Raw genomic sequence first — 57,671 nt, forward strand, 5'->3', positions numbered from 1 at the left:
CATCTGCTTGAAGGATGACTTTCAGCTTGTACTGCCGTTTCAATTCTTCCAGCACTTCTACCAGAGGGACATCTTCAAAGATGAACTCGCCTCTTCTCCAGCCTACACCTTCTTCCACATCAATGTCAAAGGGTTGCACTTCATGTTGGGTAAGCAATACTCCTTTTCCCGGACTCAGTAGTTGCGCGACATTCCCCTCAGTATCACTTACCTTTACTTTTCCCGTGAGGCAGGCTACTTCCAGCTTTTGCCCGCGGGCATATACATTAAAACTTGTACCCAAGACTTCCACTGTTCCATTTGGGCTGCTGACCCGAAAACTGCTACCTTTTTCCACTTCAAAGAAGGCTTCCCCCACTAAGTGTAGCTTCCGCTGATCTTCCCAGCCTGTAGGGTCAAAAGTAATTTCAGAACCCGCATTCAAAGTTACCACTGACTTATCCGGTAGGGTGTAACTCAACTGCTGACCCTGTGCTGCCCGGATGGTTTCGCTGCTACTTCTCAATAAAAAGAAGGAGATCAGCAGCACAGTAATCATGGCGGCGGCGGCAAATTTCCACCTGTGCAATTGCCAGAGGCCAGTTGAAGGTTTGATTGCTTCAGCCTGACTTCCCATGCCTTCTGATATCTGCTTCCACAGGCTTTCAATCTGTATTTCGGAAGGCTCTCTTTCCGGAGCCTGCATCAGTTGTACCAGGGCTTTAGCATGAATGATCTCTTCATTTTTTTCAGGATGTGCTTCACACCATGCCTCCCAAAAGCCATCTTCAACCGCAGCTCCTGTCCTTACCCACGCGATGAATCGCTCATCCTGGGCAAAGTCTTCAGCTTGATAGTGGTCATATTTATTTTCATTCTGAATCATATATGCGGCTTTGTACAGTTAAGACAGGAGTGATGACTTTGTAATCAAAAAAAGAAATGATTTTTTGAAGTTTATTCATAAGCTATTGATTATCAATTACAAAAAGTTTGCAAACACACCAACCAATACAAGCTTAAGTAGCTGCGCATACTGCTTCAATACTTTGAGGGACTGGTAGACCAGGTTACGAGCTGCCTGATAAGTTATGTGCATCACCTCCGCAATTTCATCATATGACAGCTGCTGGAAATACTTCAGGTAGATAACTTCTCGCTGGCGTTTGCTGAGCTGCACCATTGCTCCTTCCAACCCTGCCCGCTTTTCTGTAGTTTTCTCTTCGGAAATGATGTGTTCTTCAATGTTCAGCACCAGCGCAAAGTCATAATGTGCATCGTCCAGCGGATGGTGGAAGGCTGGTTTTTGCTGTAATTTGCGAATGATTCTGCGGCGCAGCGCTCCCAGCAAATATCGTTTGATAGAGTCAGTTGAACCCAGTGTGCTGCGTTTCTGCCAAAGGTCCAGAAAAAGATCCTGTATGCAATCTTCTACCAGGGTAGGATCATAGGTAAAACGGCTACCATACTTGTACAGCACACGGATATGGGCACGAAATATCTCTTCAAAGCGCATGCGATCACCGCTTTTGAAGGCTTCCCATATTTGTTCATCTGTCATCTTGCTCACCTATTTGATATATAGTTAGTTGTCTATTGTTCTGGTTTTTGACACTAGCTAATAGCAAAGGTTTAAAAGCGTGAATATTTATACTTCTCTGTAAAAGCTGTTTTAACCGCTGGGCACATTATTGGATCGTAAATAATTATATTTTTTATTAAAATTATCAGATATGTTTTAAACTTTTATGAAGTAAAGGCCTCTAAGAAGTGTACAAAAATTCAATTACGATGAAGGAACCAAAAAAATACATACGGACAATATTTTTAATGATAGTCATATCCGCGCTGGTACTCGTGGCTGAAAGGGCGGAAGCCCAGCGCAGGGTACAAGGCCAGAGGTATACAATCGTAAAGTCCGCTCCCAAATCCTCGCTAAAGGTAAGCTACAATAATGTAGAATATCGCGTTCACAATCATGTATACTATAAGCCAGTGAAGGGAAAACATATAGTCGTCAGCGCGCCTCTTGGCATTCGGGTAAAGCGTCTGCCTGCTGCTGCAAGCCCAATAGTCGTAAGAAATCATGTTTACTATGAGTATCAGGGGAGCTATTACTTAGCGCAGGATGAAGAATATGTAGTAGTACAAGCTCCGGTGGGAGCTCTGGTAGAACATTTACCTGAAGAATACGAGCACCTAGAAATCAATGGGGAGCACTATTATGTAGCGGATGGTGTGCAGTATAAAGCCGTACTCAAAGGGGATGAGCTTTGGTATGAGGTCATCAAAGTTAGTGACAAAGCATATTCATAATAAACACAACAGAAAGCCACCCATCAAAGTACTGGGTGGCCTTAGCCCCACTATGCTGTATATTTTTGTGCTTTTTTATTCTGTTCCTGCTTCTGATTTTTCAGATATGTGGTGATAACGATCCTGCTGATTGACAGGCATTTCCATAGCTTCTACTGTCGTTTTCCCTCCAATTCGCTCTCCCCACTGGTCATAAGTAAGCACCATGTCGGAGACACGTTTGGGAAATTGCTCAGCTACATTATTCATTTCCGAGCGATCTTTAGCGAGATCGTATAACTCCCAGCCCCTTCCCCTCTCTCCTACCAGCTTCCAGTTTCCGTCCCGGATGGCTCTGCTGCCCCGGTATTCCCAGTACATAGGCTTTTCTCTGCTGAGTGATGCTCCTTCAAAAATTGGCAGCAGGCTTACACCTTCCAGGGGCAGCAGCTCTCTACCCTGATAGCCCTCGGGATAAGAGGTTCCTGCCACTTCAATTAAGGTAGGCATAATATCCACAATCTGTCCCGGACTTTCTGAAATGCTGTTGGCCTCCACTTTTTCCGGCCAGCGGATAATCATCGGACTGGAAATCCCTCCTTCATGTATCCATTGTTTGTACTTACGAAAAGGCGTGTTGGAAGCCTGTGCCCATTCTGTATCATAGGTTCTGGCAGACTCCGCCGACCCTGCTGCCACAACAGGTGCATGATTGGCATCAAAAGGACAACCTCCGTTATCCGACATGAACATGATAAGCGTATTTTCAGCAATACCCAACTCATCCAGTTGGTCAAGGAGTAAGCCAATCTGCTGATCCAGGCGGTCAATCATACCGGCATAGGTAGCCATCAGTAGCTGTTCTTCTTCTTTTTGTACCCGACTCAGACTCGCCCATGCAGGGGCGATGCTGTCGCGAGGGGAGAGCGCCCAATCCGCGTCTATGAGACCCATCTCCTGCATGCGCTGGTAGCGGGCGGTCCTCAGGCTGTCCCACCCAATGCTGTAGGTATCAGCATACTTTTGAATGTACGCATCGTGAACCTGCAAAGGAAAATGAGGAGCATTGTGTGCCAGATACAGGAAAAACGGCTGGTCATGCTGAGACGCCTGCGTCACTTCCTCAATGGCATATTCCGTGAAAGCATCGGTTGAATAAAAGTCTTCAGGCACTTCATAAACTTCTCTGTCTTTCCTCATGTAATTAACGCCTGAACCATAATCAAGTCCGGTAAAAAAATTGATTGCTCCGCATAAAAAGCCAAAATAGTGGTCAAATCCCCGCTGATTCGGCGTATCTATATCTTCCTGCCAATGCCCCAGATGCCACTTCCCACTCATGATGGTTTGGTATCCGGCTTCTTTCAGCACTTCCGCGAGCGTCACATTATTATCTGTACGATTGAGGTTATCTGTCTGCTGATGGTACAGCCCGGTGAGCAGGGTAGCACGAGTTTCGGTACATTTGGCAGTATTGTAGAATTGCGTCATCCGCATGCCTTCGGCTGCCAGCCGGTCCAGGTTAGGCGTATTAATTTCTGAGCCATAACAACCCAGGTCAGAATACCCCATATCATCTGCCATGATGAGGATAATGTTGGGCCTCTGATTAGCTTCTGAAGCTGAGGCCTCCTCAGGGGGAGAGGAACATCCACTCCATGTGAGTATACTAAACGAAAGAAAATAAGCTAGAGACAGGCGTTGCATAGTCGTTGTATTAATCAGATAATAGCTAAAGGTTCTTTATGCTCTAACTTACATAAAGAACCTTTATTAATAAAGACAAGCGATTTTTATCTATATCCGTTATTGCTAGGGTCAGATTCTAACAAAGCGGGGTTGAGCCGAAGCTCTTCTACTGGAATAGGCAGCAACACATGATGCGGCTGAATGTTGGCAGCGGGATTATAAATCCGATACTCCGTATTTTGCACTACATCCAACAAGATTCCCCAGCGAATCAGGTCCAGCCGCCGGTGGCCTTCACCCCCCAGTTCCCAACGCCGCTCATCATAGATCGCTTCTCTGAAAGCTTGCTGCGACAGGCCAGACAAAGGCTGATTCGGCTCATAAGCCCTTTCTCTTACCTGATTGATGTACTGATAGGCATCAGCGGGGCCATTGAGTTCATTCTCCGCTTCGGCAGCCATAAGATAGACATCCGCCATCCTAAAGATGATTTTGTTGTCACCGTGGTTGCCCCGGGGAGAGTTGATCTGGTCCAGGTTCCACATTTTAGGCATGTAAGGAAAGTTAAGTGCATAGCCCAAATAAGTTTCCACGATATTGGATGACCTTCTCAAATCATTCTCAGGAAACTCATTGACATAGTCGGGAAGGGGTATGGCCAGTCCATAGCCGGTAAATCCTTCACTCCTTTCGCTAAGAGCACTGCTCAGGGCAGGTCTTTCATCACTGTTTTGAGGCTCATCGCGTATCCGGGGGGTAAAATGATCCGGCCAGTCATCCTGGTTGATGTCTTTCACAAAGTCAATGGCCCAGATGACCTCATCATTGTATTCATTGTCGGGAGCAAAAACATCGGCATAGTTATCCAATAAAGCATGCGAAGAGTTGTTGATGATCTCTACCGCCTTATCTCGTGCTTCCTGCCACTTTTCCTGGATCAGGTAAATTTTTACCATTGCGGTAGCCGCTGCCCATTTGGAAGCCCTTCCTAATTCGCTGTCGCCATAGCTATCGGGTAAGAGGTCCTGGGCAGTCTGTAAATCCTGCAGTATCTCATTACGAATCTCATTGACATCAGTACGTCCCAATACCCTGATCTCCTCTATGGGAAGCACATCCCGGAAGTAAGGCACATCTCCCCAGAGATTGGTCAGGTGATAGTAGGCATAAGCTCTTAAAAACAAGGTCTCTCCCACAAACTGATCTCTGTTTTCAGCACTGATATCTTCATTCCCTTCCACATTGGCCAGAATGATATTGGCGTTTTGTATGATGCGGTACAAATCCTGCCAGGTGATGGGAGCACCCCCTCCCTGGGAGATATCGCCTACGTTTCCTTCATTCAGGGTATAATTCTGAATGGGTTCCACCTGCCCGAACTCCCGGTTGGGACCAATCACATCAGCACCGTTCTCATAAAATCTGTCCAGGCCGATTTTCGCATGCAGCGAATTATTTTTGTAGATGTTATACAAACCGTTGACTGCCGACTGCACTTCCGATGCTGAATTAAAGAAGTTGGAAGGAGAAACAATTTGACGTGGCTCTTCGGCCAGGAAATCCTCGCAGCTTGTAAAAGTAAATACCATCAACAAGCTCAGGAGTGAATTATATATATAATTTTTCATCACTATTCTGGATTATTCATTTTTTATAAAACTGACTTAAAGAATGGCCTTGATACCAAGCGATAATATCCTGGCACTGGGGTATTCGCCCTGAGAAAAACCAAGCGCTACATTATCTCTACCGAACATACTTGTTTCGGGATCATTCAACCTAAAGTCAGACAGGACAAATAAATTAGTACCTGTGAAGTACACGCTGATACTTTTGAAGCCATTTAAGCCCCAGCGCTCAACCGGAAGATTATAGGTAAGCTTCAGGTTTTTGAGCCGCATATGGGTACCATCCTCTATCATTTCAGAATTATTTTTAATTTCTGACAAGGCCGCTACCGCACCTGCCCGGGGTATATCCGAATCGGGGTTTTCAGGAGTCCATCTGTCTAAGGTCTCAGCGTATTTGGTTCTTTCCGCTCTTCCGAAGAAAGCTGTTTGTGTCAGGCTGTTAAACACTTCATTGCCGTAGGTGCCCTGAAAGAAAAAATCAAGGCTCCAGTTTCCGTAAGAGACCGTGTTCTGAAACCCATAGATAAAATCCGGTTGCGGGCTTCCCAGTACGATGAAGTCATCTTCCGTAATCTGCTGATCTCCATCGGTATCTCCGAAGCGGGGGCCACCTACATCCTGCCCTACCTGGCCGGAAGCATCTATCTCTTCCTGCGATTTCCAGGTACCCAGATAATTCACGCCAACAAATACCGGAGCAGTCTCTCCAACGATTAAGCGGCCTCCGGGACCACCCTGTCCGGTAGCTGAAGGATCTACCACATCAATCAAATCAACGCCACCCAGGTCTACCACTTCGTTTCTGTTACCGGAAAGTGTAAGCATGCTGGACCACCGCCAGTCATTTTGAGAAACGTTTACCGTGTTCAGGATAAACTCTAATCCGCTATTCCTCATTTCTCCGAGGTTTTGCAGACGGCTCACGAAGCCAGTCTGACGGGGAATCTGCACATTCAGCAGCAGGTCTTCTGTTCTTTTGTTGTAATAGTCCAGTTCAAAGGAAAGCCTGCCTTCCAGGAAAGAAGCTTCCAGACCGATATCAAACTGATTCGTGGTTTCCCACCTCAGCTCATCATTAGCCGGTCTTCCCAAAGTAACTCCCGCCTGCTCCAATCCATTAAAAGTTGTATTGGCGTTGTCCAGCAGGGCGAGTGTTCGGAAAGATTCTATCGCCTGGCTACCGGATATGCCATAGCTGGCTCTAAGTTTAAGCTGATCAAATACGCCTAAGTCCTGAATAAAAGGCTCTTCTGACAAGCGCCAGGCTACTGCGCCGGAAGGGAAAAATCCGTACTTATTGCCGGGAGCAAAACGGGAGGAACCATCCACTCTACCTACGAAGGTGAAGAGATATTTGCTCTGGAAGATATAATTGACCCTTCCCAGCCAGGAGATCAGCTGAAAAGCGTCATAATCAGAGCTTACGATATTACGGGTAGGGTTTGAGCCGAAGGCTAGATTATTGTAGCCGGTGATGTCATTGGAAAGCTGAAATGCCTGTGAAGTATTTTCTTCTACCTGATATTTCTGTAAGGTAAAACCTCCCAGCAAATTCAGTTCATGCGCTGAGCCCAGACTCTTTCTATAAGAAATAGTATTTTCGTTAATGTATCCTACGCTGGAGCGGGTATCAATACGGGCATCTCCTCCGTCATTGATGACAAAATTTTGGGGCAGAGCACCAGGGTTAAACCTGTTGCGTTTAAAATCATTAACCTCAGGGCTAAAAGTTGTGCGGAAGACAAGATCGCTGACCGGCTCCACTTCCAGATACAGATTTCCCAGCAGATTGGTAACGTAGCTATGATCGTCTCTTAGCACAATATCCGCCTCCGGATTGGTCTGAATAGATGCCGACACAGGATTTTCAGCAGTATACCTTCCTTCATCATCAAAGATGGCACGGGCAGGCAGATGGTCTCTGAAAATCTGAGCGATGCCGGTTTTGTTATTCTCTCTTCTCAAGCGGGAAACATTGAGCCTGAATCCAGTTCTTACTTTATCAGATAAATCATAATCCAGGTTGGCACGGAAGATATATTTATTGATACCGGAATTTCTGATGATCCCTTCCTGCTTAAAATAGTTACCGGAAATATAATAGTTAATATCCTGGTTTTGAGAGGCTCCGGAAACTGATACGTCCACATTATGGATGGGCGCGCTCCGTGTCACCTGATCAATCCAGTTTACATCGGGCACTGTACTCAGGTCAGGAAAGGGAAGTGCGGCACTCCTGAATTCAGCGTCTTCATTGGAATACTCCGCATGCTGAGGTCCATTTAGGAAGTCAACAGTTTCTATCATATTTTGTACGCCAGAGTACAGATTAAATGAAACCTGTGGTTTTCCTGCTTTGATGCCCTGCCCATTTTTGGTCGTCACCAGGATCACCCCATTGGCACCCCGTGTCCCATAAATAGAAACCGCAGTAGCATCTTTCAGGATATCTATGGACTGGATGTCGTTGGTATTGATGTTGTTCAGGTCAAAATTCTGCCCTACGATCACTCCATCAATCACCCACAGGGGTTCGTTATTACCCTGGATGGAGTTACCACCACGGATACGGATAGAGGTGGCGGCACCGGGCTCACCACTCGTCTGCGTCACCTGTACGCCGGGCGCCCTGCCCTGCAGTATCTGATCTACCCTTGCGCTGGGTACATTCTCCAGACTTTCTCCTTCCACTTTACTCACTGAGCCGGTCAGGTCTCTTTTCTGCTGCGTACCATAGCCTACTACTACGACCTCGGATAGCGATTGTACATCAGGGCTCATGCTGACATTGATAATGGACTGATCGTTGATCGCTATTTCCTGAGACACATAGCCTATGGAAGAAAAAACCAAAGTGGTGACTTCATCATCAACGGTGAGCCGATAATTTCCATCTACCCCTGTGACTGTACCCTGAGAAGTGCCCTGAGCGAGAATATTTACCCCGGGCAAAGGCTCGCCTGACTCTTCATCTGTAACAGTGCCGGAGATGGTTTGTGCCATATGTCTTATGGAAGGAATATAAGCTTCACCCATAGACTGTAATCTACTTACTGCTGAATGCCTGCTCAAAGAGGCCCGAGGTTCATTTTTTTGAACAGGCCGAACTACTTCTTCCTGATAAATCATATAATAGCCTTCCTGAAGCTTCTTGTATTTAAGATGCAGCGGCTCAAGAAAACTTTTGATCACCTCTTCCAGTGCCTTATTCTTTCGCGCGTTTTGAAGCGCTTCTGTGCTTACTTGTTTACGCTCTATGAGCTCTACATCATAATTAAAATGGACAGCATGTTCAGTTTCCAGCTCAGACAAAACTGACTTTAGTGATACGTTTTTTTCTTCCTGATCAGGAGTATTTGCAACTGAACCATCATGCGTTGTTGCCGGTAAACGAGACAGCGAGGCCAGGTCCTGCGCCCCAACGGGCCTGCCAGCCAAGAGCAGTAAAGCTCCTATAAGACAGCCGTAAAAATAGTGTAAGTGTTTGTTCATAACTCTGCAGTTTTAAGTTGTTCTAAAAATCTTTTTCTCAACATGGGTGAGCGTTTATTATCTTGCATGAAAAGTGATAACATCTTCTTCTCGGCTAATTTCTATCTGATAAATACCTGACAATGCTTCCAGCAGTATTTCTATATTATCGGAAGGTACAGTACCTCTAAAAAGCATGTGCTGGAGCTGCTCATCATCAAAAACTACCTCTACGCCGTAAATATCTTCCAGCCTTTGGGCTACTTCAGCCAGGCTCTGATCTTCAAAAATGAGCTGGTTTTGACGCCAGGAGAGGTATTTTTCAGGCTCAACGACCTGCTGACTTAACTTTTGTTCGCTGTAAATTACCCTTTCGCCAGGTTTCATCGCCAGGGTTGGCTGCTCCCTGTTTTCCAAGAGCGACAACTGTACATTACCCTCCTGCAGCACCACTTCAGTAGCTGAATGTCGGGCACGTACATTGAACTGTGTCCCCAGTACTTCAATGCGCAGCTCAGGGGTCAGCACTTCAAACTTACGAGCTATCAAAGCAGCGCTTCCTGTATTATTTGCAGATAAGTCTTCCTGAGGTGTTGAATCTTTCACTACCTTAAAAAAAGCTTCTCCTTGCAGCCATACCTTTCTACTTTCCTGCTGTTTCCAGTCAGCATTATATTGAATAGAAGAGTTGGCATTTAATGTGACCTGTGAACCATCGGGCAAGATGATTTCTTTAATTTCTCCATAACTAGCCCGGTACTCAATCATGGCTGGAGAGGGAAGCAGCAAAAAATAAAAAAGAACGCTCAGGGAAAGTAGTACCGCTACCGATGCGGCCCATTTCAGATAGGGGGGCTTAATTGACCCAAGGTGAAGCGGCTCAGTTTGATTTGATGAAATATTCTGAAGTACACGAGACTTCAAACCTACAATTTCTCGTGGCGTGACCTCCTCCTCTTCAAAAGAAAGTGAAAGTAACAGACGCTTTGCTTCCTCTACATCTTTTTGCTGGTATGGATGCCTGAGTAGCCATTGATTCCAGAACAAAGTATTTTGCTGATTGGGGTGGAAGACCCACTCCTGAAAATACTCATCAAGTACGAAGTCATGGACTGTATAGCGTGAATAATCCATAGTATCAGGTTGTTGCTATACAGTAAAAGCAGGAACCGGATAAAGCTCACGGTTTTCCTGGCCAGAAAATTAATATTTACAGACCACTCAATGATCTGATTAACTATTTGCGTACATACGAATCAAAGCTATCTTTTATTACAATTATGCTAATAGCAAGACCAGCAGAATTGGCCAGCAGAAGGGGAACAATATATCCTGTGAGGGCTTTAGTTCTTTTTGTAAATTACTGATCGCTTGAGAAATGAGGTTGTAAACTGTACGCTTATTGAGCGTCATCATCTCGGCAATTTCGTCATAGGTAAAGCGGTTGTAAAATTTTAAATAAAGGGCTTCTTTTTGCCTGCGGGTCAGGGAATGAAGGGCATCATTAAGCTGCCTGATCTGCTCTTCCCTGAGCTGTTGAGAGATGATTTTATCTTCCTGGGAAAAAGTAATATGATGCTCTGCTCCTTCATTGATTTCCCAATGTTGAGCCTGCTTGATACAGCGCAGGATTCTCCTTCTCAGGCCTTTAAACAAGTAAAACTTGATAGCATTTGTATCACTCAGGCGTGTTCGCTTCTCCCAGATTTCTGCGAATAATTCCTGTATGCAGTCTTCAACCACTTCACGATTGCTGGTGAATTTATGGCCATAGCTATACAGAAGTAAAATATACCGGTCAAATATAACACCCACAGCTTCCCTATCTCCTCGCTTTAAGCGTTTCCAAAGATATGCATCGCTATGCGTGTTTACTGATGAGGGCATAGGGTCTGGCAGTGGTTACCAATACAACTTATTTTTAATATGTTAAAAGCTAAGGATGATTTCAAATAAAATTGGGAATGTGATATCAAACCTTCCCGTTTTACACGTTTTGGATACTTATAACATAAAATCAGCTGTCAGTCACTTCCTATGCCCCCAGAGATATTTTACATAGAGAATAGCTTAAAACTGAATTTTATTGCTCCAGTTTCTCCACCAATCTACGGGCGGCCCTCACATCGTAGTTTCGGTTATCCTCATTATCAGGCAGCAGGGCTTTTACAGCAGAGAGTGTAGGCTTAGCGTCATCCTCCATGGTCTCTAATACATTGATAGCCTGTACTCTTGCCATTTCATTGTCTACTTTCAGCGCATCATTCAGCGTTTGTACGGCAACCTCCTTTTCTCCCAGATGATAAAGCGCCTCGGCGGCTGCAATTCTTACAGACACTTCTTCATCATCCACCAAACCTTTCAAATCCGGTACTGCTGGGGAGGCATTCTCTCCGAAAATAGTGCAGGCAGTAGCCGCCCAGTATCGTACAATCGGCTCATTGGAGCTCAGTTGCTTTGTAATGCCTTTCACATCCTTTTCAGTGATCATGTCAATGGTTTTGATGATCTTTTTCAAAGGATAGTCCTTACTTCGGGCAAACTCGTAGAGGGTAGTAGTTTTAGCAATTTCTTCCATCATGGCTTCCGGGGTAAAGCCCACATCCCGAATGTCCAGCATCCAGTCCTGATTGGCTTCTCTCATTCTTTTCAGCACTGAGGCATGCTGAGGATCGTCGGCCAGGTTCTTGACATTATCCGGGTCAGCATCTACATCATACAATTCTTCCAGCGGCTTGGTCTCCCAGAATTTAGACTGCACTTCGTTGAGCTCGCCTGCCTTATAGGCTCTTTCCCAGGATTTCATGGAGGGTGCTCTCCACAGGTATTCAATATACTGGGCATATATTTTATGCGGCATAAAATTACGGACGTAGCGGTACTTTTTATCCCGTACTGACCTCACCATATCAATGCGTTCATCCATTCTACCTCTGAAGCTGTAGGCATACTCTCGAGGTTCATCTTCCTGCTCACCCAGAAATGCCTTACCCTGCATATAATCAGGGATGGGTACGCCTGCCAGGCTAAGGATGGTAGGAGGAAAATCCACAAAGGTCACCAGCCTGTCAGTGCGGCTACCGGCATTAGCGGGAGCCAGATGCTTGTACTTCTCAGGAAAACGGATGATCAGAGGAATATGCAGTCCCGACTCGTACATAAAGCGCTTACTCCTTCCTATCACACCACCGTGGTCACTATAATAAAAAACAATGGTATTGTCAGCCAGTCCTGCTTCTTCTAACTCCTGCAAAACCTGGCCTACCTGCTTATCCATATCTTCCACCTTGTCGTAGTACTGTGCCCAGTCATGTTTCATCTCCGGCGTACGGGGATGGTAAGCAGGGATAGGTACTTGCTCCGGATCATGACGCAAATCAGCCAGTGAGTCATGGATTGAGCTTTCGTGAGAAGTGGTAAAGTTAAATATGGAAAAAAAAGGCTGGCCTTCCTTCCGGTTTTTATATGTCGCCTGATTGCTGGATTCATCCCAGGCTTCCGGTTGATCCTCAGTGTTATAATCTTTTTTTACATTGTTGCTGGTATAATAACCGGCTTCGCGCAGGTACCTGGGATAAAACTGTATCATCTCCGGAATGGGATAAGTACTACGCATATGCTGCGTGCCCATGCTGGTAGGATACACACCAGTGATAAGGGTAGAGCGGGAAGGGGCACAAACCGGCGCCGTAGCAAAGGCATTCTCATACAAAACTCCTTCTTTTGCCAGTTGATCAATATTTGGTGTGGTGGCAAAAGCATCGCCGTAGGCGCCAATGAGCGGACTGTTATCCTCACTAACGATCCATAAAATGTTTGGTCTGTCCTGCTGTTGCCCCTTACCTTCTGTTGCAAAGAGTGTAACAAAAAGAAAAGCCAGCATCACAAAAAAACGGATATTCTTGTTCATAAGCTTAGGTTGTTGAATATTACATATCTTAGTTATTCCAAAATTATTATTGTGTGCTCGCAGACCAGTACTGACTCTCTGTGGTATTGTCTTCTACCCAATCCTTGATGGTATTGATTACCTCAGGATGCTGAGCTGCTATGTTGTTTTCTTCTCCCTCATCTTCCTCCAGATTATACAGTTCCCACTGCTGCCCTACTCCCGGAAGTATGGCTTTCCAGTCTTTCCACCTCACCGCTCGCTGAAAACCTCTTTCATAAAACTCCCAGTATAAGAAGCGGTCAGCAGGTAAAGATTCCTGTCCACTAATCGCAGGCCATACGTTGATCCCATCCACCTCGGAAGGGGTTTGGGTTCCGGCGATGTGAGTAAGTGTGGGTAACACATCCGCAAAATACCAAACCGCACTGCTGTCGGTTCGGGGCTGGAGCTGTCCGGGATAGTGTACGATCATAGGGGTACGGAGGCCTCCTTCGTACATATCGCGCTTTCTGCCTCTGAGATTGCCTGAGCTGTCAAACCTGCCTTCCCAGCGCTGTGCCGCACCATTGTCTGAACAAAAGAATAGGATGGTGTTTTCATCTATCTTCAGATCTCTGAGGGATTGCATGATACGCCCCACGTCCCTGTCCATACGGCTTACCATAGCCGCATAGATGATCTCATTTTCTTCCCAGTCTTTTTCATTGTATGGAGCTGTATCCGGCACTTCATATTCGTCATGAGGAATAGTGTAGGGAATGTAGAGGAAGAAAGAGGTATCTTTATTGGTTTCAATGAAATCTAAAGCAAAGTCGGTGAACAGGTCATGAGAATAAATCTCTTCTTGCCCGCCTTCATTTTCGGGAATGGGATACTTTATCTCATTCTTCCAAAGATAATCGGTGTAATAATTATGAGCACGTCTCTGGTTGAGATAGCCGAACCATTCGTCAAAACCCTGCCGGGTAGGAATACCTGTGGTGCCGGGTTCGCCCAACCCCCATTTTCCGGTCATACCGGTAACGTAGCCCGCATCTTTGAGCAGTTCTGCCACAGTTACATCCTCCTCCAACAAAGGCACTCTTCCCTGCGGATTTTCATCGGATTGTACTAGGGGTGAGCTATTGCCTCTCACCGTGGTATGGCCCATATGCTTGCCGGTCATCAGCACAGAGCGGGAAGGAGCACAAACTGTGTTTCCGGCATACACCTGGGTAAACATTACTCCTTCACGGGCCAGCCGATCTATATTGGGTGTTTGTATCAGTTCCTGTCCATAAGCACCCAGATCCGCATAGCCGAGATCATCGGCCATAATAAATATAATATTAGGTGGTGTGCTGGCGGTTTCTTCACTTTGCTTTTCCTGCTTACAACCTATGGATAGAGCAAGCAGAGTCAGGCAATACAAGCTGAGTGATTTATTCTTATTCCATTTCATATTATTATCATTTACTCCCTGTCCGCCAACTGATCCTCCCCTTTCACCAGATTTGTCTTATGCTCTTCTACAAAAGCATTAATCTCTGCAAGCACTTCAGGATGCTCTTCAGCGATATTGTACTGCTCTGAAGGATCATGGCTCAGGTTATAGAGAATAGGCGTAGCATGCTCTTCTTTTCCTCCAAACTGTCCGTATTCTCCCTGGGTGATGTAATGCGCCTTGTACGCTCCTAAGCGTGCCGCATAGATTTCGGGGCCACGATAATACAAAATTCCTTTTCGTGGGCTGGGCTCACCCTCCAGCAGCGTAGCACTCAGGTCTACCCCATCTATGATGCGATCCTCTGGTATTGGCACACCTGCCATATTACTGAAAGTAGTAAACAAATCCATGGTAGAACCCAGGCCGGTAATTACCGCCGGTTCAATCCTGCCGGGTGACCAGAAGATACAAGGTTCACGCATACCACCTTCCCAGGTAGTGCCTTTCCCGGCCCTGAGCAATCCTGCACTTCCCCCATGCGTTTCAAAAGGTAGCCAGGGGCCGTTGTCAGAGGTAAAGACTACAATGGTATTTTCTGCCAGGCCTTCTTCTTTCAAAGCAGTGATGATTTTACCTACGCCGTCATCAATTTCCTCCAGCACATCTCCGTACAAGCCGCGCTCACTTTTTCCTTTAAAGTCTTTTGAAGCAAAGAGTGGAATATGAGGAAGGTTGTGCGCCAGGTAGACAAAGAAAGGCTCTTCTTTATGCGCTTTGATGAAGGCTACAGCTTCCTCCGAGTATCGCCTGGTAATGGTATTCTGGTCAGCAGGTTGCTCTATGATGGCTGTATCCCGCATGAGGGGCACGTTATAATCTTCATAACGTATTGAATCTTCCGGTAGCGCTCTGTAATTTCCCTTACCTACTTTGTCCATATCATTGGAATAAGGAATGCCAAAATACGTATCAAAACCCTGAGCAGTAGGCAGAAACTGAGGGCGATGTCCCAAGTGCCATTTCCCTATAGCTGCCGTGGCATAGCCAGCCTTTTTGAGCTGCTCAGCTATGGTCACTTCTCCCGGAGGCAATCCATTCAATGAATTGGGGAATAGCACCCTGCTTTTGTTGCTGGTCATCCCGTTCCTTACAGGCAGGCGTCCGGTCAGAATTGCCGCCCGGCTGGGAGTGCATACACTGGCAGCCACATAGAAGTTGGTCCAGCGCTGTCCTTCTGCTGCCATCTGATCCAGGTTTGGTGTTCGGATGGTAGGATGTCCGTAGGCACCCAGGTCTCCGTAGCCCAGATCATCAGCGAATATGATGACGAAGTTGGGAGGTCCCTGGCGCTCATCGCTTGTTTGCTCCGTGTCTTCTGAATTGCTGTTCTGCTGGCATCCCCAAAGCAGTGAGAAAAGGGACACACTTAATAAGAGCTTGTGAATAGTAAAGGTAGTTGAAGTAGTTTGTTTCATGTTCATGTATCGTATTCTAACTATATCCTTTTAATATGCATGGTTTTGTTCAATTTTCCATTTTCAAACCCTATAAAGCCCAGTCGGGCTTAGGAAATTCCCGCATCGGACTGTAGCGCTTGTAGGTATCAAAGACCTCTTTATCAGGCCCTACGATCCTTGGGTCTTCGGTCAGCTTCAGGTCCTGTACCATCAGAGCGTCCATCTGCTCTTTGATGCCGGTAAATTCAGGGTCCTGGGCCAGATTATTAAGACAATCCGGATCTTTTTCTATGTCAAACAGCTCATATTCCGGACGTTTTCCTACTGACCATTCAAAGTACTTTTCAAGCCCTTCCTCGTCATGATGCTCTACAATGAATGATTTGGTAGGGCAGGCATCTATATCGGTAAATGCCCACTCGGAATGATGTACACCGGCTGAATCAATGCCATACATAGGATAGACCGCTCCACTGGAATCCGGTACCAGGCGCTGAGGGGCGCCGGCAGGCCAGCGTTCGGGTTTCATGTTCCAGATGTAAAGATAGCGTCCCTGCCGCATGATGCGCTGCGGATAGCCGGCATTGGCGAAGCGTGAGGAGGAATGACGTTCCCTTCCTGCCAGCACATAATTTTTAGTATCATCCACTACCCCTTCTTTCTCTGACTCCAGGATATTAACGAAGCTTTTTCCTGAAATGGGAAGCATTCCTTCAGCCTCAGTTTGGGTAAGTTCCAGTATGGTAGGTGCCAGGTCCACAAAGCTGATAAGGTCCTCTACAGTTCTGCCCGCAGGAAAACCATCGGGATAGCTGATGGCCATCGGCACATGCACTCCATACTCATAGCCATTAGCTTTGGCACGGGGAAAGGGCATTCCATTGTCGGCAGTGACGATGATGATGGTGTTGTCCAACTCGCCTATTTCTTCCAGATGCTCAATCATGCGCATCAGGTGGAGGTCAAACCATTCAATTTCTACGGCATAGTCCAGCAGGTCGCCTCTTATGGTGTCATTATCGGGCAGAAACTCCGGCACTTCCACATCGGCTAATGACTTGCCATGCCGCTTCCAGGAATCCAGTTCATAGGAACGATGAGGTTCAGTGGCGCCATACCAGAAGAAAAAAGGCTCATCTTCATTTCTTTCCCCCATGAACTGCTGAAAGTTAGCGAAGTAGTTTATGGTATTGATTTCTTCTGCATAACGCTCATCTTCCGGACTGCCTTTCTCATAACGGATTTCGTTATATGCTTTACCTGCGGCATCATCTGCCCGAAGTGGGTCTTCTCCGTATTTAAATGGCCCCACCCCTTTGCCGGTGCGACCGGTATGATAGCCATTAGCACCTAGCATGTCTATAAAGGGCACATATTTTTTGAGCCAGCCGGAAGCGTGCTGCCCCGCCGTTTCGTTCTGCCAGTGGTATCGTCCGGTGACGATAGAACTACGAGAGGGGGCACAGCCCGGAGAGCCCGCATAGCAGTTAGCAAAGTAGATACCATTGTTGGCTATCCGGTCAAAAGCCGGGGTCTGCACCCAGCTTCGTCCTGCAAAACTGGTATGGAGAAAAGACTGGTCATCGCTGATGGCAAAAAGAATGTTAGGCTTTTTGGGGGTTGATTCTTCTGAGCAACTCGTAAAAACGACTACAGTTAAAATTACAGAGACAAAATTAAGAAACGTAGTTTTCATATAAGGTTAATTATTCAAATTTTGTAGTATTATTAGAGGCAATGCCTCATGAAACATTTCATTCCACCTCCCACTCATAAGTGCCTGGCTCTAGTTCAAAAACAGCCCGCGCTGCTTCAGTACGATCAGGCTGTCTTGTTTCTCCATTGAGGGTAAGCATCTGGCCTTCTGTATAGGGCACATATATGCTGGCAGTGGTATTGGGAGGTACACTTACCCGCATCAGCAAACTACCTTCCTGCTTTTGCCAGGAAGAAAGAATCTCTCCATAGCCACTCTCGTGTGAGGCATTAACCCAACTTAGCGAAGTTAAAATATCAGGGCGAATGATGAAGTGCTTAAAACCGGGGATGCTTTCGTCGAGCTGTATCCCCGCCAGTGATTCATAAAACCATTCGCTTACGGTACCAAACATGATATGGTTGAGCGACATGGAGCCATCCCAGTCCTGCCACAGGGTGTTGGCTCCTTCTTCCAGCCAGTAGCCGAAGCCGGGAAAATCTTTCTGACGCACCATGCGATACAGTGTTTCCGAATGTCCGTACGCCCTGAGCACATTGAATAGGTATTTCAGACCTACTACCCCCACGTCAAAGTGATTGTCCTGTTTCCTGATATCTTCCAGCAAAACATTCAGTACCTTTTCCTCACTGCTTTCCGGCACGATACCGTGGTAAAGGGCAAGTGCCTGAGAAGTTTGTCCGCCATTCCCATAGCGGCCGCTACGCTCATCAAAATACTTTCGGTTGAAAGCTCCTTTGGCTTGTGAAGCGTACTCCTCGTAATATTCAGCATCTTTGTGCTTATTCAGCACAGAGGCCATCTCGGAGAACATACGGCTAAAGCCTACCAGATAGCCTGAAGCCAGTATATCACCTTCCGTTTTGGTTTCCACCGGTTTGTGGTCATCAATGCCAAAATTGAGGGTATATCCATCTGCATTAGTGATCAGAAAATCCAGGTACTTTTTCATGGCCGGATAATACTTCTCCAGAATAAGCTCATCACCGGTAAAACGGTACAGGTCCCACACCATCTGAATGAATGCTCCCTCCCACTGCGGTCCATAGCCCAGATGATTTATTTCGGGATTTTTACCATAGGTATAACCCCAGCCGCTGCTGGGAATCACGCCCGGCAGATCACCACTCTCCTGCTGTTCGTCTACAAAGTCATCCATCCACTTGAGGTAGGCACGCACTACATCATAGTTGAACAGGCCCGTCTCGGCTACCAGATGAGCGTCGCCGGTCCAGCCAATCTTCTCGCGGTGCGGGCAGTCGGTAGGGATGCCATGATAATTACCGATAAAGGACCATTCCATATTCTGCTGGGTGCGATTGAGGAGCGGGTCGGAGCAGGCAAAATTTCCAGCTTTGTCAAAAGCGGTATGCAAGACTACACCGGTAATCGTTTCCAAGGTAGGTGCTACGGGCAGGCCTCTTACTTCCACATACTGGAATCCGTGATAGACAAAGTGCGGCTCCCACACTTCTACCCCTTCTCCTTTGAGGGTGTAGCGATCGGTCTGAGCATCGCCTGATCTGAGAAACCTCAGGATCTGCTTCTGCTCTACCGTGCCATCGGGAAAAAGGCGCTCTCCCATCTTTATGCTCACCTCCGTAGCCCGCGGACCAGCAACTTTCAGCCGACAGTAGCCCGCTATGTTCTGTCCCAGATCAAATACCCAGACGTTCGGATCTACTTCAGTAACCGATACCGGCTTCACTTCCCGCATGGCTCTGATGGGCTGAATCATCTGCGCCTGCAACTGACCGGAAGCCCCCCGGCTGATCAGGGCATTTTTCCAATCGCTATCGTCAAAACCCTTTTGACTCCATCCGGGCATTTCCAGCCGGGCATCATAAGTTTCTCCGTTGCGGATGCCATCAAAGCGGATGGGACCTTCACACGTTGTTTTCCAGCTTTCATCCGAAACGATAACTTCCCTGCTTCCATCGGCAAACGTCATTTCCAACTGGCACAAAGCCTCAGGGTAGCTTCGCCAGGGAGCCTGGTTGAAGCCCCAGACCGCTTCGGCAAAGTGATTGTACCAGCCGGTACCCAGCACCATTCCGATAACGTTTTCACCTTGCAGCAGCGCATCAGTTATATCATAAGTCAGATAACGCACTGACTTATCGTAGCGGGTTTTTACCGGGTCAAGTATATGATCTTCTACTTTCTCACCATTGAGGTATAGTTCAAAATAGCCAAGCCCGGTCACATATATTCTGGACTCCTTCGGTAATTCCTCTACGGTAAATGTTTTACGAAAAAAAGGAGCAGGTTTGCTTTCTAGCAGGCTATCACTAAAGTCGGGATGCTGTATCCATTGTGCCTGCCAGTCATCATCCTTCAATAGTGCCATTTCCCAAGAGGCAGGCTCACTCCAGCCTGAAGTGTTGCCCTGCTCATCCCAGATTTTCACCTTCCAGTAACAGCGCTGCCGTGATCGTAAGGCTTGTCCGGCATAAGGAATATATAGAGAAGCCGAGGAAGTAATTTTACCACTATCCCAGAGATCACCCTCATCGTTTGCCAGCTTTTCAGGTGAGGAAGCTACCAGAATGTGGTAAGCACTTTGCTGCACGCCTTCCTGCGAAGAGCTGATCTTCCAGGAAAGACGAGGACTTTTGTTGTCAATTCCCAAGGGATTTTCCAGGTATTCACAGCGTAGCCCTTCTAAGCTCAGATGCTGTGAAAACGTAATCAAAGGGAAGAGGAGTAGTAATGAAAGGAGCAAGAGATGTTTTGGAAAATGAGCGTTCAGCTTAGGAGTATTCATGCTGGTGTTGATGTTCTTACCAACATGAAGTAAAAGTTCGTTTGTGAGACACAAACGAAGGCTAAAGAGTCCTCTCTGGATATAATCACTCATCACAATCACATAACTTGACTTTCTCATCTTAGAAAGGGCCTTTTGCATTGGTTTGTACGGCTTCCTTTCCTCCGGGCATTTCACCTCTTGTTCTTTCTATATCCAGGGGATCACCCGTTTCACGATCGTACCAATCGGGAGTAAGTTGGGTGGGGGTAGTATCCAATGTTTCTGTTCTCCACTGCTGCAGCACTTCTCTCATGTACTTCAGGCGAGACTGATATTCCGGCAAGGAGGCTACATTCACCAACTGCATGGGGTCGGTATAGCAATTGAAAAGCTCTTCAGCAGGACGTGGAGCCATAAACATATCTGCCTGGGCAGCGCTCAGCTCACCAGCGTCACGCAGGTCTTTGAGGTCCTGAAAAGAGGGACTTTTATTGGAGTCAGCCGGTCCGGGATTGCTCAGGTTAGGGCGAAGGTTCAACACATACAAGTATCCTTCGGTACGCACCATCCTTTCCAGCGCTTCCTGGTCATGCCAGTTGTGCTCGGAGAAGACATAGTTTCTGAATTTGCTGGCAGGGTTCTCAAGTACACCCGCAAAGCTTTTGCCCTGAAAGCCGGGCTGTATTTCAGCACCTGATAGCTCCAGCAAGGTAGGCGCAATGTCTATCACACTGATCAGGCTGTTACTTACGACACCTTTCCGGGGCAAGCCGGCATTCCATTTCACGACGAAAGGGGTTTTCATGCCACTATCGTATACCCTGGTTTTGCTTCGGGGAAAAGGGCGTCCATTGTCTGACATGATGATGATCAGGGTATTGTCCAGTACCCCCTGCGCTTCCAGCTCTTGCTCTACCTTTCCGATATAGTCATCAAAGCGGGTAACTTCGTCGTAGTATTTGGCCAGATCCTCTTGGGTGCTTTCCGCATCAGCCAGATAAGGGGGTGGCGTGATATCGCCAGCTTCATGAGTTCCACTAAATTCATTAGTACCCCAGGGGCGGTGGGCATCAAAGGCGGCGAACCACATGAAGAAAGGTTTGTCCTTAGGGCGTTCCTTAAGGGAGGAAACCCACATCTCTTCCCCCCCATCGCCATTCTCTTTGCCATTGTCATGAATTACATCAAAACCTCTACGGGCATGCTCGCCCATGTGCCATTTGCCCGCCTGCGCGGTGTAATAGCCGGCATTCTGCATCAGTTCCGGAAAGATGGCCACTTCTGCCGGGAGGGGCGTATGCAGTTCAGCTGAACCGGTATTGTGAGGATACCTGCCGGAAATGATGCTGGTCCGGCTGGGACTACAGGAACTGGCCGTGAGGTAGGTATTGGTAAAGCGGATGCCTTCCTGTGCCATTCGGTCAATGTTGGGTGTTTGCACTTCGGTATTGCCATAACAGCCCAGGTCATTCCACCCGATATCATCGGCGATGATGAAGACGACATTGGGCGGATTATTCTGGGCATTTGAATTTTGGAAAAGTAGTAGGAGTAAACATCCTGCCAGCAGCAGGCTTGGTTTCAGGTTCATAGGGTGTTGGTTGTAGTGGTTATTGTCTGCTTTCAACGCGTCTTTGGTAACAGTATACTGTTATTTTCCCAAACTACGAGCATAGCTTAAGAAAACAAATTTCTCCTGCCGGAAAAGTAGTAGCCGGCAGGAGAAATACAAGTGATTAAAATCCGGCGTTCTGACTAAGATCCGGGTTAACATCTATCGCCCGTTGGGGGATAGGAAAATGCAGTTTATCCTGGTTGATATTATACCCTTTGGCTCCCATTACTTCAAGGGCCCGGCCGGTACGTACCAGGTCAAAAAACCTGTGGAACTCAAAAGCAAGTTCTACCCTTCTTTCGTGTTCAATGGCCCTCTCCAGGCTAGTGTACTCAGCGGGATAACCCGGCTCACCGAAGCCAGGCAGCCCTACTCTAGCTCTTACCATATTCAGGTAAGTAGGGTCACCCGTAACTTCTGCGTACATAAGCAGGATATCGGCATAGCGGATAATCTCAAAATTATGCCCGGCGTAACGCCAGTTGGGATCAAAAAACTTCATCGTAAATGGATAGTCCACAAACTCCCCGGATTCCAGGTTGACGTAGCCGGGATACACCGAAGTAATCTGCCTGATACTGTCGGCAGGTTCAAACTCATCTACCAGGTCCTGGGTAGGGGTATTTCTTCCTCCACCGCGGAAAGTTTCATTGATACCGGGCAGGTGAAATGACCATTGGTAAGGTGTGTACTCCTGCTGATGATTGCTGTTTACTGCATTCTGTCCTTCCAGGTACTGTATTTCCAGAATAGATGACTTTGAATTTTTGGTGTCGGGATGAAAAAGATGAAGATAATCCTGGGCATTCACTACACCATTATCGTCGGCATCCAGTGAGTACATCCCGCTGTCAATGATTTCTTTCAGTTCAGCCTCAGCCCCCGATTCATTTCCCCGGCTAAGGTAGACTTTAGCCAGCACTGCCGTAGCACCATATTGGGTAACCCTCCCAATATTATTTCCTGTATAGCTTTCTGGAAGATTTTCTTTAGCATACCTCAGATCACTAATGATTTGCTCATATACCACTTCACTATCTTCGCGCAGGTATTCGTAACCTTCTTCCGGAGAGAGAGGCTCCAGGGGTAAAGGAATATCTCCCCAAACCCTCACCATGTTGAAGTAGATCAGCGCCCGAACAAACCTCACTTCCGCACTCAGCCTTTCTTCTAATTCCTGACTACTAAATTCCACGGCTGTATTTTCAAGACGATTCAAGATATCGTTGCAAATAAAAATTGAGTTGTAGGAATCCTGCCAGGCATTTTCAGTATCCAGATCGTTGGTTGGAATATTGAAATTAGAGATCATCTCTGCAGAATTGCTGGACCCTCCGATAAACTCTATGTACGTATTGTCCGAGCGCAACTCTCCGTAAATATCAGCGATCCCACCTGCCCGGTAAGCTCTTTCCATTTGCCGGTATGCATCATTCACTGCCAGAATGAACTGTTCTTCTGTCTGGTAAAAATTACCTTCGGTAATCGCGGTTTTTGGGTACAGGTCAAGGTCTTCTTCACTACAGGCAAATATGCCCAGCAGTAAAGTATATAGAATAACTTTATTGATCTTTTTCATTTCTTCAGTTTTTAAGATGGATAAATCAGAAGCTTACGTTCAGGCCCAGTGAATATACCTTAGCCGATGGGTAAGGAGAATGCGCCACTCCACGACGAGCTGCATTACTTGCTCCGCCATTGTAGTTCTCCGGATCAAACACCGGACTGTCAGAGATTGTAAACAAGTTTTGCCCGTTGAAATACGCTCTGACTGAGCCTAAACCAATTGTTTCAAGCAAAGAAGGAGAAAAAGTATAGCCTAAGGTTACACTCTTAAGCCTTACAAAAGAACCATCTACGATCCAGTAACTGGAAGGCTGTTTTTCGTAACCATCCAGGTTGACAGTAAGCTTATAGTGATAACCATCCCCCGGCTCTTCTGCTGACCTCCAGCGGTTTGTCATAGCCTCGTAGTAATTACGACCTTCATGGTACTGCATGGAGCGGTGAATGTTATTGTCAAACACTTCATTACCATGCACGCCCTGAAACAGGAAGCTGAAATCAAAGTTTTTATAGTTAAATGTGTTGGTCATTCCCCAGGTAAAGTCCGGGGCAGCATTACCAATAATGGTTCTGTCATCTGCATTAAAAACACCATCCTGATTTACGTCTACATATCTTCCATCTCCCGCTACCGCTGTCTCGTAAGCAGCAGGATCAGCTTCCACTTCCGCTTCGTTCATATAGACTCCATCATATTTATATCCATAAAAGCTAAAGATAGGCTCGCCTATCTGGTTGATAGATTGCATACCAAAACCTGCGTTAAGAATCAAAGGGGCATCATCTGGTCCTAAATCCACTATCTCATTCCGATTCATGGAGTAATTGAGTTGGGTAGTCCATTTCAGGTCACCGGTAAGATTACGCGTCACTAAACTTAGCTCTAAGCCTTTGTTTTGTAGCTTACCTATATTCTTAAAAATACTGGTAAATCCGGTGACTGAAGGTACGGGTACATCCAGTAACAAACCATCAGAACGAGTGGTATAGACGTTACTTTCCAGCACTATTCTGTTGTTCAGGATACCGATGTCCAAACCTAAATTAAGTTGTCTGGAACGTTCCCAGCCCAACTCAGGATTGGTAAAGCCTGAAGGATAAAAAGAGGATTCCAGTGAATTGCCAAAAGCAACTCTGGCCTGGTTTAAAGCAGAAATCCATCGGTAGTCGGCAAACTGATCGTTTCCGGTAAAACCATAACTAGCCCGTAGCTTTAAGTTGCTGATGACATCCAAACTACTCATGAAACTTTCGTCAGAGACGAACCAGCCCGCTGAAACTGAAGGGAAGTAGCCCCATTTCTTATCAGGACCAAAACGGGAAGAGCCATCCCTTCTGATACTGGCCGCCAGCAGGTATTTTCCTTTATAATTATAGTTTACCCGGGAGAAATAAGAGATCAAAGTTCGCTCAGTAGCCTGATCATCGGCGCGGGCAACAGTGGCTCCTGCGCTGAGATAGGGTATCAGGTCATTATTATAGCCGCGTCTTTCAGCGATAGATCTGTAAAAGTCATCTTTAAGATACTCCTGCCCCAAGAGTACCGTCAGATTATGATCACCGAAGCTTTTGTTGTAGTTCAGCAGATTTTGAACATTATAGTTGATTGTCCTGTCCATACCTACAGTCATTACACCTTCGGTCTGCACATTAGGCCCCATCGTATGATCACGGGTAGCATAATGGGTATCATCTATACGCTGGTAATATAAATTTAACGTTGACCTGAAATTCAGGCTGGGGAAAATATCTACCTGTCCGAAGATGTTACCCAGCCCATTAAAACGCCTGTGTTGGATATCATCCTTAATTCTGTACAGTGGATGACCGTTGAAAGCTCTGAACAGAATCGCATCATAACTGCCAAAGCCTTCTACAGAATTAGGCTCCCCCAGATAACCGTTGTCAGCATATACAGGGTAGATTGAGGGATATTGTACTGCCCATTCTACCGTTCTGTTGTAAGGTTCATTTTCGTGATCGTAGGTTGCGTTCAGCATACCTCCCAATTCCGCCCAGTCGTTTACTTTTGAAGAAATTTTAAAGTTTAGTGAATACTTATTATAGTCAGAAGCAATGACAATACCCTCCTGCTTAACATATCCACCGGACACCCGATAATTCATTTTCTCCCCTCCCCCGGATACATTCAGGTCAACTTTATGCATAGGGGCTACTCTGAAAATCAAGTCCTGCCAGTCGGTATTGGGAAGTGACTCAGGATTTTCCAGCTCTTCAGGCCAGGTATATTTGTACTGACCACGTGCCTCAATGGTGTTTGGCGCGTTGGGATCTCCTCCGGTTTCAATCCATCCGTTTTGGGCAGCATCAATAGAAGCCTGCGCATACTCATAGGAATCCATCACATCTATGGTGTTAATTACCTCCTGAATACTATACGAATAATTCACCCCAATTTTTGGCTTACCGGCTTTTCCGCTAAGGGTAGTAACGAGTACTACGCCATTCGCCCCCCTTGAGCCGTAGATGGAAGCAGAGGCTGCGTCTTTTAGAATTTCTATGGATGCAATATCCGCAGGGTTAAGCATATTCATGTCATAATTGGGTAAAGGAATGCCATCTACCACAATTAGAGGAGAGCTGTTGGCCGAGATGGAGTTAATCCCCCTGATCTGGATGGAAGAAGAACTGCCGGGCCTGCCATTTCCATTCACCACCTGTACGCCGGGCAGCTTACCGTACATGGCTTGCCCCATCTCAACCATAGGACGGCTTTGCAGGTCAATATCCATATCTACCGTGCCTTGCGCGCCCGATATGTTTGCCTTCTGCTGGGTACCATAGCCCACGACCACCACTTCTTCCAGTGACTTCACATCTGGACTTAAGGTTATATTGATGGTGGTTCTGCCACTAATCTCCACTTCTTGTGAGAGGTAGCCGATGGAAGAAAATACCAGGGTGGAAATGTTATCATCCAGCGTCAGCCGATAGCTCCCGTCAATTCCTGTTACCGTACCCATCGTCGTGCCCTTGCCTAATACATTGACGCCAGGCAGTGGCTCTCCTGATTCTCCATCTGTCACCTTTCCACTGATGGTCTGTTCAAGGGCTTGTGAATAATGATCAAGTGAAGGTGAATGTGTTACTGTAAAAGTTACAGCCTCCTGATTATCTCCCTTCTTAAGATCAAGATAGGCCAGTTGGCTGCCGGAGCCCACACTTTGCGATAATGCCTGACCTGCCAGAGGAATCAATAAAATAATGGATGCCAACAACATGCTGCGGCATAGTTTTAAGAGTAGTTTCATAGGTTATTAAAATTAAGTAGTGAAAAAATTTTGTCTAAAAAGTCACCTTTCTGTGATGATTATTTCTCTTTAAATTCTATGGTATTTTTGATAAAACTTCGGTTTACTTATCAAGTAGTAGATATTTAAAGAAGCGACATAAATATGTCTCTGATCTACTCTCTCACACCCACCTCCTGTGCCCAGTTTTGATATTCAGAGGCAAGCGATTCTGTGACGTCTACATATTCACTGCTCACATCCTGTAACTCTGTAGGGTCTTTTTCCATGTCATATAAGCTCCATTGGTTATCCGATGCATTCGTCACAATCTTCCATTTGCCTTTTCGTAATGCCTGATGGCCAAAGTGCTCCCAATACAATGCCCTTTCCTGATCCAGAGTGCCGCCGGTAAATACAGGCTTCAGGCTCTCCCCTTGTAGTGGTTTTATGGGTCTGCCCTGATAAGTTTGAGGGTAATTCGTTCCGGCTACATCCAGGCAGGTAGCCATAATATCTATGACATGGGCATAATCATTGACGATACCTTTAGTTTTGATGCCTGCCGGCCAATGTGCGATAAATGGTGTAGCAATACCGCCTTCATTTGTCCACTGCTTGTATCTTCTGAAAGGTGTATTGGAGGCAATGGCCCAGGGTTTCTGGTAAGCTACATACGAGCCAGGGTAACCAATTTCAACTGTAGGATCATTAAGTTTTCTTCCACTGATTTCTTCCACGCAACCTCCGTTGTCAGACAGAAATAGAATCAGCGTATTTTCCCAGGCATCATTTTGTTTTAAGGTGTTAAAGACTTTGCCAATACCCTGGTCCATACGGTCTATTATCGCAGCATACACTGCCATGCGCTTTGCCCAGTCTTCTTTATTTTCCGCATCTTCCCAGGCCTCTACGTCCTCTTCACGGGGCGATAAGGCATAGGTAGAATCTATGATGCCCAAATCCAGCATTTTCTGATAACGAACCGTTCTTAATGAATCCCAGCCCAAGTCATATTTACCTTCATACTTCTGTATATCCTCAGGCAAAGCATGCAGCGGCCAGTGGGGAGCGGTGTAGGCAAGGTACATCAAGAAAGGCTGCTCCTTCTTCTGTTGAAAATGATTATCCAGAAAATCCACTGCATAATTGGAAAAGGCATCCGTCATATAAAAATTATCCGCGGGGGGTGCCCAGGGCTGGTCATCCAGTGCCATTTGTCTTATTCTGGGCTGCACTTTGATGATCTCAAAATAGCTGCTACCTCCGCTGATCAGCCCAAAATAACGCTCAAAGCCCCGTTGAAGCGGCCAGTGCTCGGGCTTCTCTCCTACGTGCCACTTTCCGGACATATAGGTAGCATAGCCTGCCTCTCCCAATGCCTCGGCAATGGTCATTGAGCTGTCATTCAGGAAACCCTGATAAGGTCCGGGTTCAGGCTCACTATTCAGACTGGTGACCATCGCTCCGATTCCAGCCTCATGAGGATACAAGCCAGTGAGTAATGAAGCACGGGTAGGACAGCAGCGGGCAGCATTATAAAACTGTCGGAAGCGAATACCCTTATCAGCAATTTCATCCAGATTGGGTGTAGCGATCTCGCTACCATAACTTCCGATATCAGAATAACCCATATCATCGGCCATGATGATTAAAATGTTGGGTTTAGCGCTGGCTAGTGTGCTTTGAGTTTCTTTGGGCTGTTCAGCACAGGCGCTTACTAACAAAGCAGCACTTCCCAATAAAGTAAGTAGGTTACTACTTTTCTTGAATATATCAGTGTATCTCATAGGCAGCTAGACTCTGTCTGTGGCTTGAGCGAATACAGAAAAAAAGATAAGCCTGCGTGCCGCAAGCTTATCTTCATATCATCAATATCCTTCATTCTGTGAAAAATCGCCGGGATTGCTTACCCTGTCAATCTGGGTTTGCGGAATAGGCCTTACCAGATGCATTTCCTGTATGTTGGGCGCGGCATCCAGGTTGTACTCTCTCACCCTTTCCAGCAAAGTTCCGGTACGCTTGAGATCGTACCAGCGGTGCTTTTCCCCTACAAGCTCCCTTGCTCTTTCGTCAAGAATAAAGGCAAGGTCTATATCACTGGCTGACACTTGCATCTCTGCTTCTTTGCCTGGAATAGCGGCCCTGCTTCTGATCACGTTGATATAATCAGCGGCGACCTGGTTTTTATTTTGCCTCCAGGCTGCTTCGGCAGCGATCAGATACATCTCAGCCAGCCTGATCACAGGAAAATCTCTACGACCGTCAGTGGCATTGACACTGGTTCTTAAGGGGTCCATGTACTTGAGCAAAGAAGGGTAATTTCTCCTCTGGTTTGTACCAATTTCCCAGGGAGCGGTAATATCTCCTATCCAGTTGTCATTGAAATCAAACAGCCAGTAAGGAGCTGTCTCTTGTACTTCGTCGGGTACAGGGTACATAACGATTTTGATAGCAGTATCGCCGGGGTTCACCACATGACCATTGATCTCTGCTGACTTGTCTGCGAGCCAGGCTGTCCTGAACGAGCCATCCCAGCGGGCATCCATAGAGCGATCGTATAATTTGAGCAGATAATTCGTGGGTAAGAATCTTTGCCAGGGTCTACCATATATTACGTTCCTGGTCATGGCAGGATTAAAGGTATAATCAAATATAAAGAAAAGGTGTCCCCAGTTACCCCCGTCATTGGTGAGTGGGTCACCGGTGTACTGAATAGACCAGACAATTTCACTGTTGACATCATTGCCTATGTCCCAAAGCTCTGCGTAGGGAGTTACCAGTTCAAAATCATATTCATTGATCACTTTGCTGGCCAGCGTTTCTGCTTCAGACCAGTTTCCTAGCGTAAGATGGACTCTTGCTAACAGGGCTTCCGCAGCGGCTTTGTTAATTCTTCCGTATTCAAAGGCCTCCACCGGCAGATTGTCCACAGCGTATTGGAGGTCAGGTACGATACCTTCCTGATAAATCGTGCCTACATCCGTGCGGTTGGCTTCGGTCTCTACCCCTACGGTTTCTTCCAGGCTAAAGTGTACCGGGCCAAACTGCTGCACCAAATGGAAGTAGTATAAAGCGCGAATAAAACGGGCTTCACCTATGATCCTTGCTTTTTGTGTTTCACTTATTTCGCTTACCTCCGGAGTTCTATTTACCACTGTATTGGCTTGATTAATACCAATATAAAACTGATTCCAAACGGTAGTAATCATGCCATTGGTACCTAACAGATTGGCAGAATAATTATTGATATCAGGAGCATTGGCTACGCCCCCAAAACCGTTGGTAAAGATATCGGTGCCAGTGACAGTGAGGAAAAAGCCTTCCTGTCTTCCGTAGAACCTTCTTAAAGGCGTATAGGCTGCCCTAAGTCCATCTTCTATTCCCTGAGCACTGTTGTAATACCCATCAGCTGTCGCAAGGCTTACCGGGTCTTCTATTATCACATCTTCACAGGCAAAATTAAAAACCAGTGACAGGCTAAGCAGAAATGTTTTATATATATTTTTCATCGCTAAAATAGCTTTAGGTTAAAACTTAAGGTTAATGCCAAAAATATAGGTCGCTGTTGTCAAGGGAGAGCCCGCGCCCACTATACCATTAGAAGTTTCAGGGTCCACCCAGTCATATTCTGAGAGCGTTATCGCATTGTTCACAGTAGTATAAAGTCTTAAAGAGGATAAACCTACGCGGCTGATAAGCTCGTTCTGAAAATTATAGCCCAGTGTAATATTTTTGATTTTGACAAAAGACCCATCAAAATACCTTACTGCATCCGAATAGAGCGGAGCTTCACCCGCATCAGGTAAGGGAAATGCATTGGTAGGGTTATTCACCGTCCAGTAATCCAGATTTAAGCTGTTGTACCTTCCCTGCCAGTTGTTTCCTCCCAGGTTATGGTAGTCACTGCGGAGCCACTGCCCCTGGCGGGCATAAATGAGAAAAGAGAGGTCAAAGCCTTTGTAGCTCAAGCGGTTGGTAATCCCCCCACTCCAGTCAGGCACATCAGAGCCCAGTATGGTTCTGTCATCCGCGTTAATGGTACCGTCCGGCTGATCGGTGAGTTCCCCGTTTTCATCCCTGCCATTCACATCCGCTATTTTGATATCGCCGGGAAACTGCCCTTGCTCTTCTGCCTCTACAGCTTCGTCGCTTTGCCATATGCCGCTCTGCTTAAAGCTGTAAAATACATTAATAGGCTCACCGATAAACCAGCGGTTTCCTACATCGTCATTTTGTCCGTCAAACAGCTCAACGATCTCTTCATTGTTAGAAAAAGCATTTAGGTTCACATCCCACCTGAAACCTTTATTGCTATTGATCACATTGGCATTCAGGTTGAACTCCCAACCGCTGTTGCGGGTAGCTCCTATGTTTTGGAGGATAGAAGAAAAGCCGGAAGTAATGGGAATGAGCCTTTCCAGCAGGAGGTTTTCTGTATTTGTAATATAATATTCTATTGAACCGGTAATCCTGTCTTCCAGCAAGCCGTAGTCCAGTCCCAAATTGGTGGTGTTTTTTTTGGATATCTCCCAGCCAAGATCAGGATTAGAAATCAGATTCTGCCCATAGCCAAAGCCCTGATTTTCACCAAAGGCATAGATTGTACGTTCTAAGCCTCCCAGGGTCTGAAAAGGGTCTATGGATGTATTTCCTACTTCTCCATAGCCTGCCCTTAACTTAAGAAATGAAACAGAGGGAACAGAAAGAAAGTCTTCTTCGCTGATGATCCAGCCGGCGGAGACTGCCGGAAAAAAAGCCCATTTGTTACCTTCTGCCAGCCGAGAAGACCCATCCGCTCTACCGGTTAAGGTAAACAGGTATTTGTCTTTGAACCTATAGTTTACCCTTCCCATGTAGGACAAAAGCCCCCAATTGCCTAATGAGCTATTTATTCCGGTAATCGTAGCAGCACTTCCCAGATCACGAAATTCTGATTTTTCTATAGGGAGGTCCTGTGCGGCGGCCTGCGAGGTTTCAAATTCATTTTCCTGCACACTGAAAAGGCCTACCACATTAAGTGCATGCTCACCGAACTGCTTATCATAGCTCAGTATATTTTCCAGTGTATAAGCAAAATTAGTTTCGTTATTTACAGAAGCTGTATTGATACTACCGCCTAACGAACCATTATATCTCCCCCTTCTTTCAGAGCGATAATCAGGGCCGTAGTTCAAACGGTAAGATAAACCCTCAAGAATTTCGTATTCCGCATAGATATTGGCAAAGACACGATAACTTTTGGTTTCATCTACATACTGCAATGGTTGATAATTCAACAGCGGGTGTGCCAATAAACCCTCTCTGGGATTGGGGTAAGGGTCAAATTCTCCATCTTCGCCATAAGGCTCAATCAAAGGTGAAAAACTCAGGGCAGCGTTATATGGTGCACTTGACATCTGGTTCCTCAGGTTTCTGGCTACCGTTGAGCTTAACCCAATTTTCAGCTTTTCTGAAAGGTTTGCCTCTATATTTGCCCGGAAGGCATAGCGGTTAAAGTCACTGTTCTGTATAATGCCTTCTTCATCGTAGTATGAGCCTGAGAGATAATAAGTAATATTTTCACTTCCTCCACTCACTGATACCTGATGGTCCTGCTGGGTGCCGTCCTGGAGCACCAACCCTAACCAATCTGTGTCTACGCCATTTTGTAAATTTTCAATTTCCACATCACTAAAAAAAGTACCGTCCTGGCTGGCGTCGTTCGGATCTATGCCGCGCGATATCCGAGAGTACTCGGTAAATTGCCGGGCATTCATCAGGTTCAGGTTTTCTATCGGCTGCTTCACGCCATAGTATCCGTCATAGCTCACTACCGCTTTACCGGCCTGTCCCTTCTTTGTTGTAATCAGCACTACGCCATTGGCACCTCTGGAACCGTAGATTGCCACTGCACTCGCATCCTTGAGTACCTCCATAGATGCGATATCGTTTGGGTTAAAATTATTGATGCCAGCGGTAGTAGGGATTCCATCAATGACATAGAGAGGCTCATTGCTGGCGTTTATAGAGCGGTTGCCGCGCACCCTGATCCGTACATCAGAGCCAGGAGAGCCGTTTGACTTCACAATATCCACCCCTGCTAATCTGCCTTGCGATTGCTCAAGCACATTACTTGCCGGGGTTTCTGCCAGCGATTCACTGGAAATAGAAGAAATAGCCCCTGTAAGATCACTTTTCTTTTGCGTTCCATAGCCCACGACCACAACTTCGGATAGTGACTGAATATCGGGCATCAGAGTGAGGTTAATAGTATTACGCCCTCCGATAGTAACTTCTTCTGACTCGTAACCTATAGAAGAGAACACCAGTATGCTAACATCATCACTCACTGTAAGGCGATAGTTTCCATCCACGTCAGTTACAGTGCCCACTGTGGTACCCTTAGCCAGTACATTAACACCCGGAAGCGGTTGTCCATTTTCGCCATCTGTTACGGTGCCAGCGATGTTTTGCTCTAAAACCTGTGAATAAAGATCAGGTGAAGGGGCCTTACCGGCCAACGCCAGTAAGCCAGCCTGCTCCTTATCTTGGCCGTAGGTCTGCCGATCAGATAGGTTTAGATTACTACGTTTCTGCTCAATCTTTTGAACTTTCTGTCTTTTCTCCTGCGGATAGATGGCATAAGAAGCATCCTGAAATTTCCTGAAATCAAGTCCCAGGGGAGTAAGAAGAAATTGTAAACTGCTCTCCAGATCTTTTCTTTCCTCAATAGCCTTTGCTATTTTTTCGGTTACTTTCTTATTCCTTACTGTTTCACTGTCATAGTTAAACTCAGTATCAAATCTTTCAGCAAGTTTGGAAAGCACGAGGGAAAGCTCCTGCGCCTGCGCCTGATAAAGCTCTGCTTTTTGTTGGTGTGAGTCTGTGCGAATCAAAAGATCACTTGTGGCCAAAGTCTGGGCGTTTGCCTGCCGGTTTGTCAGGACACAAATAGCTATGCCTACCAGCAAAAATCCGGAACATGTGCGTAAGAATAGTTTCATAAGTTGTTGTACTTTAGTAGTGAATTAATTTCAAAGAAGCCTTTCCTCAGGATTTACCATTTGCTAAGGAAGGGCTTCTGTTTGTTCTACTTGTCTCTGATGGTTATTTTTTGATCATCTTCTGCCAGCCATCATGATATCCCCATCATTCTGCTGAGTATCCCGGATTCTGCTCAAGCAAGGCCCCGGTATTACTTTCTATCTCATCAAAAGGAATGGGAAACAGATTATGATAAGGCTGTACGTCACAGCCGAAATTAGTGGCTACCGGATTGCCGTTACAGTAACGGCTGGCACGGTCATAGAGCAGTCCAAGGCGGTTGAGTGTCAACCTTCTTTTCTCTTCTACGCCGAGTTCCCGCATTCTTTCGTCCAGGATATAATCTATATCCACTTCATCGGGCGTCACCGGAGTAGCCTGTGCTCTGCCCCGCACCACATTGATGTCCGCTGCCGCGCTGCTTACATCTCCATTACCCAGATGTGCCTCTGCCCTCAGCAGATAAGTTTCGGCCAGGCGGATAAAATACTGATCGGTGTAGGTGCTGCCGGCGGTAGAGGCATTCAGGGTTTGAAGCACCGGGTCTACAAATAATTCAGGCGGATGGTTGCCGGGGGTAAACACTTTTGACTGGAAAGGATAGAAGCGCCTGATGGTATCTTCATTATCTTGTCTGAATAGCTCCATATGGTCGGAAATCATTTGCCCATACCATTCGGATTCAGGGTTGTTGAAGGCTACATCCCGTATAAAATTGTGTTCCGAATTTCGCATATCGTTCCAATCGCTGTTCTGCCATATTCCATAATTCAAATGGTCTGTGCCTCTCAAACGGCCTATTCCTCTTCCGGAAGTGTAGGAAACTCCTAAAGGCAGGAAGGGAGAAACACCAGAAGGGTCTTTAACGCTGAAAGCATAGGGCCGAGGGGCGTGGTCTCTTTCCAGTTGCGCCCCTTCCCGGCTGCCTGACTGAAGTTCCCCTCCCAAAACATCTATTTCCTGTTGAAAAACCCAGATTCCTTCGGTATTGCCAGCAGAACGGTTTTGGTTATTTCTTCTATACAAATCCCAGTATACATCCCCTTGCTCGTTCTGACGGGAGCCAAAACGCTCTGTCATCAGGGCAGTGGAGGGATGATCTATTACTACACTGGCAGCGGTAATGGCATCGCTCCACCTTTCCAGGGCAAGGTAGGTTTCTGCCAAAAGGTGATAAGCAGCCAGGTCCGAGACCTGCCCATCAGCTACATCATTGATCCCGGCCAGATTTTGCGCAGCAAACTCCAGATCAGCTACCGCTTGCTCGTATACGGCCTGCCGCGAAGCCCTTTGATAATCCGTTTTGGGAGAGCTTACCGCTTCCAGCTCTATAGGAACCCCACCGTACAGGTAACCCAGATTACGATAAGAAAGTCCTCTGAAGAGCTTGGCCTCTGCTTCAATCTTTACCTTTTGTTCATCAGTGAGCTGAGACTCACCTAACCTGTCCAGAATGATATTGGCCGATGAAATAATTTTGTAATACTGATTCCAGTGGTATTCTGCCTGTTCTGAGCTAGGCGTAAGCGTAGCCAGATAGCTGCCGAATCGCTGGTTGAGCTGCTGCGCTCCGTTGTATCCAATGTCAGTACCGTACAGATAGTCCAGGGGACGGTGCTCGCTGGCAGAGAGCATCACCCTGAGGTTATCGTAAAGCGCGTATACAGAAGAATTAAAATCACTGATTGTCTCAAAAGCATTTTCCGGGCTGGCAAAGTCCAGCGGGGTCTCTTCCAGAATTTTGTCTTCATTACAGCTAATCACTGCCAAAGCTAAAGTCAGAATAAGTAGGTATTTTCTATATTTTTTCATCTCGCTGAATTTTAAAGTTAAAAGCTCATATCTAGGCCAACAGAAAAGCCACGCAAAACTGGGCGGCCATTCGTGCCAAACCCGCTTTCTGTTTCCGGATCCCAGCCCTGCCAGTCTGTCCAGGTGTATAGGTTTTTGCCGCTGACAAAAACTTTCAGATTGCGGATGCCTATGTTTTCTGCCAGGTTGCTGTTCAAACGATAAGCTAAAGTAATGTCCTGTAGCCTTACAAAGCTGCGGTCGCCATAGTAGATATAGTCAAAGGCAGGCTCCTGATCCAGTCTGCGGTAGCGGGCATCGGGGTTGGCGGGTGTCCAGTAGTCATAGCCGTTCCACATATTGTTTCTCCGGATGTTGTCGGCACTGCCAAAGCCATCCAGCATATTCCTTCCCCGATAGCTATCTTTTCCTCCCTGTACAGCATTGAGAAAAAATCTGAATGTAAAATTTTTGTATGTAAACTCGTTGAGAATACCGAAGCTGTAGGCGGGCTCTTCCCTTCCCAGTATCACCCTGTCATTGGGGTCAATGAAGTCGTCCCCGTTTTGGTCTACAATGCGATGGGTGCCCACAAAAAACCCTTCCGGAGCTTCCTCGCCCAGTTGGATGATACCAGCCGACTCATAGTCAAATATGGAATTGATAGACTCCCCGATGAACAAGCCACTGGCTTGCAGATCATCTTCCTGCCCGTCACCATCAGCATCCAGCCCTACCAAAGACACGATTTCGTTACGGTTGGCAGCCAGGTTAAAATTCAGGTTCCAGGCAAAATCATTTCTCTTTACCGGCTGGCTATTGATAGCTAGTTCTATTCCGCGGTTGGCTACTTCCCCTACGTTGGAAGTGATCTGTTCAAAGCCGGTAATTTCGGGAATAGAGACATCAAAAATGAGGTCGTTGGTGGTGGTGCTATAGTAATCAATGCTACCGCCCAGGCGATTACTCAGCATTGAGAAATCAAGACCGAAGTTGAAGCCGGTAGTGGTTTCCCAACTCAGGTTGGGGTTAGCCAGGCGGGTTACTTCCTGCCCAAACAGGGTAGAGCCTCCATCACCAAACACATAGGCTGCATAGGTATTGAGTACTGCCAGGGAAGCATAGCGGTCTACCAGGTTACCGTTGGTACCATATGAGCCTCTTAGCTTTAAATTGTTAATCCAGCTCTGATCAATGAAATTTTCTTCGCTGAGCACCCAGCCTACACCTAAGGAAGGAAAGAGCGCTGTCTTTTCATTTCTGGCAAAGCCCGAGAACCCATCGCGGCGCAGGGTAGCGGTGACCAGGTACTTATAATCAAACTCATAATTCAGACGTGCCATCTGGTATAAATAGCTCTCGTCCCAGGCTTCAGACTCGATCGTTTGAATAGCAGCAAGACTCAGGTCATTGTAGCTCAGGCGCAGGTTGTTATAGTTGGTACCTGTAGCCAAAGTGGTTTCATAGTTTCTTTCTCTTTGCCCTGCTACAAGGGTCAGGTCTATCTGATGTTTTTCGCCTAATTCTTTTTTATAATTGATGATGTGGTCTAATGTCCAGTCGTACCAGGTTTCGTTTGCTTTGAAAGCCCCACCTGAAGCTCCGTTCTCATATACGTTGCTGCTATAGTGCCGATCCCAGGCATAGTTATTACCGAAATTAAGCCGATAGTTCAGGCCTTCTACAAAGGGCAGACTCAGGTCAGCATAGAAGTTACCGAAAAGGCTGTTGCGCTTTTCAAAATCATCTGCTGCTGCATCCAGAAAGGGATTGGAAAGATTCGCACCGTTTGGATTTAAAATATATTCACCATCTTCTCCGCTGGGCTGGACCAAAGGGGCCATTCTGGACAGGGTGCTGATCACTGGCGCATTACCTGAATAATCGGAGAACGAGCCAAAGGTTTGAGCACCTATCTTGAACCAGTCAAAAATCTGGTTTTCTAAATTAATCCTCGCGGTAATACGCTCAAACTCGTCATTGATGATATAGCCCTTTTGCTTAGTATAGCCGCCTGATAGATAATAGGATACATCACCGCTACTGCCCCTCACACTTAGGTTATGTGCATTGATATAGCCGGGGTCAGTAGCGGCATCCCACCAATCGTAATCCGTGCCATTGTCAAAGCCAGCTCTCAGCTCGGGATCTCCTACGATATCTGCATAAGACCAGTCTGGTTTTAGCTCAGTGTATTCAGGCTCCTGATAAGATGCTTCCCAGTCCACGTCAAAAGACTTTTGAATAAACTGCTCCCGATCCATCAGAGTAAGTGTATTGCTAGGGTTTTGGGTAGTAAATGAACCCGTATAGTTGAACACTGGCTTGGAAGATTTATTTCCACCTTTGGTGGTAATCAGCATCACACCGTTGGCGGCCTGCGCTCCGTAGATAGCCATACTACTGGGGTCTTTGAGGATGTCTATAGACTCAATATCATTGGGGTTAAGGTCATTAAGACTACCGGTATAGATAATTCCGTCTACTACCAGCAGTACATCCTGATTTCCGTTAATAGTAGACCTCCCTCGCACAGAAATGTTGGGGTTCTCCCCTGCTGCATCCACCTGTCCGACATTAAGTCCGGGCACTGTGCCCTGAAGAGATTGGGCGATGTTTACATTGGGTGATTCCCTGAATGATTCAATATCCGCTCTTACCACCGCGCCAGTCAGGTCGCTTTTTTCCTGGGTACCATAACCCACAACTACGACTTCAGAAAGCGACTGAATATCGGGAAACAAGTTCAGGTTAATCTGATTACGACCGTTGATCTCTACCTCTTCAGTTTCATAACCGATAGAAGAAAATACCAATATGCTAACGTTATCATCAACTGTAAGGCGATAATTGCCCTCTATGTCGGTTACAGTACCGCTAGTGGTCCCTTTGGCCAGTACATTGACGCCCGGAAGCGGCTCACCTGACTCTCCGTCGGTCACTATTCCACTTACTGTTCCCAAGGCTTTTACATGACCAGCAAACATCATGGGGTGCCTGCTGAAAGAAACTAAGCCACCCTGTTTACTGTCACCGATATTTTCTAATATTCTGAATGAGCCAGGAGTGCTTTCAACCCTCTTGATTTCTCCTTCTTCTTTTTTAGGAAAAATAGCATAAGAGGCATCTTCAAACTTTTTGAAGTCAAGCCCCAGCGGAGATAGAAGGAGGCGCAAGCTGCTTTCCAGATCTTCTTTTTCTAAAATATTCGGTATTTTTTGAGTAACCTTTTTATGCTGGATGGTTTCCGAATCGTAGTTAAACTCTGCACCAAATTTTTCGGATAGTTTTGATAATACCACGGAAAGCTCTTGTTCCTCATCCTGATAGGGGTTGTTGGGCGCTACATTAGCTTGCAAAGCTGTATGCGCCGCAAGCGCCTGTGCCTGCAGCTGGTTTATCAGCGGGGCTAGTAATATCATGCATGACAGCAAAAGACTGTAGCGCGATCGTAAGGTTAGTTTCATAAGTTGATGTATTTTAGTAGTAGTTAATTTCAAGGAAGCCTTTTGCTCGCGATTTGCTGTCTGCCAGGATAAGGCTTCCGCTTTTTTACTTGTCTGTGATGGTTATCTTTTGATCATTTCTGTCAATTTTAAGGTTATACACTACGGCCATTTTGGCCAGTAGAATATCCAGCTTATCTGCCGGAGCAGCACCGGTAAACTCTCTCTCCAATAAGCCTGTTGATTGCACAGATACTTTGAGGCCATAGTTATCTTCTATAAGCTGAATGATTTCTGTAATGGGAGTATGGTCAAAAAGTAACTTATTCTCTTTCCAGGATGTGTAATGCGATGTATCCACTACTTTTTTCACTACTTCACGCTTGACTTTGCTCACCGCCACCATGTCACCCGGCTCCATCATAATCTCTCTTTCAGCACTTTCTGATGCTTGCCGCAGGTTTAGTTTCACACTTCCTGAGCTCAATACCACTTTAGTCTCCTGGTGTCGATGATTGACATTAAATGCAGTTCCCAGCACTTCTACGTGAACACTCCCGGTGTGGACAATAAATTTGGCCGGCTGACCGGAGGGAGTCACCTTTTCCTCTACTTCAAAAAATGCTTCTCCTTCCAACCATACTGTCCGCTCAGCAGCATCTTTCCAACTGCTTTCCTCCAGGCTAAGTGATGAATTCGCATTCAGTACGACCAGCGAAGAATCGGGAAGCCTAAGCTTCTTTGTCTCCCCATATGCAGTGTGATACTCAGTAACCTCAAGGGAAGAAGTAAGCAAAAAGTAAATACTTGCTAAAAGGATTAAGCCACTTACCGTTGCGGCAACAGCAAACCATGATCTAGTAAATAATTTTCTGGTGTCAGAAAGTTGCATATGCCGCTCATTACCAAATAGCCCTGGCTGAGCCTTCTCCTGAATAGCACTATCAATCTTTGCTTTGATCCTGGTTTTTGCGCTTACAGCTCGCTTGTTCTCCTGAAAGTCAAGTTGCAGGATGATGCTACGCGCTTCTTCTATTTCCTGCTTTGCCTCAGGATGCAGGCGGATAAACTCCTGCCAATAGTTATTAATTTCAGTTGTAGGTGACTTTACCCATTGATGAAAATGTTCATCCAGCAGAAAGTCTTTGGCAGTATAATGTGGGTCAGGCATGGCTTAGTATTTACGGCTCTTCCAGAGAGGCTCTTCCAAAGTGAAAAGACATTTTGGAAAAGCGCTGTTTACTAAGCAAAGACAGGAGGCTAAGATTTTACACTATGATTTTTTTACTTTCTCAAATAAATACACCTGATACAATAGAATGCGTATTTACTTTGCATATTTTTAACAAAAGGCAGTAAAATTTAGTAAACAAATAGCGGTAGCAGAGTTCTTTTACGCGTATTCCAGACAAGCCGACAGTAAAGTAAGCAACATGGGAAGTGATGCCAGTTCAGCGTCAGGGTTTGTCTTTTTAAAGTCCGCTCTTAAAATATCGATAGTGCGTCCGACCAGGTTATATACTGACCTCACTCCTATCTCCATCACTTCGGCTACTTCCTGGAAGGAGAGATTGTTATAAAACTTCAGGTAGATTGCTTCTCTTTGCCTGTCCGTAAGCTTATGTAATGCCTGGTTGAGCACCTTCTTTCTTTCTTCCTCTATATCAGAAATAGTTGTGGAAGTGGCTTTAGCTGATAGTTCAAGCTGAAAACTAATTCCTGAAGTAAAAGAGTAAGCATTGCCCCTTTTTTCTTCCTGCTGCACTCTCCGGATAAGCATTCTCCTGAGACAGCGAAAAAGATAAAACTTAATAGAATCTGTGCCTCCCAAATGTTCCCTGCGGGTCCAAAGGCTGATGAATAAGTCCTGTATGACATCTTCTACCAGCGCCTTTTCTGCACATATTTTATCGCCGTATCCGCATAAAGGCTGGAAAAGCCGGTCATAGATGCTATCAAACGCTTTTTTGTCGCCGGCTTTGAAAAGTTCCCATAACTGCATATCCGTAATTTGATCATAAGCCTCCCCTGGCAAATGTGGATTAGCCAAAGTGTATTTTGTTGTGGAGGGATTATCATCCATACGTTCCATGCGTTTTTTTTCCTTCTTTCACATAATTAATTTAAATCACTGGCAATCACAAATTCATATAATCAAAAACCCGTAAAACCAGCATTTAAACTGACTGTATTTTTGTGAGTTATTAAATACTGTTTCCTGTAGCAAGCATTTTTCAAACCTTCAAAAACAGCTTATTTCTATATAAAAAATAGAGAAAAATCCAGACCAGAGCCAACCCTCCCAACGCCTGAAATACGCCATGCCAGGCTTCAGGAGCCGGAGCATATATTCCTCCAAAAAGCAGACGGGAAGTAGCTCCAAAACTGATAAAACGATATGCAAGGTAAATCGTAAGCGAGTTCATGCCAATCACCTTGAAAAAGAATGCCCATTTCTGGAATTTGAGCACATCAATCACCCAGAAGAATATAGCCAGCGTCAAAAACGCCATGCCTCCGGTGAGTAGGATAAAGGAACTGCTCCACAGGTGTTTGTTGATAGGAAAATGTAGGCTCCATAGCAGGCCTAAGGCCATACAGCCAATTCCTGATAACAGCAATAACTGTAATTTTTTATGATCCTTTTGTTGCTTTCGCAACATATCTCCGGCAGCGGCGCCCAGTACAGTCAGGCAAAGTGCAGGAAACTGGGTAAGCAGCCCCAATTCATCATATGTACCCTGTAATAGGCGGCCGGGCAGAAATGTGCGGTCAAACCAGCCCACCAGATTTCCTTCAAAAGAAAGGTCTCCGGCACCATAGCCGGGTACAGGTATGAGGAAGAGTGCAGCATAATAAAATAAGAGTATTCCTCCTACCCAGGCCAGGCGTGTCCGGGAAGAAAAATTCAGGTAGAGTACAGTCGTAACAAAACCAGCGAAGCCTATTCTTCCCAACACACTCCCCAGGCGTATCTCTGAAGGTTCAAAAAAGGGGATAGGGGCATTTTTGTATAAAATACCCAGTGCGATCAGGATGAGCAGGCGACGAAAAGCTTTTTGGTAAATCTCCGCTTTACCCATTCCTAACGATAAACCTTTTTGCAATGAAAAAGGCAATGACACACCTGCGATAAACAGGAATAGCGGAAAGATAAAGTCGTAAAAGGTAAAGCCATGCCATGCAGGATGCTTCATTTGTAATGCCACAGCATCTACCCAACTCCAGCCGGTTTTCCCCTCCATCAACATCAGAAAAGTACCTGCACCGGAAATGAACAGCATATCAAAACCCCGCAGCGCATCTATGGAAAGTAGCCTTCGTGGTTTCTCTGCTGCTATCGGTGGAACCGTTTTTTTGGATACAGGAGCATGGGTAGTACTTTCTGCTGTACTCCCGGCGCTCATTAGGTAAGAGGAAAAAGAAGACCAGAATGTTGTGAGATCAAGTTTTGCCATTAGTTAGGTTGTTGTTTTTACTAAAAAAACGGACGCAGGTCCTTGATGGCAAAAAATACAAAAGAAATTTATCTTTTCTATCCCCGGCCCCCTTCAATATAATTATCATTTTGTCTGTGCTAAAAGAAAAAAGCCTTTTGCAAATCCCGGCTTATTAGCGTCGGGCAGTGCAAAAGGCCAATTGTATTGCTTAATTCTTAGTAGTAAGACCACAGACTTACTATCAGGTTTTATTCACATTGTACCCGATATGATCCTCATGACCTTCTGTTACTTAAGCTTATAATACTGTGAATAGGCACCATTTTCATGATGTAGTTTCAACTCCCATACTGTTACTCCCAATTCATTTGTCTCTTGGAAGAGCTCGCATACCATCGCAAAGCTTTCAGTAGACTCATCCTGATCAAAGTTGAGCGAAGGCTCACAAGTACTGTGGTACTTTCTGCGTCGTACTGTTGGCGCAAATATGATGGTGTTACCTTCGGTTGACACCTTACCACCCACAAACTCTACAGTATAGGACTGACAGCCGCCTACGTCGGTGCTTAGTTCATAGTTCCAGACAAAGTCACTGTTCTCCTGTACGCTGAAGCCTGTTCCGGGGCGCGGGTTCATATCCCAGGGGCTGTTAGCCCCTCTGAACCAGATACCTGTAGTAGCATCATAAAACTTATCGTCAATAGTATAACTTTGCTGAAAACTCCAGCTATCTAGCCACTTGCCTTTCAGGACTTCAGAAAGCTCATGATTCTGACTGTCGACGATCTGGTTGTTTTTGCTGCTGAGCCACGCACCGGGCTCTACATGCAGCGCATCTCCCACATTATAACCCACGAAGCTGTTGGTCAACTTCAACCTGGCTTGCTTGTCGCCTTCCAGCGCTATTCCGCTTGAAACTGAGATACCTGGCAATAAAGTACTCCCTGCCCGGGTCAGGTCAATAAAATCCAGCTCGTTCAGTTGGTTAGCAGACTCAATTAAAATTCCTGCCCAATGTCCGTGATGCTGATCAGCACTGGTGAAAATCACTGGATTAGAAGCGCTGCCTTTGACAGAAATATAAGCCTGCTCTTTCACCATCAGACTCTTGTCCTGCCCGAAAGCCAGGCTAACTCCTGCTTCTATGTGTAAGCCGCCATAAATTTCAATATTTTTGCTGACCAGATATTCCATTGCCCCCGCAAACCTGCTTATGGTCATTGCTTCCAGTGGGGGTATGGTGCCTTCAATGATTTCTATGCGAGGATTATGGTTAGACTGATCCAGTTCCGAATTGGCATCCAGCTTACGGGCCAGGTCCAAGGGTATCGCGATAGGAATATCATTTCCCAGATAGATGCTGCTCCTCATTTCCATATCCGAACCTTTCTCTGCATATAAACCATAGTGTTTGCTATGGGTAATTGCAGTATGATTCAGTTTGATGAAGCCGAAATCTTCACCATCTAGTCCTAAGTTTGCAGCGGCTTCCATACCGGGAAGGGCTTCACTCCCACCATAAGAAATCTCAGTATAATTCAACGCATTCTCAGGGCTGGGAGAATTAAAAACAATCCCTTTCCAATAGCCTTCGGTCTTTTCTTTTCCGGTAAGCTTCACCGAATCATCCTCAGTACCTAGCGCTTTCAGATAGCCGGGGGAAGTGACGATCATACCCTGATCGGCTTCAAAGGCAATGGTGACACCTGCTTCTATGATCAAGGGGGCTTTTACGGCAATTAAGTCCTTTACCAAGTAGTCAGCTTTTGCAGGTTCAACAAATATATTGGAGAGTACTGTCTCAGTCTCAATATCTTCCTGAATAATGACTTGCGTTACTGGCTCAGTAGATTCGGAAGTTGCTGTGACCTTTATTTCATCAGCATGTTCGTTACCTATTACATTATACACGGTGAGTTCAATGTTGTACTCACCAGCCAGGTCAGGAGTAAAAGTAGCTTTTGCTTTGCCCTCATCTACTAAATCTGCCTCACTGCCTTCCGGCTTAGTCAGGATCGTCCAGACGTATTGATGTGGTTTATCTTTACCGTCCTTTGAGGCCGAGCCATCCAGGCTTACCAAAGTATTTACCTCCACCTGCTGATCGGGGCCTGCCACAGCTTTTAACTGAGAAACTGGCTGCGGTTCTTCATTTTCATCCTCTTTCTGACAACTGATCAAAAAGGTAAGCGCCCATATACATGAGCATACAAAAAAAAGGCGTTTCATTTTATTTGTTTTGGGTTAATCTATATTGTGTCGTGATACGATAGAGTTATTGTTTTTAATGGGTGTCTGTATATGCTCATTTGAACTATCACACCCTTATATCTGCTCGGAGGGTAATTCAATTTCCTGCTGCAACAAAAGACCTGCACATGCAGCAGCCAGTAAAGACTGCATATCGTCAGACAGGCTTTGGTTGACCCATACACGTCCTTGATTAAGTAGCTCAACCGCGGCCAATGATTTCCCATCCTGCTGAAACTCAAAACCTACGATATCTCTGCCCCAGCTTTTTTGCGCTGCAAGCTTACGCACAGGTACAATTTGGATAGGTGCATCTGCGTCGTTACTCAGCAAACCTACATACTTACCATTTTTCCGAAAGTCATCGGGGTGCATCATCAACATATGCCAGACCACTTGTTCCTGATGGTTATACAGCGTAGCAGCCATCATATCCTTGGTCTGTACAGTAAAAGAAAGCAGCTCTTCTACTGCGGGTTTAGCTTTGAGCGCAAAACGGTCTACCGGAATTACTAATCCACGCAGCTTATGCGCACTCATCACTGTGAAGCGCTGTCCTTTTTCATCTTCTATCGTAAAGCTGAATTTCTGTTGTGCGCCCTGTAGCTCGGTTAAAAACAAATCTATACCATAGCTGAAAGTCCATCCTCGTTGTACTCTGTCGGTTTGGTAGTTACCAAAAGAGAGTCTCTGATTGATGAGCCAGCCTTGTCTGCCTTTTACCGGCATAGGGGTAGCTTCACTGGCGAGAGGCTCCTGTAGCAGCATCTGGGGGGTTGTGCAGGCTGCGAGAGACATATATATGCTTAACAGGAGCCAAATTACATTTTTCATTCATTTTCAATTTTAATATTGTCGCTCATGACGACACACAAAATTGAAGAGAATACAAAGGTCATAGTATACCCTGAAGACGGTGAATTGCCTACCTTTTACACGGTATTTTCAGGGGTAAAATAAAAAAGGATTGTCATACTGATTGTCAGATGTGTACGGGATGTACATTAATGACCACAAGAGTGTCCGTAAAAGAACACTTACATTTTGCTAACACTTTGTTTTTGAAGAATTATCCACACAAAAAGTTTGGCCTTTAATTTGAAAAGAGCTCTTTATCCTGATATAAATGTATGGTAAAGAACTACTTACTCGCAGACGACCATCAACTTTTTTTAGATGGACTGCACTCGTTGCTAGCGGAGATGGAGGGTGTAAAAGTGCTGGGAACAGCTACCTCCGGCAAAAAACTTTTAGACAAACTTCGCTCTTTCCCTTATTGTGATATTGTTATTGTGGATCTCCATATGGCTGATGGTAAGGGAAAATTTGTCAGCCAGGTGATCAAAGAGAACTACCCGCATGTCAAGGTAGTGGTACTGACCATGAATGATCAGTTGGAAAATATTCGCGAAGCGTTACAGGCAGGCGCGAAAGGTTATATCTTGAAAAACACAGGGAAAACTGAGCTTCAAATCGCTTTGGAAAAAGTAGCTAATGGAGAGTTTTATCTGAGCCAATCAGTCAGCCAGCTTCTTGCTCAGAATATGCTTAGGTCAAGTGCCTACTCACCCTATCGTTCTACAGAGAGTACGCTTACCGAACGTGAAGAGGAAATCTTACGTATGATTGCTGATGAGTACTCCAATCAGGAAATTGCTGAACAGCTTTTTATCAGCCCCAAAACCGTGGAAACCCACCGGAAAAATCTGATGAAAAAAATTGGTGCAAGGAATTCCCTGGGAATCTATAAGTACGCACTCAAGCACCAACTGGTCTACGTCTGAAGCCCTTCGTTTTCATGAGGTCTGGATAACTTACCAATACATTTACCCACTTTACAACAAAAGCGTGAGCGAAAGATTGCTCACGCTTTATTTTTTGCCCTCATCAAAGTCTTGCACTTAATGCTTTCCTGACGTAGGCTAACAAATATCAGCCGATAAAATACGGTTATCTTCTACCATCAAAATACCATCAACACGGTAGTACAAATGCCCCTCCTACGGTATTCTAAGCCAAAGCATTACCCACCATATTTGTCATGTGAAAGAACCCCATAAAACAAAGACATTAACTCAGATTCAAATGAAACATTTTTTTTTGATGATGCTTCCACTTTTCCTCATTATGGTGAGCTGTGAAGAAGAAGAAACGCCCAAACCCGATAACAAACTGGAAGCCAATGCTGGAGCCGATCAGCAGGTGGAGGTAAATTCGCTGGTTACACTGGATGGCTCGGCCTCAAAAGACGGCAATGGCGAAACCTTTAACTATGCCTGGACCCTCAAAACACAGCCTGCCGCGAGTGAAGCCGAGCTTAAGGATAAAACCGTAGCCAAGCCTACTATTACTCCAGATGCAGCCGGTGAATATGTCATTGAGCTCAAGATCAGCAATGAGTCTGGCAGCGATACCGATGAGGTAACCATTAAGGTCAGCGCCGCTCCTGATAATACCGCTACCATTATTGATGCTGACATTGCTCAGGACAGGGTGCTGAAAAATGTTTTTGAAGACCCCGAACTGCCCGACTATCATGTAAGCGCTATGGTCGCAGTCAATGCCAAATTGACGATTGAGCCTGGCGTGGTGATCATTTTTGATGAAGACAAAGGGCTGAAAATCAATGCTGATGGTAAACTGATCGCCGAAGGTACTGAAACGCAACTGATCACTTTTACCGGAAAAGAGGCAGAAAGCGGATACTGGGCTGGCATCACTATCCTCAGCAGCAGCACTGACAATGAGATGAGCTACACTGAAGTAAAATATGCTGGAAGTGAGGCTGTCTATCCAATGTCAAATCCTGCAGCCCTAGGCGTTGCTAAGCAGGGATATCTCAAACTGACAAATTCCACCATTACGTATGCTGCAGATCATGGTCTGCTGGTAAGCAATTCCGGCACGATTGACCTCGCTCACAACTACTTTCTCAATAATCCAGGCTTGAACGTGAGCATACCGCTAGGCCAGGCACACAAAATGGATGCTGAAAGCCGTATTGAAGCTGCTAGCGAAGAACTTAATTATGTGGCGCTGACTGGTGGTTTCCTGGAAGAGGATGAAGAAGTGAGCTGGGTTAAGCTTTCTAATGGCACCGCTTATAAATTGATAGAAGAAGTAGTGGTTTCGTCCGGACTTAGAATACAAGAAGGCGCACACCTGAGATTTAACCCTAATAAATTCTTCAGAATTACGCCTGACGGTTATCTGTATGCCAAAGGCAGCAACAGCCTTCCCATTACGTTTGACATCGCACCTGAAGGAGGCTTCAGGTGGGGCGGAATTCTCATCCAGTCTTCCAGCCCTGACAACCTGCTGGAGTGGGTAAAAATCATTGATGCCGGTAATGGAATCCCTGCCTACGGCATGATGCACAGCGCAGCGCTGAGCATAGACAATATCGCCGCTTCCAGGGTCAGTATTAAAAACACCTACATCTCAGGTAGCCGTGGCTATGGTTTATACGTTGAGCATGGGGCTAATCTGCTAGCCTTTGCAGACAACAGTTTTGAGCACAATGAGGGCACTGCCCTGGCGCTGCCCATACACGAAATCGGAAAGCTCAGCGCATCATCAGTAAGCACCAGCGCTAATGGCATGGATGCCATAGAGATCATTGAAGGCTCACTAAAGCTGGATCAGGAAGCAAGCTGGACAGCCATGGCAGACGGAACCGCTTACTACGTGCCTAAAGAAATCAATATCATGTCAGGCTTGAAGGTGACTCCCGGAGTAAGGCTGAACTTTGGTGCAGACGCACTTATGAAAATCAGCCAGGGTTACCTCAATGCAGTGGGCACAGCAGATGCTCCCATCGTATTTACCGGTGCCGAACAGCAAAATGGCTACTGGCAAGGTATCCTGATCCAGTCAGGCAGCAGCCAGAATGTGCTGGATTATGCAGAAGTTGCTTATGGGGGTAGCAATGATATGCCCGGCATGGTAAATACCAGAGCGAATATAGCCGTAGATGCCCTAAACCCTGGTAAGCTGATCGTAATAAACTCATCTATCAGTCATGGCGCTGGCTGGGGTATAGCAGTAGAAACCGGCTGGGGTGCTACCATCAATGATGATGTGGAGAGCAGCAACCTCTTTGACGATTTATCACAAGGCAATCTTTATAAGTACTAAAAATAAAGTGCCTGAAGACCGATACCGACAGGCGCCCACCAAACCCAAATTTTATTATTCATAATTCATTCAATATTAATCTCAAACCCATGAAAAAGTTAAATGCAATATTATTGTTATCCGCGCTAATACTAACTTCAGCCTGCGAAAAAGATGATGATGAACCCGAAGCTCCAGTAAGCATTAAAACGCAAATGCTTATCGCTCCGAGTTGGAAAACCACTGGCTACTATTTGATAGATGTTGAGTCCAGTGAAATATTTGATCTCATAGAAGAAATGCCCTGTTACAAAGACAACTTCCTGAAATTCAACAAAAACGGAAAGTTTGAGATGAACGAAGGTAGCGACATTTGTGAAGATGAGGAACAAGTTTCCAAAGGTAGCTGGAAATTCAATACTGATGAGTCAAAAATCACATTTACCGATGAGGATGGCCCGCAAGATGTAGAAATATTAGAACTTTCTGAAGATGAATTTATTTTTGCCATAGATGAAGTCATTGTGGTAGGAGAATCATCCTTTATTGTCGCTTTTGCCTTTGAAGCTAAGTAATATATAGAATCATCAACGCTCATATATAGATACCCCTTTCCACTAGATTGTTTTACTTCGGCCGATGTATCAGGATGCCAAAGCAAAAGTCTATGGATTAGGGGTATTTTTTACTAGCCTCTTCCAGCTTCCGCAAAAATTATCACGGGATTTAATAAAAAACATGTCTTATCTATTCAGAATCTTTAATAGATTGTGGGATGTTTTTGAAAAGATACCTACAACCTACTACCATCTATCTGTCTGGTGTTTTGCTGTGTGGAAGTTTGCTATACCAATGCAGCAACCCAAATAATGAATCTGCCGAAAGTGCCATCACTACCGATCCGCAAATGCTCGCACAGGGTGAACAACTTTTTCAGGAAAACTGCTCAGCCTGTCATAACTTCCGGCAACGAGCCATCGGTCCTGAGCTTTCTGGTGTGACCCGGGAAACGGATGCCGACTGGCTGTTTCACTTCATCCGCAATGCTCCGGAAATGATAGAGCAGGGTGACCCGCGAGCAGTTCGGTTACATGAAGAATATCAGACCTATATGCCCCCCTTTTCGTCTTTGGATAGTACTGATGTAAAAGCTATCATCGCTTATCTACATACGCATCAGCCACAGCAGGAGGCTTCCTCTGAGGCAATAGATACTACCAAAGTTCTGGAAGATCCTATTCCGGAAAAAATTATGGAGTCCGGCCTGAGTCTCGTAATTGAGGAGGTAGGGCAGGCTCCTGCCACTGCCCAGGAACCCCCGCTGGCCCGCATCAATAAATTGCTTACTATCAAAACTGACGGGCAGGAACGCATGTTTATCCATGACTTGAATGGGGTGCTTTATGCGTTGGAGAAGGACACATTTCATCCTTTTCTGAACATCAGAAAAGAAAAACCTGACTTTATCAGCAAGCCTGGCCTGGCTACAGGCTTAGGAAGCTTTGCTTTTCATCCTGAGTTTGAGCAGAATGGCATTTTTTATACCACCCACACCGAGCCTCCCGGTACCGCCCCTGCTGACTTTGCCTATGATGATAGCATCAAGGTTACATTACAATGGGTGCTCTGTGAGTGGACAATGGATAATCCAGAAGCCAGTACTTTTTCCGGAACAAACCGCGAATTATTAAGGGCCAATATGGTGGGCGGTATTCACGGGGTACAGGAAATAGCTTTTAATCCGCTAGCAGCGTCTGGGGATCCTGACTACGGTATGCTCTATATGAGTACCGGTGATGGCGGTGCGGTACTGGCAGGCTATCCTTTTATCTGTGGAAGCAAAGAGCGTTTCTGGGGCACCCTAATCCGCATTGACCCACAAGGAAACAATAGCCAGAATGGCCGGTATGGAATTCCGCAGGATAACCCTTTTGTAAACTCAGAAAACCCGGAAGCGCTGCAAGAGGTTTGGGCTTACGGCTTCCGAAACCCGCACCGTATCTCCTGGGATATGGGAGGAGATCATAAAATGCTGATCACCAATATCGGACAAAAAAATATTGAAGCCATTTATCTAGGCGTAGCCGGTGCCAATTATGGATGGGGCAATAGAGAAGGAGCTTTCATGATTGACCCCCAGGGTGATATCAACAATGCGTACTCGCTGCCCGAAAATGATGATAAAATGAATTACACTTATCCCGTAGCCCAGTATGACCATGATGAAGGAAGAGCTATTTCGGGCGGCTTTGTATACCGAGGCGACCTCGTTCCACAGCTCAACGGCAAATATATTTTTGGAGATATTGTAACGGGAAGACTTTTTTGTGTAGAAAGTAATGAACTGGAATTAGGCAAGCAGGCTGAAGTCAAGGAGTTAGGCATACAAGTCAATGGAAAAGAAACTAGCTTCAGAGAAGTAACCGACAATAAAAGAGTAGACCTCAGGTTTGGCATTGGTGCTGAAGAAGAGTTTTATATTTTCACCAAAGCCGATGGTAAAGTGTGGAAGGTCACTAATGTGGCAGGCAACTATATCTCTAAAGCATATTAGTGTTATCATTTTGCTTTTGTAAAAAGTAAAAAATTCGTTAATTATAAAGTGACTTAATGCGAGAGGTAAAGCTCAATTGAGCGTTGTAGTTTGTTGGATCAATGAGAGTGTCTTTTATTATCAAGCGTACATAAAAAGTCAAAGATTAGATTTTTAGCGATAGCACCCTTAAGAGTTGGCGTTGAATTATGTAGCCCAAAGGGATATATCAAATTGGTTATGTAGCGAAACCATCCGTCTTTCTGATTTTTTCTATTACTAATATATATAAACCTAAACTATGAAAGATCAACAAAACAACGAAAGACGCGACTTTCTAAAGAAAGCAGGACTAGGCGGCCTCAGTCTGGCAGCATTTACAGCGGCACCGATTGAAGAAGTGCTGGGCTACTCTACCCAGAAAGTAAATCGTTTATCCGCTCCTTCCGACCTCAAAATCACCGATATGCGCATTGCTGAAGTTACCGGAGTAATGTTCAGAACCCCTATCGTTCGCATATACACCAATCAGGGCATTATCGGGCATGGCGATGTGAGGGACGGCGCAGCCAAAGAGTACGCACTTTTCCTGAAAAGCCGGATTTTGGGAGAAAACCCCTGCAATGTAGAACGCCTGTTTAAAAAAATCCGGCAGTTTGGTCATCACGGCAGACAGGGTGGTGGCGTATCCGGGGTAGAAATGGCGCTCTGGGACCTGGCGGGTAAAGCCTATAATGTACCTGTTTACCAGTTATTGGGAGGTAAATACCGTGACAAGGTGCGCGTATATTGCGATACTACCACTTCATCTGACCCCCAGGAATACGCCCAGCGTATGCAGGAAAGAATTGACAAGGGTTACACCGCCCTGAAAATGGATATCGGGATCAATCTGATCAAAGATATCCCGGGAGCCATTACCAATGCCCCTGAAGCTGAATTTAATCCTTATCAGCATGAGTATCGCCAGTACAACCTAACCGAGCATCCTTTCACCCGGGTACAGATTACAGAGAAAGGCATAGACAAGCTCATGGAGTTTCTGGATGTGATGCGCTCTCAGATCGGCTACGAAATTCCGATGGGGACTGACCACTGGGGACATTTTGGCGTCAATGAAGCTATCAAAATTGCCCGTGCTGCCGAGCCTTACAATCTCGCCTATATTGAAGATATTATCCCCTGGCATTATACCGACCAGTGGCGTGAAATTACCACTTCCTCTACTACACCTACACAAACCGGTGAAGACATTTATGGGCTGGAAGGCGGTTTCAAAGAGCTGATTGACAAGCGTGCCGTAGACATCGTGCATCCGGACCCCAACACCGCGGGAGGAATTCTGGAAACCAAACGCATTGGTGACTATGCCTCACAGCACGGTATAGGTTTTATGCATCACCACGCTGCCGGGCCGGTCTCGTTTTTGGGTTCTGTACATAGTGCTGCAGCTACCGAAAACTTTATGTGGCTGGAACACCATGCGGTGGACAAACCTCAGTGGGAGGACCTGGTGAGCGGAATAGAAAAACCTATCGTTCAGGATGGCTACGTCAAAGTACCTGAAAAACCTGGCATTGGCGTGGAGCTGAATGAAGATGTGGTAAAAGAATTCCTGGTAGAAGGCGAAAAGCTTTTTGCCCCTACGCCGGAATGGAATGAAATCCGTGCCTGGGACAGGCTCTGGAGTTAAGGTCAAACTAACTTTAGATCTGGCAGATTTTTGAAATCTGCCAGATCTATTTTTCATCATCACTCACTCCGTAATGAATTCACCGGATTAGCCTGTGCTGCCTTCAGCGATTGTGTGGTCACCACGATTAGCGCAAAGGTCAGGGCAAAAAGTCCAGTGATTGGAAAAATCCACCAGGCTACTTCCGTTCGGATAGGGTAGCGTTCCAGGTACATATTCAGCAGCCACCAGGCGATAGGTGCAGAGACCAGAAAGGAGATAATCACCAGCCGGGAAAAGTCTTTGGACATGATAGACACGATGCTCAGTACTGAGGCGCCCAGAACCTTGCGTATGCCAATTTCTTTGGTACGCTGTTCCGCAGTGTAGGATGCCAAACCAAATAAGCCCAAGCCAGTGATGATAATCGTCAGTATGGCAAAAAGATTCGCCAGTTTGCTGGTCAGGTTAATGGTCGTAAACTTCTTCTGAAACTCTTCGTCTACAAAGGTATATTCAAAAGGATAGGCAGCATTATACTGGCTGAAAATATCTTTTACCTCAGCCAGCGAAGCTTCCAGCGCTCTGCCCTTAGTCAGGCGGATGCTTACTGCATTCGTCCAGTCAGGGTCCAGGATCATGAACATAGGCTTGACTTCCTGATAGGGAGAACCCATCATCACATCGTCTACCACACCAATCAGGGTACGCTTATCGCCCCACAAATCCAGTTGGGTACCAATAGGCTCCTCCAGCCCCATAATTTCCAGTGCTGCCTTATTGATGACAATAGCCGAAGTGTCGCTAACAAAATCTCGGGAGAAGTCTCGCCCCATCAGCACCTTGATACCCATCGTCTCGGCATAATCGTATTCTGTAGCGATTGTCGTAAAGATCACGCGCTGGTCTTCCGGCTTACCTGGCCAGCCTACAAAATTATTGGAATTGATCTGCGTAATAGAACTGTTTGAGCGGGTTACAGCTTCCACGGCACCACTTTGCAAGAGTTCCTGCTTGAGCACATCATAGTTTTTGCCTATCTCTTCAGTAAAATCTACTGTAATCAGGTTTGTCTGATCATAGCCCAACTGTCTTCCTTTTACCAGTTGAATCTGCTCGTAGATCACAATCGTACCGATGATAAGCAGGATGGAAAAGCCAAACTGTAAGGTCACCAGTACTTTTCGGGGCGTGCTGGCTTTTTTGCCGACTTTCACTTTACCCTTGAGTACCTTCACCGGCTGGAAGGAAGAAAGATAAAAAGCCGGGTAGCTTCCGGCAATCAGCCCGGTAAGCAATATTATGCTCATGGAGCATAACCAGAACAGACCGGAAGTATAATTGATGGCCAGCTCTTTTTCTACTAAATCGTTATAAAGCGGTAACAGCAGTTGCGCTAACAGGATAGCAATCACGAAAGCCATAAGACTGATAAATATCGACTCACCTAAAAATTGCCCCATGAGGTCAATCCGGCGGGAACCAACGCTCTTGCGTATGCCTACCTCTCTGGCTCTACGCTCCGAGCGGGCAGTCGCAAGGTTCATAAAGTTGATACAGGCAATGATCAGAATAAACACAGCGATGATGGTAAAAAGGTTGACGTAATCTATCATGCCTCCTTTTTCTAGCCCGTTCTCAAATTCGGAATGCAGGCGCCAGCGCAGCATAGGATGCAAGAACAGCTCAGGTTTAAGGTCCTCCTCTCCATGCTCAATTAGTATATTTTTGATGCTACTCTCTACCGCTTCTTCATTCGCAGGATCATTCAACTCCAGAAATACCTGAAAGGAATAATTGCCCCAGTTATCTTCGTTCTCTACTACCCAGGGACTTGCCTGCCGCCATTGGGAGTAAGGGATAAGGAAGTCAAACTCAAAAGAAGAATTGCTGGGCACATCCTTCAGGATACCGCTCACCTTGAGGTCACTTTTGTCATCTACCCTGATAATCTGGTTGATAGGATCTTCATCGCCAAACAACGCTTTAGCTGTTGACTCTGTGATCACGATAGCGCTGGCATCATCCAACACGCTAGCCGCATCACCATAGAGTAATGGAAACTCAAACATCTCCAGAAATTCCTCACCCACATAATAGCCCTCCTTCATGATGGGGTTTTCATCCACGTTAAGCAGGTGTTCACCACCCCAATTCGTTACCACTGCGTTTTTGATGTTCACATCCGCATCTTTCATTGCCTGATACGTAGGCAAAGGCACAGAATTCCATGAATTGACCTTTCCATCAAACTCCGCATTGACCATCAGCTGATACAAGCGATCTGATTTAGGAATAAAACTATCGTAAGAAGTCTCATCAAACACCCACAGCAGTATCAGAATGCTACAGCAGATACCGATGGAAAGTCCTGCAACATTGATGAAAGAATACACACGATTCTTCAGCAGGTTACGAATGGTAACGAGGAAATAGTTCTTGAACATAGCGGCGAGGTAGTTTAGTGGGGTAACTCAAGCTTTGGTAGAAGGTAACAGATAATTGAAAATAAAATCCTCTCACTCCTCAGATGCAAAAACATTTACAAGAAGTTGCACCTCTTTCAACTCGGCAATCATAAAAGTCAAACATTGTACCGCTCCGCACTTTCTTAAGCATAGCATCAGCCAAAAGCCCCTATATAGGCCTTTGGTGGTTGATTAAATAAAAAATGATCCATATGGTTCATTTGCTCAAGTCCTCTGAAATCGTACAAAAACGTACAGCACTTGTTCGTAAGCGTACACTCGCCCCAAGTCATTCATACACTCTTTTGCAAAGCCTGAAGGATAGTTTTCTATGTTTGTCACCCAGGAGAGGTCTTTTCCGTTAAAAGCAACAAGTGAATTCAGCGAAGCTAGCTTAAAGTCAGGGTAGCAAGGCAGCATTTTCACTTTCACTTTCCCCCCCCTCTTTTAACAAGTTTAAACAAGATCCCTCCTGAAGGACAATTGCTTTTCCGCGCAATTAACGTTTAGCATTTTTTATGTACGCCATCTCTGCACTGCTGCTAACTGACATTTTTACGGCCGATTTTTCTGCTCATGCATTTGACAGTACACTTTACCTCTATCCCTCACACGACATAGGGTCTGGCATATCGCAGGATGATACAGGCAGCCACGCCTGAGAAATATCAAGCTTACCGAATTTACCTATCGCTCCGACAGTACGATAAAAACCACCACCCCTTAGTCTGGAGTAAGAGACTAATTTAACCGGAAAAAGACCAAGTTTTGATAAGCCGTTCTTTTTACTGTATTTAGTTTCTATTCCTTTTACCCCTAAGCACAGCATTTACTTTATGCTGCTCGATTCACTACCATTAGGCCAGGCTACTCCTCACTTCTTTTGCCTTCATCAGTTCTACCGCTTTGAAAATAAGAATGATTTCTGCCAGTTCTGCCGGTAGTAAAGCCATCAGTCCTAAAGGGGATAAGAATACCGTCAGAAAAAGTAAAGCTGCGATGATTTCAAAAACACCGGCTACAGAAGCAATGGTACCTAAAGACTTTTGAAGCCTGAACAGCGCGAGACCATACACAATGCCTATTCCCCCCAAAGTAATTATGGCTCCGAATAGTACCAGTTCACGTTGAAGAGGGGCATAAAAGATAGAGACAATGTCGTACCCCAGGATAAGGGTGTTGAGTCCTATCAGAATAATCGATATTACTTTGAGCAGATAATTACTGAACAACCCAGCAAGAATCACAAACCCACGCATAAAGAACACATAGGCGATAAGCACAAATATTTTGATGCTGACATATAGGGTACTGCCTACAATCATCTCTCCATCAGTAAAGCGATAGTATTCAACGATGCTTTCTGGTATCCCCAGAATAAAGTAAGCGACACCAAATATCCAGGCTATGTTTAGCTGCTTCATCAGAAAGCCGGAGGGCTGGCTGAGGTCCAAGTCTCTTAATAAAAAACTCTTCAGGGACAATGTCTTCACATCCTCTTCTTCCTGCTCCGCTATTTTATCCAGATCGGCACCCAGGGCTAGCAGTATGGTTTTTAGGGTATAGCTTCTGGGCGTTACCTCGCCGGATTCTATTCGCTGTATGGTCCGTACACTTATGTTACACATTTCTACCAGTTCTTCCTGCGTAAGCCCTTTTGCCTTTCTTAGATCTGCTATTTTTCTACCTAAATCTGGTTGCCTCATAAGGTATAAGTATTCGTTGATGACTCTTTAGATGAATAGTATTGCTGAAAACCTGAGCGATCGCTTACAGATAGGCTGCATCCCTACGCTTTATGTGAAACGCTATAGATTCCCGGCTGCTCTGAGGTAAGCGTTCCAGTAAATATAAGACACTGCTAAGTATATCCTCCCCTATACCCCCATATAGTGCCCCTTCATGGTAGGAAAGCTTAAGACCTGACACATACCATGCGCCTGTAAAGTTATTTTTGTTGGGCAAGGGTATACCTTTCTTCTTTCCATATACTACCACTTCCCAGTTATTGGTAAGGAAACAGATGCTCCTTTCATCTGCTTCCTGCGGCCAACAGTACTTTCATCGGATTCTAATTTTGATCTTTCAGGCAATTTTAACTTCTGACGTAAATTGTACAAGGCATGGCAAATAACTTCACCCGACATTCACCCGACATTTGGCATATCACTTGATTATCAACAAATCTTCA

35 protein-coding genes (1 of these 35 only partly in view) are annotated in these 57,671 nt (G+C 45.8%); 7 read left to right on the forward strand and 28 right to left on the reverse strand.

The genetic code is table 11. From position 1 onward, the window contains the following. A protein-coding gene (locus tag OKW21_RS20460) for a FecR family protein (protein WP_277482780.1) crosses the window boundary here: on the reverse strand, nt 1–865 show its 5' portion. The gene continues 134 nt to the left of window position 1, outside the view; only the first 865 of its 999 coding nucleotides appear in the window; its start codon is at nt 863–865; the stop codon falls past the left edge of the window. A 96-nt stretch (nt 866–961) separates the two neighbouring features. After that, nucleotides 962–1,540: an RNA polymerase sigma factor gene (locus tag OKW21_RS20465; protein WP_277482782.1), complete on the reverse strand. Its 579-nt coding sequence runs from the start codon at nt 1,538–1,540 to the stop codon at nt 962–964. Between the two features lie 230 nt (nt 1,541–1,770). Here OKW21_RS20465 and OKW21_RS20470 point away from each other — a divergent pair, with 230 nt between their 5' ends. Beyond that, nucleotides 1,771–2,295 (forward strand): DUF6515 family protein, encoded by a 525-nt coding sequence (locus tag OKW21_RS20470; RefSeq protein WP_277482784.1) that lies wholly within the window; start codon nt 1,771–1,773, stop codon nt 2,293–2,295. 75 nt (nt 2,296–2,370) lie between these two features. Here the strand turns inward: OKW21_RS20470 and OKW21_RS20475 are convergent, their stop codons facing one another. The 23 genes from OKW21_RS20475 to OKW21_RS20585 form a co-directional block, all read right to left on the reverse strand. Then, a complete protein-coding gene (locus OKW21_RS20475; RefSeq protein ID WP_277482787.1) occupies nt 2,371–3,981 on the reverse strand; it encodes an arylsulfatase in 1,611 nt (536 codons plus the stop codon). A gap of 86 nt (nt 3,982–4,067) precedes the next feature. Beyond that, entirely contained in the window at nt 4,068–5,591 is a 1,524-nt protein-coding gene (locus OKW21_RS20480; protein WP_277482790.1) for a RagB/SusD family nutrient uptake outer membrane protein, read from the reverse strand. A gap of 36 nt (nt 5,592–5,627) precedes the next feature. After that, entirely contained in the window at nt 5,628–9,086 is a 3,459-nt protein-coding gene (locus tag OKW21_RS20485) for a SusC/RagA family TonB-linked outer membrane protein (RefSeq protein WP_277482792.1), read from the reverse strand. Nucleotides 9,087–9,143: 57 nt separating this feature from the next. Next, complete coding sequence (locus tag OKW21_RS20490) at nt 9,144–10,199, reverse strand: FecR family protein (protein ID WP_277482794.1); 1,056 nt, start codon at nt 10,197–10,199, stop codon at nt 9,144–9,146. Nucleotides 10,200–10,343: 144 nt separating this feature from the next. Beyond that, complete coding sequence (locus tag OKW21_RS20495; protein WP_277482797.1) at nt 10,344–10,952, reverse strand: RNA polymerase sigma factor; 609 nt, start codon at nt 10,950–10,952, stop codon at nt 10,344–10,346. 196 nt (nt 10,953–11,148) lie between these two features. Then, entirely contained in the window at nt 11,149–12,975 is a 1,827-nt protein-coding gene (locus OKW21_RS20500; protein WP_277482799.1) for a sulfatase-like hydrolase/transferase, read from the reverse strand. A 46-nt stretch (nt 12,976–13,021) separates the two neighbouring features. Continuing rightward, nucleotides 13,022–14,398 carry an arylsulfatase gene (locus OKW21_RS20505; RefSeq protein WP_277482801.1) on the reverse strand — a complete coding sequence of 459 codons (1,377 nt, stop codon included), beginning with the start codon at nt 14,396–14,398 and terminating at the stop codon, nt 13,022–13,024. An 11-nt stretch (nt 14,399–14,409) separates the two neighbouring features. Next, nucleotides 14,410–15,858, reverse strand: coding sequence for a sulfatase family protein (locus OKW21_RS20510; protein ID WP_277482804.1), 1,449 nt, complete (start codon nt 15,856–15,858; stop codon nt 14,410–14,412). Between the two features lie 70 nt (nt 15,859–15,928). Beyond that, a complete protein-coding gene (locus tag OKW21_RS20515) occupies nt 15,929–17,536 on the reverse strand; it encodes a sulfatase family protein (RefSeq protein ID WP_277482807.1) in 1,608 nt (535 codons plus the stop codon). Nucleotides 17,537–17,594: 58 nt separating this feature from the next. After that, on the reverse strand, nt 17,595–20,444 hold the full coding sequence (locus OKW21_RS20520) for a glycoside hydrolase family 78 protein (protein ID WP_277482810.1): 2,850 nt from the start codon (nt 20,442–20,444) through the stop codon (nt 17,595–17,597). A 1-nt stretch (nt 20,445) separates the two neighbouring features. Then, entirely contained in the window at nt 20,446–21,897 is a 1,452-nt protein-coding gene (locus OKW21_RS20525) for a sulfatase family protein (protein WP_277482812.1), read from the reverse strand. 145 nt (nt 21,898–22,042) lie between these two features. Continuing rightward, complete coding sequence (locus tag OKW21_RS20530; RefSeq protein WP_277482814.1) at nt 22,043–23,500, reverse strand: RagB/SusD family nutrient uptake outer membrane protein; 1,458 nt, start codon at nt 23,498–23,500, stop codon at nt 22,043–22,045. A 25-nt stretch (nt 23,501–23,525) separates the two neighbouring features. Next, complete coding sequence (locus tag OKW21_RS20535; RefSeq protein ID WP_277482817.1) at nt 23,526–26,759, reverse strand: SusC/RagA family TonB-linked outer membrane protein; 3,234 nt, start codon at nt 26,757–26,759, stop codon at nt 23,526–23,528. Nucleotides 26,760–26,914: 155 nt separating this feature from the next. Beyond that, entirely contained in the window at nt 26,915–28,528 is a 1,614-nt protein-coding gene (locus OKW21_RS20540; RefSeq protein WP_277482820.1) for an arylsulfatase, read from the reverse strand. An 81-nt stretch (nt 28,529–28,609) separates the two neighbouring features. Then, on the reverse strand, nt 28,610–30,250 hold the full coding sequence (locus OKW21_RS20545; RefSeq protein WP_277482822.1) for a RagB/SusD family nutrient uptake outer membrane protein: 1,641 nt from the start codon (nt 30,248–30,250) through the stop codon (nt 28,610–28,612). Nucleotides 30,251–30,268: 18 nt separating this feature from the next. After that, nucleotides 30,269–33,724: a SusC/RagA family TonB-linked outer membrane protein gene (locus OKW21_RS20550; protein WP_277482823.1), complete on the reverse strand. Its 3,456-nt coding sequence runs from the start codon at nt 33,722–33,724 to the stop codon at nt 30,269–30,271. 145 nt (nt 33,725–33,869) lie between these two features. Next, nucleotides 33,870–35,576: a RagB/SusD family nutrient uptake outer membrane protein gene (locus OKW21_RS20555; RefSeq protein ID WP_277482825.1), complete on the reverse strand. Its 1,707-nt coding sequence runs from the start codon at nt 35,574–35,576 to the stop codon at nt 33,870–33,872. Nucleotides 35,577–35,593: 17 nt separating this feature from the next. Continuing rightward, on the reverse strand, nt 35,594–39,022 hold the full coding sequence (locus OKW21_RS20560) for a SusC/RagA family TonB-linked outer membrane protein (RefSeq protein ID WP_277482828.1): 3,429 nt from the start codon (nt 39,020–39,022) through the stop codon (nt 35,594–35,596). Nucleotides 39,023–39,107: 85 nt separating this feature from the next. After that, on the reverse strand, nt 39,108–40,172 hold the full coding sequence (locus OKW21_RS20565) for a FecR domain-containing protein (protein WP_277482830.1): 1,065 nt from the start codon (nt 40,170–40,172) through the stop codon (nt 39,108–39,110). Between the two features lie 222 nt (nt 40,173–40,394). Further along, nucleotides 40,395–41,093 (reverse strand): RNA polymerase sigma factor, encoded by a 699-nt coding sequence (locus OKW21_RS20570; RefSeq protein WP_277482832.1) that lies wholly within the window; start codon nt 41,091–41,093, stop codon nt 40,395–40,397. 142 nt (nt 41,094–41,235) lie between these two features. Further along, on the reverse strand, nt 41,236–42,459 hold the full coding sequence (locus OKW21_RS20575; RefSeq protein WP_277482834.1) for an acyltransferase family protein: 1,224 nt from the start codon (nt 42,457–42,459) through the stop codon (nt 41,236–41,238). Between the two features lie 270 nt (nt 42,460–42,729). Then, nucleotides 42,730–44,670, reverse strand: a complete 1,941-nt coding sequence (locus OKW21_RS20580) for a PKD domain-containing protein (RefSeq protein ID WP_277482836.1) — start codon at nt 44,668–44,670, stop codon at nt 42,730–42,732. Between the two features lie 96 nt (nt 44,671–44,766). Beyond that, nucleotides 44,767–45,525, reverse strand: coding sequence for a hypothetical protein (locus tag OKW21_RS20585; RefSeq protein ID WP_277482839.1), 759 nt, complete (start codon nt 45,523–45,525; stop codon nt 44,767–44,769). A gap of 296 nt (nt 45,526–45,821) precedes the next feature. Between OKW21_RS20585 and OKW21_RS20590 the strand changes: the two genes are divergently transcribed. From OKW21_RS20590 to OKW21_RS20610, 5 genes are all read left to right on the forward strand, one after another. Further along, the gene (locus tag OKW21_RS20590; protein ID WP_277482841.1) at nt 45,822–46,475 is read left to right on the forward strand and encodes a response regulator; all 654 of its coding nucleotides are present in this window, start codon (nt 45,822–45,824) and stop codon (nt 46,473–46,475) included. Between the two features lie 301 nt (nt 46,476–46,776). Continuing rightward, nucleotides 46,777–48,828 carry a PKD domain-containing protein gene (locus tag OKW21_RS20595; RefSeq protein WP_277482843.1) on the forward strand — a complete coding sequence of 684 codons (2,052 nt, stop codon included), beginning with the start codon at nt 46,777–46,779 and terminating at the stop codon, nt 48,826–48,828. Between the two features lie 89 nt (nt 48,829–48,917). Then, complete coding sequence (locus tag OKW21_RS20600; protein ID WP_277482845.1) at nt 48,918–49,382, forward strand: lipocalin family protein; 465 nt, start codon at nt 48,918–48,920, stop codon at nt 49,380–49,382. Nucleotides 49,383–49,588: 206 nt separating this feature from the next. After that, nucleotides 49,589–51,361, forward strand: coding sequence for a PQQ-dependent sugar dehydrogenase (locus OKW21_RS20605; protein WP_277482848.1), 1,773 nt, complete (start codon nt 49,589–49,591; stop codon nt 51,359–51,361). A gap of 280 nt (nt 51,362–51,641) precedes the next feature. After that, nucleotides 51,642–53,033 (forward strand): mandelate racemase/muconate lactonizing enzyme family protein, encoded by a 1,392-nt coding sequence (locus tag OKW21_RS20610; RefSeq protein WP_277482850.1) that lies wholly within the window; start codon nt 51,642–51,644, stop codon nt 53,031–53,033. Between the two features lie 59 nt (nt 53,034–53,092). Here OKW21_RS20610 and OKW21_RS20615 read toward each other — a convergent pair whose 3' ends face one another. Next, the gene (locus OKW21_RS20615) at nt 53,093–55,459 is read right to left on the reverse strand and encodes an ABC transporter permease (protein WP_277482853.1); all 2,367 of its coding nucleotides are present in this window, start codon (nt 55,457–55,459) and stop codon (nt 53,093–53,095) included. 539 nt (nt 55,460–55,998) lie between these two features. Between OKW21_RS20615 and OKW21_RS20620 the strand changes: the two genes are divergently transcribed. Continuing rightward, on the forward strand, nt 55,999–56,142 hold the full coding sequence (locus tag OKW21_RS20620) for a hypothetical protein (protein ID WP_277482855.1): 144 nt from the start codon (nt 55,999–56,001) through the stop codon (nt 56,140–56,142). A 195-nt stretch (nt 56,143–56,337) separates the two neighbouring features. Here the strand turns inward: OKW21_RS20620 and OKW21_RS20625 are convergent, their stop codons facing one another. After that, nucleotides 56,338–57,186 carry a helix-turn-helix domain-containing protein gene (locus OKW21_RS20625; RefSeq protein ID WP_277482859.1) on the reverse strand — a complete coding sequence of 283 codons (849 nt, stop codon included), beginning with the start codon at nt 57,184–57,186 and terminating at the stop codon, nt 56,338–56,340. Between the two features lie 64 nt (nt 57,187–57,250). After that, nucleotides 57,251–57,478: a hypothetical protein gene (locus OKW21_RS20630; protein ID WP_277482860.1), complete on the reverse strand. Its 228-nt coding sequence runs from the start codon at nt 57,476–57,478 to the stop codon at nt 57,251–57,253. Between the last annotated feature and the right edge of the window lie 193 nt (nt 57,479–57,671).

The organism is Catalinimonas alkaloidigena (assembly GCF_029504655.1).
Taxonomy (GTDB): Bacteria; Bacteroidota; Bacteroidia; order Cytophagales; family Cyclobacteriaceae; genus Catalinimonas; species Catalinimonas alkaloidigena.

Excerpts from the sequence above, each read along its gene's own strand:
- OKW21_RS20550 (WP_277482823.1), bottom strand. The coding sequence starts at position 33,724 with ATGAAACTATTCTTACGCACATGTTCCGGATTTTTGCTGGTAGGCATA.
- OKW21_RS20545 (WP_277482822.1), bottom strand. The coding sequence starts at position 30,250 with ATGAAAAATATATATAAAACATTTCTGCTTAGCCTGTCACTGGTTTTT.
- OKW21_RS20515 (WP_277482807.1), bottom strand. The coding sequence starts at position 17,536 with ATGAAAACTACGTTTCTTAATTTTGTCTCTGTAATTTTAACTGTAGTC.
- OKW21_RS20505 (WP_277482801.1), bottom strand. The coding sequence starts at position 14,398 with ATGAAATGGAATAAGAATAAATCACTCAGCTTGTATTGCCTGACTCTG.
- OKW21_RS20615 (WP_277482853.1), bottom strand. The coding sequence starts at position 55,459 with ATGTTCAAGAACTATTTCCTCGTTACCATTCGTAACCTGCTGAAGAAT.
- OKW21_RS20490 (WP_277482794.1), bottom strand. The coding sequence starts at position 10,199 with ATGGATTATTCACGCTATACAGTCCATGACTTCGTACTTGATGAGTAT.
- OKW21_RS20620 (WP_277482855.1), top strand. The coding sequence starts at position 55,999 with ATGTACGCCATCTCTGCACTGCTGCTAACTGACATTTTTACGGCCGAT.
- OKW21_RS20500 (WP_277482799.1), bottom strand. The coding sequence starts at position 12,975 with ATGAACAAGAATATCCGTTTTTTTGTGATGCTGGCTTTTCTTTTTGTT.
- OKW21_RS20555 (WP_277482825.1), bottom strand. The coding sequence starts at position 35,576 with ATGAAAAAATATAGAAAATACCTACTTATTCTGACTTTAGCTTTGGCA.
- OKW21_RS20560 (WP_277482828.1), bottom strand. The coding sequence starts at position 39,022 with ATGAAACTAACCTTACGATCGCGCTACAGTCTTTTGCTGTCATGCATG.
- OKW21_RS20470 (WP_277482784.1), top strand. The coding sequence starts at position 1,771 with ATGAAGGAACCAAAAAAATACATACGGACAATATTTTTAATGATAGTC.
- OKW21_RS20480 (WP_277482790.1), bottom strand. The coding sequence starts at position 5,591 with ATGAAAAATTATATATATAATTCACTCCTGAGCTTGTTGATGGTATTT.
- OKW21_RS20525 (WP_277482812.1), bottom strand. The coding sequence starts at position 21,897 with ATGAACCTGAAACCAAGCCTGCTGCTGGCAGGATGTTTACTCCTACTA.
- OKW21_RS20590 (WP_277482841.1), top strand. The coding sequence starts at position 45,822 with ATGGTAAAGAACTACTTACTCGCAGACGACCATCAACTTTTTTTAGAT.
- OKW21_RS20565 (WP_277482830.1), bottom strand. The coding sequence starts at position 40,172 with ATGCCTGACCCACATTATACTGCCAAAGACTTTCTGCTGGATGAACAT.
- OKW21_RS20600 (WP_277482845.1), top strand. The coding sequence starts at position 48,918 with ATGAAAAAGTTAAATGCAATATTATTGTTATCCGCGCTAATACTAACT.
- OKW21_RS20495 (WP_277482797.1), bottom strand. The coding sequence starts at position 10,952 with ATGCCCTCATCAGTAAACACGCATAGCGATGCATATCTTTGGAAACGC.
- OKW21_RS20485 (WP_277482792.1), bottom strand. The coding sequence starts at position 9,086 with ATGAACAAACACTTACACTATTTTTACGGCTGTCTTATAGGAGCTTTA.
- OKW21_RS20585 (WP_277482839.1), bottom strand. The coding sequence starts at position 45,525 with ATGAAAAATGTAATTTGGCTCCTGTTAAGCATATATATGTCTCTCGCA.
- OKW21_RS20575 (WP_277482834.1), bottom strand. The coding sequence starts at position 42,459 with ATGGCAAAACTTGATCTCACAACATTCTGGTCTTCTTTTTCCTCTTAC.
- OKW21_RS20530 (WP_277482814.1), bottom strand. The coding sequence starts at position 23,500 with ATGAAAAAGATCAATAAAGTTATTCTATATACTTTACTGCTGGGCATA.
- OKW21_RS20570 (WP_277482832.1), bottom strand. The coding sequence starts at position 41,093 with ATGGAACGTATGGATGATAATCCCTCCACAACAAAATACACTTTGGCT.
- OKW21_RS20520 (WP_277482810.1), bottom strand. The coding sequence starts at position 20,444 with ATGAGAAAGTCAAGTTATGTGATTGTGATGAGTGATTATATCCAGAGA.
- OKW21_RS20510 (WP_277482804.1), bottom strand. The coding sequence starts at position 15,858 with ATGAAACAAACTACTTCAACTACCTTTACTATTCACAAGCTCTTATTA.
- OKW21_RS20475 (WP_277482787.1), bottom strand. The coding sequence starts at position 3,981 with ATGCAACGCCTGTCTCTAGCTTATTTTCTTTCGTTTAGTATACTCACA.
- OKW21_RS20580 (WP_277482836.1), bottom strand. The coding sequence starts at position 44,670 with ATGAAACGCCTTTTTTTTGTATGCTCATGTATATGGGCGCTTACCTTT.
- OKW21_RS20540 (WP_277482820.1), bottom strand. The coding sequence starts at position 28,528 with ATGAGATACACTGATATATTCAAGAAAAGTAGTAACCTACTTACTTTA.
- OKW21_RS20625 (WP_277482859.1), bottom strand. The coding sequence starts at position 57,186 with ATGAGGCAACCAGATTTAGGTAGAAAAATAGCAGATCTAAGAAAGGCA.
- OKW21_RS20535 (WP_277482817.1), bottom strand. The coding sequence starts at position 26,759 with ATGAAACTACTCTTAAAACTATGCCGCAGCATGTTGTTGGCATCCATT.
- OKW21_RS20610 (WP_277482850.1), top strand. The coding sequence starts at position 51,642 with ATGAAAGATCAACAAAACAACGAAAGACGCGACTTTCTAAAGAAAGCA.
- OKW21_RS20465 (WP_277482782.1), bottom strand. The coding sequence starts at position 1,540 with ATGACAGATGAACAAATATGGGAAGCCTTCAAAAGCGGTGATCGCATG.
- OKW21_RS20595 (WP_277482843.1), top strand. The coding sequence starts at position 46,777 with ATGAAACATTTTTTTTTGATGATGCTTCCACTTTTCCTCATTATGGTG.